At 68.8% G+C, this 57,671-nt stretch carries 31 protein-coding genes (1 of these 31 running past the window's edge); 16 read left to right on the forward strand and 15 right to left on the reverse strand.

Features of this window, described 5'->3' with window-relative positions; translation table 11 throughout:
- A partial coding sequence (locus Q1B08_RS12830; protein WP_299819326.1) for a sialate O-acetylesterase occupies window positions 1-821 on the forward strand: 821 nt, incomplete at its 5' end.
- Window positions 822-921: 100 nt separating this feature from the next.
- Here the strand turns inward: Q1B08_RS12830 and Q1B08_RS12835 are convergent.
- Together Q1B08_RS12835 and Q1B08_RS12840 are read right to left on the reverse strand one after the other, a co-directional pair.
- Window positions 922-1,962 carry a glycosyltransferase gene (locus Q1B08_RS12835; protein WP_299819329.1) on the reverse strand — a complete coding sequence of 347 codons (1,041 nt, stop codon included), beginning with the start codon at window positions 1,960-1,962 and terminating at the stop codon, window positions 922-924.
- Between the two features lie 63 nt (window positions 1,963-2,025).
- Complete coding sequence (locus Q1B08_RS12840) at window positions 2,026-2,979, reverse strand: glycosyltransferase family 2 protein (protein ID WP_299819332.1); 954 nt, start codon at window positions 2,977-2,979, stop codon at window positions 2,026-2,028.
- A gap of 566 nt (window positions 2,980-3,545) precedes the next feature.
- On the opposite strand from Q1B08_RS12840, the gene Q1B08_RS12845 reads away from it, so the two are divergent.
- The 4 genes from Q1B08_RS12845 to Q1B08_RS12860 are packed head-to-tail and all read left to right on the forward strand — an operon-like array spanning window position 3,546 to window position 8,018.
- Entirely contained in the window at window positions 3,546-4,379 is an 834-nt protein-coding gene (locus Q1B08_RS12845; RefSeq protein WP_299819335.1) for a hypothetical protein, read from the forward strand.
- Window positions 4,376-5,668: a glycosyltransferase family 4 protein gene (locus Q1B08_RS12850; RefSeq protein ID WP_299819338.1), complete on the forward strand. Its 1,293-nt coding sequence runs from the start codon at window positions 4,376-4,378 to the stop codon at window positions 5,666-5,668. The genes Q1B08_RS12845 and Q1B08_RS12850 overlap by 4 nt, the downstream gene beginning before the upstream one ends.
- The gene (locus Q1B08_RS12855; protein WP_299819340.1) at window positions 5,665-6,474 is read left to right on the forward strand and encodes a class I SAM-dependent methyltransferase; all 810 of its coding nucleotides are present in this window, start codon (window positions 5,665-5,667) and stop codon (window positions 6,472-6,474) included. The genes Q1B08_RS12850 and Q1B08_RS12855 overlap by 4 nt, the downstream gene beginning before the upstream one ends.
- Window positions 6,474-8,018 (forward strand): FAD-dependent oxidoreductase, encoded by a 1,545-nt coding sequence (locus Q1B08_RS12860; protein ID WP_299819343.1) that lies wholly within the window; start codon window positions 6,474-6,476, stop codon window positions 8,016-8,018. Before Q1B08_RS12855 ends, Q1B08_RS12860 begins: the two co-directional genes overlap by 1 nt.
- A gap of 112 nt (window positions 8,019-8,130) precedes the next feature.
- Here Q1B08_RS12860 and Q1B08_RS12865 read toward each other — a convergent pair whose 3' ends face one another.
- Entirely contained in the window at window positions 8,131-9,129 is a 999-nt protein-coding gene (locus tag Q1B08_RS12865; protein WP_299819346.1) for an NAD-dependent epimerase/dehydratase family protein, read from the reverse strand.
- Window positions 9,130-9,370: 241 nt separating this feature from the next.
- Here Q1B08_RS12865 and Q1B08_RS12870 point away from each other — a divergent pair, with 241 nt between their 5' ends.
- The gene (locus Q1B08_RS12870) at window positions 9,371-10,405 is read left to right on the forward strand and encodes a lysylphosphatidylglycerol synthase transmembrane domain-containing protein (RefSeq protein ID WP_299819349.1); all 1,035 of its coding nucleotides are present in this window, start codon (window positions 9,371-9,373) and stop codon (window positions 10,403-10,405) included.
- A 22-nt stretch (window positions 10,406-10,427) separates the two neighbouring features.
- Complete coding sequence (locus Q1B08_RS12875; protein WP_299819352.1) at window positions 10,428-11,189, forward strand: acyltransferase; 762 nt, start codon at window positions 10,428-10,430, stop codon at window positions 11,187-11,189.
- A 161-nt stretch (window positions 11,190-11,350) separates the two neighbouring features.
- On the opposite strand, the gene Q1B08_RS12880 is transcribed toward Q1B08_RS12875, so the two are convergent.
- The 3 genes from Q1B08_RS12880 to Q1B08_RS12890 form a co-directional block, all read right to left on the reverse strand.
- Window positions 11,351-12,991, reverse strand: coding sequence for a hypothetical protein (locus tag Q1B08_RS12880; protein WP_299819355.1), 1,641 nt, complete (start codon window positions 12,989-12,991; stop codon window positions 11,351-11,353).
- A 123-nt stretch (window positions 12,992-13,114) separates the two neighbouring features.
- Window positions 13,115-14,284, reverse strand: a complete 1,170-nt coding sequence (locus Q1B08_RS12885; RefSeq protein WP_299819358.1) for an AI-2E family transporter — start codon at window positions 14,282-14,284, stop codon at window positions 13,115-13,117.
- A 107-nt stretch (window positions 14,285-14,391) separates the two neighbouring features.
- On the reverse strand, window positions 14,392-15,396 hold the full coding sequence (locus tag Q1B08_RS12890) for a replication initiator protein A (RefSeq protein ID WP_299819361.1): 1,005 nt from the start codon (window positions 15,394-15,396) through the stop codon (window positions 14,392-14,394).
- 459 nt (window positions 15,397-15,855) lie between these two features.
- Here Q1B08_RS12890 and Q1B08_RS12895 point away from each other — a divergent pair, with 459 nt between their 5' ends.
- Window positions 15,856-17,247: an AAA family ATPase gene (locus Q1B08_RS12895; RefSeq protein ID WP_299819364.1), complete on the forward strand. Its 1,392-nt coding sequence runs from the start codon at window positions 15,856-15,858 to the stop codon at window positions 17,245-17,247.
- Window positions 17,248-17,377: 130 nt separating this feature from the next.
- The gene (locus Q1B08_RS12900) at window positions 17,378-18,364 is read left to right on the forward strand and encodes a ParB N-terminal domain-containing protein (protein ID WP_299819367.1); all 987 of its coding nucleotides are present in this window, start codon (window positions 17,378-17,380) and stop codon (window positions 18,362-18,364) included.
- Between the two features lie 138 nt (window positions 18,365-18,502).
- Here Q1B08_RS12900 and Q1B08_RS12905 read toward each other — a convergent pair whose 3' ends face one another.
- The 5 genes from Q1B08_RS12905 to Q1B08_RS12925 all read right to left on the reverse strand — a co-directional run bounded on the left by Q1B08_RS12905 (window position 18,503) and on the right by Q1B08_RS12925 (window position 25,440).
- Window positions 18,503-21,694 (reverse strand): right-handed parallel beta-helix repeat-containing protein, encoded by a 3,192-nt coding sequence (locus tag Q1B08_RS12905; RefSeq protein WP_299819370.1) that lies wholly within the window; start codon window positions 21,692-21,694, stop codon window positions 18,503-18,505.
- 486 nt (window positions 21,695-22,180) lie between these two features.
- Window positions 22,181-23,080, reverse strand: a complete 900-nt coding sequence (locus tag Q1B08_RS12910; RefSeq protein WP_366140020.1) for a sulfotransferase — start codon at window positions 23,078-23,080, stop codon at window positions 22,181-22,183.
- Window positions 23,081-23,203: 123 nt separating this feature from the next.
- A complete protein-coding gene (locus tag Q1B08_RS12915) occupies window positions 23,204-24,616 on the reverse strand; it encodes a mannose-1-phosphate guanylyltransferase/mannose-6-phosphate isomerase (protein ID WP_299819531.1) in 1,413 nt (470 codons plus the stop codon).
- Window positions 24,617-24,754: 138 nt separating this feature from the next.
- Window positions 24,755-25,150, reverse strand: a complete 396-nt coding sequence (locus tag Q1B08_RS12920) for a PIN domain-containing protein (RefSeq protein WP_299819376.1) — start codon at window positions 25,148-25,150, stop codon at window positions 24,755-24,757.
- Window positions 25,147-25,440 (reverse strand): hypothetical protein, encoded by a 294-nt coding sequence (locus Q1B08_RS12925; protein WP_299819379.1) that lies wholly within the window; start codon window positions 25,438-25,440, stop codon window positions 25,147-25,149. The genes Q1B08_RS12920 and Q1B08_RS12925 overlap by 4 nt, the downstream gene beginning before the upstream one ends.
- 469 nt (window positions 25,441-25,909) lie before the next feature.
- On the opposite strand from Q1B08_RS12925, the gene Q1B08_RS12930 reads away from it, so the two are divergent.
- The 4 genes from Q1B08_RS12930 to Q1B08_RS12945 all read left to right on the forward strand — a co-directional run bounded on the left by Q1B08_RS12930 (window position 25,910) and on the right by Q1B08_RS12945 (window position 30,361).
- Complete coding sequence (locus Q1B08_RS12930; RefSeq protein WP_299819382.1) at window positions 25,910-27,025, forward strand: Gfo/Idh/MocA family oxidoreductase; 1,116 nt, start codon at window positions 25,910-25,912, stop codon at window positions 27,023-27,025.
- A gap of 11 nt (window positions 27,026-27,036) precedes the next feature.
- Entirely contained in the window at window positions 27,037-27,912 is an 876-nt protein-coding gene (locus Q1B08_RS12935) for a hypothetical protein (RefSeq protein WP_299819385.1), read from the forward strand.
- A 14-nt stretch (window positions 27,913-27,926) separates the two neighbouring features.
- Window positions 27,927-28,709, forward strand: a complete 783-nt coding sequence (locus Q1B08_RS12940; RefSeq protein ID WP_299819388.1) for a WecB/TagA/CpsF family glycosyltransferase — start codon at window positions 27,927-27,929, stop codon at window positions 28,707-28,709.
- Window positions 28,710-29,152: 443 nt separating this feature from the next.
- Window positions 29,153-30,361 carry a glycosyltransferase gene (locus Q1B08_RS12945; protein WP_299819391.1) on the forward strand — a complete coding sequence of 403 codons (1,209 nt, stop codon included), beginning with the start codon at window positions 29,153-29,155 and terminating at the stop codon, window positions 30,359-30,361.
- A gap of 27 nt (window positions 30,362-30,388) precedes the next feature.
- Here the strand turns inward: Q1B08_RS12945 and Q1B08_RS12950 are convergent, their stop codons facing one another.
- From Q1B08_RS12950 to Q1B08_RS12960, 3 genes are all read right to left on the reverse strand, one after another.
- Window positions 30,389-31,231 (reverse strand): glycosyltransferase, encoded by an 843-nt coding sequence (locus Q1B08_RS12950; RefSeq protein WP_299819534.1) that lies wholly within the window; start codon window positions 31,229-31,231, stop codon window positions 30,389-30,391.
- 367 nt (window positions 31,232-31,598) lie between these two features.
- Window positions 31,599-32,606, reverse strand: a complete 1,008-nt coding sequence (locus Q1B08_RS12955; protein ID WP_299819394.1) for a glycosyltransferase 61 family protein — start codon at window positions 32,604-32,606, stop codon at window positions 31,599-31,601.
- A 213-nt stretch (window positions 32,607-32,819) separates the two neighbouring features.
- The gene (locus Q1B08_RS12960; RefSeq protein ID WP_299819397.1) at window positions 32,820-33,422 is read right to left on the reverse strand and encodes a VPLPA-CTERM sorting domain-containing protein; all 603 of its coding nucleotides are present in this window, start codon (window positions 33,420-33,422) and stop codon (window positions 32,820-32,822) included.
- 692 nt (window positions 33,423-34,114) lie between these two features.
- Here Q1B08_RS12960 and Q1B08_RS12965 point away from each other — a divergent pair.
- Window positions 34,115-53,839 carry a cadherin-like domain-containing protein gene (locus tag Q1B08_RS12965; protein WP_299819400.1) on the forward strand — a complete coding sequence of 6,575 codons (19,725 nt, stop codon included), beginning with the start codon at window positions 34,115-34,117 and terminating at the stop codon, window positions 53,837-53,839.
- 829 nt (window positions 53,840-54,668) lie between these two features.
- Here Q1B08_RS12965 and Q1B08_RS12970 read toward each other — a convergent pair.
- Window positions 54,669-55,646 carry a hypothetical protein gene (locus Q1B08_RS12970; protein ID WP_299819404.1) on the reverse strand — a complete coding sequence of 326 codons (978 nt, stop codon included), beginning with the start codon at window positions 55,644-55,646 and terminating at the stop codon, window positions 54,669-54,671.
- 99 nt (window positions 55,647-55,745) lie between these two features.
- Between Q1B08_RS12970 and Q1B08_RS12975 the strand changes: the two genes are divergently transcribed.
- On the forward strand, window positions 55,746-57,539 hold the full coding sequence (locus Q1B08_RS12975) for an ABC transporter ATP-binding protein (RefSeq protein WP_299819407.1): 1,794 nt from the start codon (window positions 55,746-55,748) through the stop codon (window positions 57,537-57,539).
- Window positions 57,536-57,671 carry the beginning of a hypothetical protein gene (locus Q1B08_RS12980; protein WP_299819410.1) on the forward strand. 830 nt of this gene lie beyond the right edge of the window, so the window shows 136 of its 966 coding nt (coding positions 1-136); it begins with the start codon at window positions 57,536-57,538; the stop codon falls past the right edge of the window. The genes Q1B08_RS12975 and Q1B08_RS12980 overlap by 4 nt, the downstream gene beginning before the upstream one ends.

The following is a 57,671-nucleotide window of genomic DNA, read 5'->3' on the forward strand; positions in this document are numbered from 1 at the left end:
TCGGCCGCAGCGACGCCGGCGAATACGCCCGCTTCGACTGGATCGAGATCGCAAAGGCCGACAGCGGCTCCGCGCCCTCCACGCCTTCCGCGCCCTCGGCCCCTTCCGCGCCCTCCACCCCTTCGACGCCGAACTCGGTGGATGCCGATCTGGTGGTCTTCGCCGGACAGTCGAACGGGGCGGGTCATTTCTACCGTCGCGGCGGCGACAGCACCGGCGGATCGCTCGGCAACGACGTCTTCGAGCGCGCGCTCGATGCGGAGACCGGCGACAACGTCACCGCCCTCAACGTCGCCGTCTCGGGCAGCGGATCGAACCAGTACGCCGATTCCCGTGATTACTGGTGGGATGTCGACCGCGACCGGCCGGGCCCCGAGCTCGAACGGGCGATGTCGATGATCCGGTCGGCCGAATCCTCGGGCCGCGACGTCGACGCCTTCATCTGGGCGCAGGGCGAGGACGATGCGCGTTCCGTCAACGACAACCGCAGCAACCTGTCGCAGGCCGTGAGCCGCTTCGACGAGGCGACGCGGGCGGTGTTCGACTACGTGCGCGACGAACTCGACGATCCGGATCTGCCAATCTTCATCCAGCAGCTCGGCGATTTCCCCGAGGATGGCGGCTGGCTCGACGGGCCTTCGGGCGCGCTCGACGCGATGCGTGACGCGCAGGGCCGGATCGTGAATTCGATGGACGACGTCTATCTCGGCGCGCGGACGACCGACGTGGACGATCACTACGACACGATCCACTTCAACAACGAAGGCTACGGCATCATCGCCGACCGCCTCGCCGACAGCGTGGCCGACGTCCTGGGCTGATCGTCACGACGACGCTACGAGAAGGGCCGGCCCCCACGGGGAGCCGGCCCTTTTTTGTTCGAAACCACGTGATTGCGAGCGGAGGACGCAGACGAGGCCCTCAATCCTCCTCGCCCTGCGGGACCTCGCGGACCTTGGAGCCGTACTTGTCGCGGCGGATGATGGTGCTGACCCGGTATTGCTTCAGTTGCCGGCTGTTGGAGAAGATGATGATCTCCCCGATGAGGCCCAGAGCGATGATCTGAATGCCGAGCACGATGGCCAGGACGCTGAAGATCAGGAGCGGACGGTCGGCCAGCGAGACGTCCATGAACAGCCGGCCGAGCACGAGCGCCACGGTGCCCAGAAGACCGACAAGGAAGACCGGCACGCCGATCGCGCCGAAGAAGCGCAGCGGGCGGTGCAGGAATTTCATCACCACGAAAAGCGCCATCGCATCGAAGAGCGCGCGCATGTGACCCACGGGGCGGAAGACGAAGCGGTCCTCCTGCGGCTCGGGCTCGGCGTGGCGCACGCGGGCCTCGATCACGCGGAAGCCGCGGCTCGCGGCGATGACGGGGATGAAGTGCTGCCGCACGCCGAAGCCGCCGACCTCCTCGAGCACGTCGCGACGGCTCAGGCGCACGCGGCAGAAGACGTCCGAGACCGAATGGCCGAAGAACAGCCGGAACGTCTTCTTCAGGAAGGACTGGCGCTTCGCGCTGATCGGCTGGACGTCGCGGTCGCAGACGACCATGTCGTTGTCCTCGATCGCCGCGAAAAGCTTCTCCAGCTCCTCCGGCGCGACCTCCGAACGGCCCGGAAGGGTCAGGACGAGGCGGCCGCGGGCGCGCTTGTAGGCAGTGCCAAGCTCGCCGTCCTCGCCGGTCCAGGGCCGGCGGGCGAAGACCTCGAGATTGGGCCAGTCCCGGGCCAGCGCCTTCAGGGCGGCCACGGTCGTCTCGCCGGAGGCATCGGCCATGCAGAGCACTTCGTAGCGCAGACCCATTCCATCGAGGACCGGACGGTACTTGGCCAGAACGGAGGCCGCGACCTCGAGATCGGGTACGGCGGCCACGACCGACAGATCGACCTCCGGCGCGATCCCGAAGGATTCGACGTTCGAGAGGGAGGAAACGGGCAGGACTGACGAGACCGACATTCGGGACGTCCTTTCTTCAGAAAAACTGTTCGGTTCTAAAATCACGTGCGTATTCGTCCGGATTCAGGGTTCGAGGCTCTTGTCGAACCGGGCCATGGAGAAGGTCTTGGTCTGGAATATGACCGCCACCACCACCCCGATCAGGAAAACGAAGACCGACAGCGAGGCGAGAAGCCCGAACACCGCCATCTCCACCACCAGATGACCGGAACCGTCGTGGAGCAGCACGAGGAACATCGCCGCGGCGACGAGGCAGGCGAAGGCGAAGCCGCTGAACGTGGTCACCGGCCGTCGGGCGAAGACCAGCAGCGACTTGATGGTGATCAGGTCGAGCACGACCTTGAAGATCCGCGACAGCCCGTATTTCGAGGCGCCGAACCGGCGGGCGTGGTGGCGCACCGGCACCTGCTCGATCCGCGCGCCGAGCGGGATCGTCATCGCCGGGATGAAGCGGTGCATGTCGGAATAAAGCGGCACGCGCTTGATCACGTCGGCCCGGTAGACCTTGAGCGAGCAGCCGTTGTCGCGGATCGGGATGCCGGTGACGCGGCCGATCAACCGGTTGGCGATCATCGAGGGCAGCTTGCGCGACAGCCACTTGTCCTGCCGCTTCTCGCGCCAGCCGACGACGAGGTCGTTGCCCTCCTCGAGCTTGGCGATCATCATCGGGATGTCGGCGGGATCGTTCTGCAGGTCGCCATCCATGGTGACGAGGTAGCGGCCACGCGCATGCTCGATCCCCGCGGTCATCGCCGCGGTCTGCCCGTAATTGCGCCGGAACCGCAGCACCGAGACGCGCGCATCCGCCGCCACGATGTCGCGCGCGCGTGCGATGGTCGCGTCCCGGCTGCCGTCGTCGACGAGCAGGATCTCGTAGGAGCGCCACATCGGCGTCAGCGCCTCCGTGATCGCCCGGTAGAGCGGCCAGACGCTCTCCTCCTCGTTGAAGACCGGCACGATCACCGAGATCTCGATTTCCGATCCGGGACAATCGTCATGGCGATACGTGTCGGGCATGCGGAGCTGAACTCCCTAGATAATAAGATCGAAGCAAACTTCCGCCGGGCGCTCGAAAGTGGCGTCGCGCCGACCTTGACTTCTTGAACTACTCTAATCGTCCCGGAGTCTAGCTTAACGTTAGCCCAAGGTTAACCCGCTGTGTTCAATATCCGATAATGAAATTTTAACGCTTCCCCATCTTAACTCTTGATCTATCGATGTCGCATCGTTGGTGTCCGCGTCGCGATGCCGGGGAAGTCCATGCCTCCGAATCGCTGCCGCCGTCCCGGATTCGGAGAGAAAAATCCATATCTTTCAATTCCTCGCGTTGAAGTGCCCCGTCCTGACGGCCGATCCGTGCCGTTCCTGCGGATACGGGGGAGGATTGTTGCCCGGGCCGGCGGGCTGCGGACGGCCCGGGACGGGCCCGATGATCCGGAGCGGCCACCCATGACACTTTTATGCCACATTTTGGCGAATCGCTTGGGTCTGTCTGACGTCGGGTCGGCGCGGTCCATGCGAGCGAATCGTGTCGTTCGTGGCGGGAATCGGCCGACCGGATCGCTGATTCCGGGGCGCCTGCGATGACCGGGACCGCCCCCCTCGGACCGGGGCCGCTCCTCGTCGATGCCCATGTCCACATCTATCCGCGCTTCGATCGCGCGGCGTTCCTTGACGCCGCGGCAGCGAACGTCCGCCGCGCCGCCGCCGCGCGGGGGCTCGACCCGGACACGCCCGGATGGCTGCTCCTGACCGAGACCGCCGCGGACCACGCCTTCGCCGAGCTCGCCGAACAGGCGGCGACGGAAACCGGCCCGGGCGGCTGGCGTCTCCGCCCGACCGGCGACCCGCTCTGCCTTCTGGCCCATCGCGACGGACAGGCGCCGCTGGGGCTCCTGGCCGGGCGGCAGATCGTCACCGAGGGCGGGCTCGAGGTGCTGGCTCTCGGCACCGGCGCGACCTTTCCCGACGGCGGAACGCTCGCAGATGCGCTGGCGCGGGTCGCGGCGGCCGGCGCGCTCGCCGTGCTGCCCTGGGGCTTCGGCAAGTGGCTCGGCGCGCGCGGCGCCCGGGTGCGGGCGGCGGTGGCGCGGGCCGCGCCCGGCACGCTGTTTCTGGGCGACAACGGCGGCCGCGCCGGCCCGCGGCCCCGGCTCCTCGCGGAAGCGGAGGCGGCGGGCCGCGTCGTCCTGCCCGGCTCGGACCCCCTGCCCCTGCCCGGTCAGGAGACGCGCGCGGGCGGCTTCGGCTTCGTGCTCGACGCCGCGCTCGACCCGGACCGCCCCGGCGCGAGCCTCAAGGCGCGGCTCGCCGCCCTCGCGACATCGCCGCCCGTCTATGGCAGGACCACGGGGGCCCTGCCCTTCGCGGGCAACCAGATTCGCATGCAACTGCGCAAACACGGGATATCGCCATGACCTCGAAGCCTCTGAAGGGGCTGGCCATCGCGCCGCAGCCGTTCTTCTCGCCGCGCGGCACGCCGCTCAGCGTTTATTACCGCTCGCTCGTGACCAGCGAGATGGGGATCGGGGTCGACCTGCTCACCTACGGCGAAGGGCAGGACGTGGTGATCCCCGGGGTGCGCATCGTCCGCATCCCGCGCATCCGTTTTCTCGAGCCGATCAAGATCGGCCCCTCGGCGGCGAAGCTCTTTCTTGACGTCTTCGTGATCCTCTGGACGCTCGGCCTGCTGATCCGCAACCGCTACGATTTCGTCCATGCCCACGAGGAAAGCATCTTCTTCAGCCGGTTCCTGAAGCCGATCTTCGGCTTCAAGCTCATCTACGACATGCATTCGAGCCTTCCCGAGCAGCTGACGAACTACAAGTTCACCACCTCGAAGCTGGTGATCGGCGCGTTCGAATGGCTGGAGAACACCTGCCTGAAGGCCTCCGACGCGGTGATCACCATCTGCCCCGAGCTCGCCCGTCACGCCGAGGCGCGGATGCCCGACCCGTCGCGGCACCTGCTGATCGAGAACTCGATCTTCGACCCGGTCCGCCTGAAGGACGCCCCGCCCCGCCCCGCCGACGCGCCGATGCCGGAGCTCGCCGAGGTGCCGTCGGACCGACCGATCGTCGTCTATGCCGGCACGTTCGAGGCCTATCAGGGGCTCGACATCCTGATCGAGGGCTTTGCGCAGGCCCGCGCCGCCTGCCCCGAGGCGTTCCTCCTGATGGTCGGCGGCAACCCCGCGCAGGTCGAGCGCTACCGCGCGCTCGCCCACGGGCACGGGCTGGAGGGGCATTGCCTCTTCACCGGCCGGGTCGAGCAGGTCCGCGCCAAGGCCTGCATGGCGCGCGCCGACATCCTGACCTCGCCGCGCAGCACCGGCTCGAACACGCCGCTCAAGATCTACGAGCTTCTCGACAGCGGCAAGCCGATCGTCGCCACCCGCATCCTGTCGCACACCCAGGTTCTCGACGAGGAGGTCTGCTTCATGGTCGACCCCACCCCCGCCTCCATGGCCGGGGGGCTTTCGGCCGCGCTCACCGACACGCCCCGTCGCGAGGGCGTGGTCGCCGCCGCCCGCGCGCTCTACCGCGAACGCTATTCGCGCCCGATCTACGAAGCCAAGATGCGCCGCCTGTTCGAGATCATCGGCCTGGGCGCGGGCCTCGCCCCGGCCCGGGATCCGGCGGCACGGACCGATCCCGCCCCGGCGACGCCGGCGGAGCCCCCGGTCCGGGCGGCGATGTCGCGATGAGCGCCGCCGACACCGCGAGCGCGGGCGGGGCCGCGCCGCGCGCCGCCCCCGTGGCCGCCGTGCGCGCCTACTGGCAGGAGCACGTCACCGACTGGCCGATCACCCGCGCCAGGCCCGGCACGCGCGACTTCTTCCGCGAGACGGCGGCCTACCGCTTCGAGAAGCTCGATTATCTCGACCGGATCGCGGGCTACGGCGACCATGCGGGCGAGGACGTGCTCGACATCGGCTGCGGGCTCGGCAACGACACCGCCCGCTTCGCCGCCGCCGGCGCCCGCGTCACCGGCCTCGACATCGCGCCCCGCGCCCTGGAGCTCGCGCGGGAGAACTTCGCGCAGCGCGGGCTCCAGGGGCGCTTCGTGCTGGGCGACGGCGAGGCGCTGGACTTCCCCGAGGCGAGCTTCGACTTCGTTTATTGCCACACGGTGCTGCATTTCACCCCGCATCCCGAACGCATGGTGGCCGAGATCCACCGCGTCCTGCGCCCCGGCGGCCGCGCGCTCCTGATGATGGTGAACCGCCGCTCCTGGATGCGGGCGCTGCACCGGGCGATGAAGGTGGAGATCGACCACCTGCACTCGCCGGTCTTCCACTGGTACGGCCCAGACCGGTTCCGCGCCATGCTCGACCGCTTCGACGAGGTCGACCTGCGCTTCGAGCGCTTTCCGGTCCGCACCCTCGTCCACAAGGGCGCCAAGGCGCGGATCTACAATTTGGCCTTCGTCGACCTCTTCAACGCCCTGCCCCGCCGGCTCACCGCACCCACGGGCCACCACATGCTGGCCTTCGTGCGGAAGGCCGCCTGATGCGGCGCGACCCGGACGCCTTCGCGGACGGCCCCTACGACCTCCTGGTCGTGGGCGGCGGCATCTACGGCGCCTGCGCCGCGGCCGACGCCGCCCGCCGGGGCCTCCGCGTCGCGCTGATCGAGCGGGACGATTTCGGCGGCGCCACCTCGCACAACTCGCTCAAGACGATCCATGGCGGCATCCGTTACATCCAGCATCTCGACATCGCCCGCCTGATGTCGTCCGCGCGCGAGCGGCGACACTGGATGGACCTCGCGCCCGAGCTGGTCGTGCCCCGGCAATTCGTGATTCCGCTCTACGGCCATGCCATGAAGGGGCCGGAGGCCTTCGGCGCCGCGGCGATGCTCTACAACGCGCTCACCGCCCGCATCCGACGCGGCCGGGTGCCCGCCGCCCGCGTCCTGTCGGTCCGCCGCGCGGCCGAACTCATGCCCGGCATCGACACGTCCGGCATGAGCGGCGGCGGCACCTGGCACGACGGGCAGATCCTCGACGCGAACCGCCTGCTGATGGCGTTCCTGCACGACGCCGCGGCGAACGGCGCGCAGGTCGCGAACTACGTCGCCGCCCGCGACCTGCTCGGGCCCGCCACCCGCGTCGAGGGCGTGCTGGCCGAGGATCGCGCGACCGGGCGGAGCTTCGAGATCCGCGCGCGCCTCACGCTGAACTGCGCCGGCGCGGGGGCCGCGGGCCTCGCGCGGCGGGCGCGGCACGAGCTTTCCGCCGCGTCCTTCTCGGGACTCGCGCGGGCGATGAACCTTGTGGTGGACCGCGACCTGACGGCGGGCGCGGCCTTCGGCGTCGTCAGCCGGCGCAAGTCCGATGCCGTGATCGACCGGGGCGGGCGGATGTTCTTCGTCGCCCCCTGGATGTCGCGCACCATGATCGGCACCGCGCACCTGCCCTTCGAGGGCGACCCGGAGACCTACCGCTTCGACGAGGGCGACCTGCAGGAATTCCTGGCCGAGGTGAACGAGGCCGCCCCCGCGCTCGGCCTCGCCCGCGCCGACGTGGCCTATTGCCATGCGGGCCTCACCCCCGCCGCGATCGACGACGACGCCAAAAGCGGCGTGGGCGGGAGCGGCGAGGTCCGGCGGCACAAGCGCGGCACGATCATCGACCACCGCGCGGCGGACGGGGTGGACGGGCTCGTCAGCGTGGTCAGCATCAAGTACACGACCGCCCGGCTGGTGGCCGAGCGCGTCGTGGACCACGCCGCCGCCCGGCTGGACCGCCCCGCCCCCGCCCCCGCGCCGCGCCCGCTGGCGGAGGCGACGCTCGTGGACGACCCCGCCGACGCGGACGCACTGGCCGCGCGCTGCCGGGAGGAGATCCGGGACGGCATGGCGCTGCATCTGGGCGACGTCGTGTTCCGCCGCACCCGCCTGGCCGAGACCGGCCGGATGACCGAACCCCTGCTCGACGCCGCCGCCCGCGCGATGGCCGGAGCCCTCGACTGGAACGAGGCCCGCCGCGACCGGGAACTGGCGGAGACGCGCGCCACCCTCGCCCGCCACCGCGGCCCCGCCGCCGCGGCCTGAGCGCGCCGCATCGTCCTGGCGGAAATGCCGGAGGCGCAGGTCGCGGCGGGCGACGTCCCGCAATCAGGTTGCGGAACAGCCAGCCCCGGCGTGCCGCCGCGCGGAACGAGGCCTAGAGCAGCCCCTGCCCCCGCGACCATTCGATCACCCGCCGGAACCCCTCGCGGTGATCGACCTTCGGCGCGTAGCCGAGCTTCTCGCGCGCCTTGGACAGGTCGAAGTCGCGGTTCTTGGTGAAGAAGGCCACGCGGCGGGGATGGAGCGGCGGCTCGATCCCGAGCGGCTTGCACAGCGCCTCGCAGAGCCGACCCGCATTCATCACCAGCCCCACCGGCACCCGCGCCCGCGGCGGCTTCACCCCGAGCAGCTCGGCGATGGTGCGCGCGAGCTCGTTCAGCGTGGGCTTCGACGGCCCGCCGATCAGGAACACCTCGCCCGCGCCCTCGGCCTTCTCGCCCGCGAGCAGGAAGCCCTCCACGAGGTCGTCGATATAGACGAAGTGGTAATGCGGTGTGCCGTCGCCGATCATCACGAAGCGGCCGCGCGCGATCGGGCGGATCATCTTCATGAACCGCGTGTCGCCCGGCCCGTAGATCCCGCAGGGGCGCACCACGGTCCAGGGCTGGCCGATCTCGTCGCCCACCCGGCGGGCGAGCAGCTCGCCCTCGAGCTTGGTCTCCTGGTAATCGTCGCCCGGCGAGAACTCGGTGGTCTCGTCGCCCGGCCCCCGCTTGACGTGCCCGTGCACCCCCATGGTCGAGGTATGCACGAAGCGGCGGCAGCCCGCGTCCCGCGCCGCGCGGATCAGCCGGTCGGTCGCGTCCACATGGACGGCCTCGAGCACCGCGCGCCCGCCGCCCACCTGCCGGAACACCGCGGCGACGTGGAACACCGTGTCGGCGCCCTCGACCGCGCGCGCGCAATCGGCCGCGTCGGTCAGGTCGCCCTCGAAGACCTCGACCTCCGGCGGCAGGTCCCGACGCGAGCCGCCGCGGCGCACGAAGGCCCGCACCCGCGCCCCTTCTGCGGCCAGACGGCGGGCCAGATGGCTGCCGGTGAACCCGCCCGCCCCGGTGACGAGAACCTGTCGGTCGCTCCAGAATCCGGCCATCGAATACGTCCTCTTCGCGCGCGAAATCCGGGGCGGAATCCGGCCCCGGAGATGGTTTCGGGCCTACAGGCATGGCTGCGGTCCCGCAAGTTTTCGCATGCGAAACGGTTTACGGAAGACCCCGCCCGCCGGTGTCGTTATCTTCACCCTTCGGCCCTATGGCCCCCATGAGGCGGTTGCGCTCCGCACGCGGGGCGCCGATCCTCCGCACGGGCGTGCGGGACCGCCCGGAGGTGACGGAATGCGCGACGCAGGGACTTCAGGCCGGTCCGACCCGGCCGACACGGCGGAGGCCCCGATCGGCGCCGAGTTCGAGGCCTTCGCCCCCGCAAGGCCCGGCTCGCGCCGTTGGACGTGGATCCGGATCGCGGCCTCCGTGGCGCTCATCGCCCTGATCCTGTGGCAGGCCGAGCTCGGCGCGGTGCTGGACGCGATGGCCGGTGTCGATCCGCGCTGGATCGCCCTCGCCCTCGGGCTGCAGCTCGTGGGCCCGGCGATCACCGCCCTGCGCTGGCGGGGGCTTCTCGCCGCGCGGGGGGTGACGCCGGGCTGGCCTTATCTGTGGGGCTCGATGCTGGTCTCGGGCTTTTTCCGGCAGTTCATGCCGACGATCATCGGCGGCGACGTGATCCGCGGCTACGACGCCTGGCGGGCCGGCGCCACGACCGGGCTGGCGGTGATGTCGCTGGTGCTCGACCGGCTGTTTGGGCTTCTGGCGCTGGCCACGCTGACGTTCGGCGGGGTGCTGCTGTCGGCCGAGATCTCGGCGCGCCTGCCCGGGATCGGGTTCTACGTCGCAGCCGTGTTCGTGGTGCTGGTGGCGCTGATCGCGCAGATCCTGCTGCCGTCGCGGCTGAGCCTGCGGCTCGGCGCGGCCGGGCTGGCGCGGCTGCCGGCGATGGTGCGGGGGCGGGTCGCGAAGATCGCCGAGGCGCTCGTCACCTACCGCGACGCAAGGGGCGTGCTCGCGCAGGCGCTGGCGCTGTCCTTCGTGCTCCAGCTCACCGTGATCACGTTCTACTGGTCGATCGGCCGCGCGCTCGGCCTGCCGGTGGATTACGCCAGCTTCTTCGTGATCGCGCCAGTGGCCATCTTCGTGATGATGCTGCCGATCAGCATCAACGGGATCGGCGTGCGCGAGGGCGTGTTCGTCTTTCTGCTGGGCCAGTGGGGCGTGGCGCCGGCCGAGGCGGTGGCGCTGGCCTGGATCGAATACGGCATCTTCCTCGTGTTCGGCCTGCTGGGCGGCGGGCTCTACGCGCTGCGCCGGCGCTGACGAACAAGATCGGAGAATAGCCGTGACCCGAGACCCCGAGACCCCGCATCGTCCCGAGAAGCAATACCTGATCGCCGAGCTCGCCGCCGAGGGCTCGGGCTACGCAAAGTACAAGGCCTTCTTCGTCGGCCGCCCGGGGTTCGGCGCGTTCCTGCGCTACGAGCTCGCCGTCACGCTCGCCGGTCCGATGCCCGGCGCGGCGGGCTACGCGCTGCGCGGCCGGCTTTTCCCCGGGCTCGTCGCGCGCGCGGGCCGGGGGGTCAATTTCGGCCGCAACCTGATCCTGCGCTGCCCGGCGCGGATCGTGCTCGGCGACCGGATCGCGATCGACGACAACTGCACCCTCGACGCGCGCGGCGTGGGGCCGGACGACCGCTTCGAGATCGGCGACGATACGCTCGTCGCGCGCGACGTGCTCCTCGTGGTCAAGAGCGGCGGGCTCAGGATCGGACGGAATTGCTCGATCGGGGCGCAATCGACGCTGAGCGGCACCAACGGGATCACGCTCGGCGACGACGTGCTGGTGGCCGGGCAATGCTATATCGGCGGCGGCCGCTACCTCACGGAGCTGGGCCGGGGGCCGATGGTGGCGCAGGGCCTCGTGAGCAAGGGGCCGACGGTGATCGGCTCGGATGTCTGGCTCGGCGCCGGCGTGCGCGTCCTCGACGGAGTCCGCGTGGGCGACGGCGCCATCGTGGGCGCGGGCGCGGTGGTCACGAAGGACGTGGCGCCCAACACGATCGTCGGCGGCATCCCCGCCCGCGAGATCGGCCGGCGGAGCTGAAACCTCCGACAACAAGATCGACATGCAGGCGAGATACGGAAAGGGCGGCCCCGCCCGCGGATAGAGATGTCCCCGCGCAGGGAACGGTCGGAGGCCACCCGACCTCACGGCGGAGGGGGGGGGCGATCACGTAATCCGGATCGACCCCATCGTCCGTCGCCTCAGATCGGCAACGCCGCGCAGGCGGCCGGATCGCCGGTCCCGCCCCCCTGCCAGCGCAGCGCGAAGACGCTGTCGCCGAACCGGGTCTCGATCGCGCGCCCGTTCGCCGCGAAGACCGGGCCGAGCGCCTGCATCGCGCCCTGCCGGAACCAGGAATTCTCGCTGGTCAGGAACAGGCCCTCGGGTACGCAGTCGAGGACCCGGGCCAGCGTCTCGGTCTCGCCGATCACCGGGCGTCCGGTGCGGGGGTCGATTGCGAACGACGTCTGGCTCGGCAGCTCGGTCAGCCGGCTCGGCCCGTAGAGGAGGTCGTAATCCCCGAGCTCCGCGATGGTCTGCAGTTCGCGCATCGTGATCCGGAACGGCAACTCGCTCCAGTCGCCGAGCGAGGCCGCCACGCCGTCCCAGTTCTCGTCGGGCAGCGGGCTGTTGGTGCGGCCGCGCAGCGCGTCGATGGAGCGCTCGAAGAAGGGGTTGGTCAGCGCCGCGAACAGGGCCGCGAGGACCAGCGCCGGCAGGACCAGCCGGCCCCGCGTCGGATCGACCTCGCGGGCGGCGCCCGCCGCCAGCCGGCCGAGGAGCGGCACGATCGCGGCGGCGGCGAGGCCCCATACCGCGAAGAAGAACGGCATCCCGTAGGACAGGTAGCGCTCCGTCTTCATGCCGCCGAAGGTCTGTCCGACGAGGATCGCCCCGAACACGACGAGGCAAAAGGAGGCCAGCCGCGCGTGCCGGCCCATCGCGACGATCGCCGCCAAGGGAAAGAGCGGCCAGAGCGTCGGGTACATGGTCACCAGGACGCCGTGGTAGAACATCACGTCGTTCTGCTTGTCGGCGAGCCAGAGCGGGGTCCAGCGATAGGTGTGCCACAACGTTCCCAGAACACCCGTCGCCTGCGCCAGCGCCGCGAGCGCGACCCCGAGCAGCGCGATCCCGGCCAGGATGGCCCGAGGATGGCGCCGGACGAGGATCGCGGGCAGCAGAAGCGCGCCGGCGAGCCAGACGAGGATGCCGGCCAGCCCGATTGCGGTGGTGATCTGCAGATAGAAGGCCACCGCGAGACACAGCGCCGCGCCCGCCGCCCAAAGGAGCCGGGTCCGCGGGGCGGTGGCGAGGGCCGCCTCGAAGGCCGCGATCGCGCCCAGGAGGAACGTGAAGCTGTGCCAGGAATAGAAGCGCAGCGTCTGCGCCTCGATGATCCCCTGCGGCCAGAACACCGCCAGAAGGCCCGCCCCGATCCCGGCCGCCCAGCCCGCCCGCGCCTGCAGCCACACGAACAGGACCGGCGCCGCGAGGATGCCCGGCGGGAGCGAGAACAGGCGTCCGATAAGGAGGCTGTCCCGCCCTGTCGCCTCGAAGAGCGCGGCGATCGCGAAGGTGAACCAGCCCGTGCGGGTGTATTCGCCGTCGAGGATCGCCGGCCGGCCGGTCTCGATCCAGCCCCGCGCGCCGAGCAAATGGTAGAGCTCGTCGAACTGCGCGGAGCTCGTCAGGAGACCCGTGCGGAAGACGAGCGCGAGAAGGCAAAGGCCGAGCGCCGTGGCCCAGAGGCCGGGGCCCGTGGCCGGGCGCCGCGCGGACCGGGAAGGGGTGGAGGTCACGTCGAAGCCGGAGATCTGGAAAACGCCATATGCCGACACTCTAAGAGATCGAATTACTTGCAAAAGACTTAAACCACGCCGGGAAGACGTGTCGGACAATACCCGAACGCTAGCGGCCGGAAGGTGACATTGCAACGCGCGCGGCGGGCGCCGCGCCGCCCGTCAGGGTCCGACCGAAAGCGAGGCGGGGGGCTCGGGCGCGTCGTCGGCCTCCGCCGACAGGAACCGGCCCAGCCCGTGAAGGCCCGGGACATTGTCGCACAGCACCTTCAGGAAGACGAGGATCGGCACCGCCATCAGCGCGCCGGGAATCGACCACAGGAACGACCAGAACGCCACCGCGACGAAGACCGCGACGGTGTTGATGCGGAGCCGTCGCCCGACCACCGTGGGGGTGACGAACTGCCCCTCGATGGCGGTGCAGGCGAAATAGGCGAGCGGCGGCAGGAGCGCCGCGCCGATCGTCTCGAAGGTCGCGAGCGAGACCACGGCGACGATCGCGATGCCCCCGAGCGCGCCGATATAGGGCAGGAAATTCACCACTGCGGCGAGCACGCCCCACAGAAGCGGCGTCGGCATGTCGAGTGCCCACATGGCGAGCCCCACGGCCACGCCCAGCCCCGCATTGATCGCGGTGATCGTGAGCAGGTAGCGCGAGATCTCGCCCTCGATGTCGCGCACCGTCCGGAGCGCGCGCTTCTTGTCGTGGAGCGAGCCGAAGGACTTCACGATCTGCTCGGAGAAGTGATCGCCGCTCGCCAGAAGGAACAGCGTCAGGATGACGACGATCACCGTCGTGGTCAGGATCGAGAGCGCCGAGCCCGCGACCTGGCTCAGGATGCCCGGCTGCTGCACGGTGACCTGCTGGACGCCCGTGCCGCCGCCCGTGGCGCCCTCCACCTGCTCGGCCATGTCGGTCACGGTGGCGAGCGGGTCGCGGAGCTCCTCGAACTTCTCACGCACCTCGGCCGCCATCCGCGGCGCGTCGTCGACGAGGTCGAAGAAGGGCGTGCCGAGCGCGCCGAAGGCCCCGGCGATGCCGAGCGTCAGCGCCAGCACCACGAGCCCCGCGGCCAACCCCTCGCCCAGACCCCGGCGATGCAGCGCGCGCACCAGGGGCGAAAGAGTGAGCGCGAGGAGGAGCGCCAGCACGACCGGCATGAAGAACGCCGCCGCCGAATAAAGCGCGCCGCCCGCCAGCAGCAGCAGGATGCCCGCCATCAGCCCGTTGGAGCGCCGCGTTGCCGCAAGAAGCGCGACCGCGGGATCTGCCGCCTCTTCGGACGCGGACGGGGACGAGGCGGCGGGCGGCACGGGATCGAGGGGCGGCATGGACGGGCTTCCGCTTGGGGGGGTCGGGAAGCCGGAGGACAAACGCGCGCGGAAACCCAGGATCGCAGGACGAACGGGGTTCGGTGGCGTTTGTTCCCCGGCCGCCCCTAGCCCGCCCGCTTGGCGAGCCAGCCCAGGAACGCGCGGTCGGGGCTGCGCAGCGCGGGGCGCCCCGTCGCGGTCCAGAAGTCGCGCCATTCCGCCTCGAGCGCGTAGATGTCGGCGCCGGGGACGCGGGCGCGGGCCGTCTCCAGCGTTTCGGGACGCAGGGTGGGCGCGCGGGCAGTCTCGACGAGGCGCTGCGGGGTGACGCGGATCACGTCGCCCGCCACCTCCTCGAGGTCGTAGTCGGGGATGTTGCCCCGGGCGATGATCTCCCGGAGCATCGCCCGGAAAACGCGGCGCGGCGAGGCCGAGCCGCATTTCTTGCACAGCGTGGCGACCGAGACCTGCCATTCGGGCTGCCGGCCGCAATGCTTGCGCGCGAGCTCGTAGAGCCGCCGCTCGAGCGGCTTGCGGAGCCGGAAGTAATCCCGGCTCAGCGTCAGCACCGATTTCGACAGGACCGCGCGGTAGAGCCATTCGCTCAGGGTCACGCTGACCGAGACCATGCGCCCCGCCCGCGTCCGCCGCACGATTTGCCAGCTCTCGATCAGGCCGAAACCGGTCGTCGTCTCGGTGTCGCCGGTGGAGATGTCGGTGGTGATGCGCGTCCCGGCGAGCCGCTCGAAGGCGTCGCGCAGCCGCCGGTAGCCGTCGCCGGAGGTTTCGCGTCCCGTGGCCACCATCAGGTCGTGCGCGGTGAGCGTGAGCGTGCGCGCCACCTCGCGCCCCGCGTTGAGCGCCGCCATCAGCTGGCTGATGCAGAAGATCAGGATGTCGGCGTCGAAGATCGTCGCGCGCCCCTTCACGGACGGCACGATCGTCACGTGGCAGCCGTTGTGCTCGTAGTCGAGAATGCGCCGGTCCGGCCGGGTCGAGAGCGAGAAGAGCGGATGCTCCATCGCCGCGAGGTCGTGCTTGGGGACCGCGCCGAGGAAGTCGCACACGAAGAAGTCGCGCGCCGGGGCGGGACGCCGCTCGGGGGGGCCGGAGGCCAGGGTTCCGCTCACCGGTCCCGCCAGGGAATCCGAACGCTTCGCACGTGCATGATCACTGCTTTCTGCTCGATCGCCCCCGTGGGCCCGTCTTCGCGGGATTCGGGGTTTCATTGACGCCCGAGCCTAAGGTCTGTGGATAAGTCCGTCCAGCATTGTCCGCCGCGATCGGGGGATCGGAATCGCCCGACACGTGGTATCGGAATCGCCCTATCGTGGGATCGGATTCACCTTCACCTCCCGAAGCGCCCCGAAGTTCCTGATATCGCGGGCTATCGCGAACGCCTCTGATCGCGTAACATTTAAATAACGGATAATAACAGAACTCGGCTGAGCGGATCTTCGCGACATGTCGTCGGGCACTTGGCGCAACCCCCTGATTTTATTTGGAATAGAAAGCGGGTCACACGACCCTTTCGGTGTCACATCATTTGTGTCACACGGAACGAAACCTGTGACATTCGGGGACGAACGATGCCCGACGACGACCTGCCGCCCTATTTCAACATCGCCCCCGACGCGGCCATGGCCGCGCTCGGGGAGCCGACCGACACGGCCCGCTTCGCCGCCATCGCCGAAGGCTGCGCCCGCGGCCGGGCCGATCTCGCGGGCCGCGGACTCGACGAAAGCGGAGCGCGCCGGCTCCGGCTGTTCTCCACCTGGGAGATCGCCCGCTACCTGATCCCCGTCGCCCCCGCCCATTTCCGCCGGGTGCTTCGGCAGAACCCCGACCTGCCGCAGGGCCGGGCGGAGACCGAGGGCGGCGCCAAGTGGTTCACGCTCGACGAGGTGCTGCGCCTGCGCGCGCATTTCGCCGCGGAAGGATCCAAGGCCAAGGATTACCGCCCCTACCGGCCGAAGGATCTGCCCGCCAAGATGGTCGCCGTCGCGAACTTCAAGGGCGGTGTCGGCAAGACCTCCACCTGCGCCCATCTCGCCATGTCGGCCGCGCTCGACGGCTACCGGGTGCTTGTCGTCGACCTCGACTCCCAGGGCTCCATGTCGTCGATCTTCGGGGCGCAGGTCGCCGACGAGTGGCAGACGATCTATCCCCTTCTCGCACGGCACTACGCGCGCCATCTGCAGAGCGACAACCAACGGCGGATGGACCGGGGGGAGGCCCCCCTGCCCCTCGACGACACGCTGTCGGAGGCGCTCAAGATCCGCGCCGCCGACCTCGTGCAGCGCACCCACTGGCCCAACATCGACCTCGTCGGCGCGCAGCTCAACCTCTACTGGGCAGAGTTCCAGATTCCCGTCTGGCGCATGGCCTCGCGCGGCTGGAAGCTCTGGGACGCGCTCTCCGAGACGCTCGAAGCCGACGGCGTGCTGGACGATTACGACCTCGTCTTCTTCGACACGCCCCCGGCGCTCGGCTACCTGACGATCAACGGGCTCTCGGCGGCCGATATCCTCCTTGTGCCGATGGGCGCCTCCTTCGTGGAGTTCGACTCCACAGGGCGGTTCTTCGACATGCTCCACGCCACGTTCCAGTCCATCGAAGAGGGCGAGAACGTCGCCGCCCGCGCATTGGGGCGCGAGGAGATGGCCTTCGAGTGGGACGCGGTGCGCACCCTCATCACCCGCTACGACGCCGGCCAGCAGGCCGAGATGGCAGGGCTGATGCAGGCCTATCTCGGCCGCACGCTGTCGCCCTACCGGCAGGACTTCACCGCGCTGATCGGCCAGTCGGGCGAACAGGCGCGCGGCATCTACGAGGCCGATTACCGCGACTTCAACCGCGACACCTATGTGCGCGGTCGCGCCACCTTCGATGCCACCTATGCCGAGTTCAAGAAGCTCCTCGTAGGCATCTGGCGGCGCGACGAGCTCGCCGCGCGCGACGCCGAACGGGCGGCGGAATGAGCACCCGGGGGGCGTCGCAATCCGGTCGCCGCGCCGTTTCGCATGCGAAACGACGCGCACGAAACCCTATGCAGGCTTGGCGCTCCGGGCCATCCTGCCCGGAATCCCACGATCCAGGACGGAGAGCCTTATGGCCAAGCGCAAACGTCTGAGCCCGGCGGATCCGGACGCTCCGATCCAGTATCTCTCTTCCCGTCCGGGCTCGATGCCCGGACCCGAGCGGCCCCGCGCCGGCGCGCCGATCGCCGAGGTGGCGGGCGAGAGCGCGGCGCGCGCCGCGCTCGACGCGATCGCCGCCGAGCTGGGCGACGCGCGTGCCTCGGGCCGCCTGATCCAGTCCGTGCCGGTGATCCGCATCGCCGACGACCACCTGATCCGCGACCGCATGGTGGTGGACGAGGAGGAGATGCGCGCCCTCGTCGAGAGCCTGCGCGCCCGCGGCCAGCAGACCCCGATCGAGGTCGTGGCGCTCCGCAGCGGTCGCTTCGGGCTGATCTCCGGTTGGCGCCGCGTCGCCGCGCTGAAGCGGCTCCACGAGGAGACGGGCGAGGAGCGCTTCACCCATGTCGACGCGCTCGTGCGCGAACCCGAGAGCGCCGCGGAGGCCTATCTCGGCATGGTCGAGGAGAACGAGATCCGGGCCGGGCTGTCTTTCTACGAACGTGCGCGGCTCGCCTCCGAGGCCGCGCGGATCGAAGTCTTCCCGGACGTGGGCGCGGCCATCGCCGGGCTCTACGCGCGCGCGAGTGCCTCGAAGCGCTCCAAGATCGCGAGCTTCGTGGCGCTCCACGACCGGCTGGGCGAGCAGCTCCGCTTCGGCGCGGCGATCCCCGAGAAGCTGGGCCTCGCGCTCGCCGGCGCGCTGCAATCCGACCCCACGCTCGCCGGCCGCCTGCGCGACGCGCTGCGCAACCGCGACGCGCAGGACGCGGCGCAGGAGCGCGACACGCTCGAGCGCGCGCTGCGCAAGGCCCCGGCCCCGAAGGCGCCCCGCGGCGAGGAGCTCGCGCCGGGCATCTTCCTCCAGTCGGGCCGCGACCGCGTCACCCTGGCCGGCCCCGGCCTCGATGCCGAGACCCGCGCCGCCCTGCGCGACTGGCTCGCCGCCCGCGCCTGACTTCGCTCCCTTTCGCATGCGAAACGCCCGCAGAATCCGGTTCTGCGGGCGTTTTATTTTTATTAAACAGTACTTTGTCTTCCCGGATTTCGCGCGCGAAACGCGAAATCCGTCCGGCCTGGTGCCTCGGAGGCGCGTCTAGACCATGTCCCAGCCGCCGAGACCGTCGGTCAATGCGCCGAGAAGCCCGTCCACGCTGGTCTCCACGGCCTCGCCGAGATAGCGGATCTCCTCGCGCGCGTCGCCCGACGATCCCACGACCAGCGTCACTGTGTCGGCCGCGTAGTCGATCTCGATGTCGTAACCGCGCCGGCCCGACAGGCCCTCGACCTGGACCTCGCCGAAGCTTCCGACGATCTCGTCCGCCGCGATCAGCGTGTGCCGCCCGTTGGCGATGCCGCCCGACAGGTCGAGTTCCAGCGTGCCGCCGCCGAGATTGACGCCCGAGCGGACGTTCGGGCTGTCCCCGAAGGCGCCGGAGCGGAACTCCGCGATCTCCGCGAGCCCGCCCGCATCCGAGGCGAAGCCGAGCGTGCCGTCCGCGTCGAGCCGCAGCACGGCGCTGCCCCCATCCGCACCGTCGAAGCCGACCTCCGCCCGGCTGCCGTCGATCCGGAGCGCGCCGCCCGACACAAGGTCGAACGTGTCGCCCGACGTTCCCAGAAGGACCTGCCCGTTGTCGGAGATCGACATCTCCACCGGCCCGTCGATCCGCCCGGTATTGGCGAAGCGCCCGCCGGCCACGTCGATCGTGAGCGCGTCGTCGTCCGCCTGTCCGTTGGTCCAGAACTGCCCGGCGCGGTCGACCTCGATCCGCCCGCCGGCATTCCCCGCGGACACGCCCCCGGCCGCGTCGATCCGACCGCCGGTGATGCGCAGGCCGCCGTCCTCGCCGAGCTCCAGCCGCCCGATCCCGGCCGTGACCGTGCCCGACAGGACGCGGTGGCCGCCCAGATCCACATCGTCGCCCTGCCCCGGCAGCACGTCGTGCTCCCAGTTCACCCGGTTGTCCCAGCGGACCCCGTCGGCGATGTCCGTGGGCACGAAGCGGTGGCTGCCGAACGTGTCGGCGTCCCGCGCCATGCCGAAGCCGTCCTGGAAGTAGGCCACGATGTCGTCCACGGTGATCCGCGCGTCGTCCCGCGCGGCGAGCGGGGCCAGGTAGTCGGCCAGATCGGCGATCATCGCGTCCGGGTTGCCGGTCACGTCCGCGGCGAAGTTCTGGATCGTGGTCCGGTCCGCGGTCGCCCAGTCCACTTCGCCGGTGTTCTTGTCGGCGCTGTGGCGGTCGTCGTTGTAGCGGGAGCCGGTCCAGTTGTAGACGATCGTGTCATTGGAATAGGCGCCGTCGCCGTCCTTCAATCCGCCGTGGTTCCAGAGCTTTTCCGCGAACTCGGCATCGTCGTTCGGATCGGCGAGATGCGCGACGATGTTGTCGACCAGCGTCGTCTCGAGCGCTGCGTTGTCGATACCGAGCGACAAAGCTCCGGCCTTCGTCGGCTTGTAGCCTGCGGAGGTCGCGACGTTGCCCGAAAGGAACGAGAAGTTGCCGACCGGTCCTCGGCCGCCGTAATCACCGCCCAGCACGTTGAGCGCAGCGTTGTTATCGACGAAAACGTTGTCCTCGATATGGGCCCCGCCCCTGAACTGGGCGCCGAAGGAGGCGCCCTGCGAGACGTAGTTGTCGCGGAAGGTGACGTCCCGGGTGGAATATTGCAGGTAGACGTTGTGGCTCACCGTTTCCGGCGGCAGGCCGCCCCCGAGTTCTTGGTAATCTTCCGACCAGCCGTTGTGATGGATGAAGTTACCCTCCATCAGGAGCCCGTCCGTATCGGAGGAATAGAGCCCGCTTGTCTTGTCCCACGTGCCGTTGGCCCGCGGGGCGTCGAGCGTGATGTCGGCGATTTCCGAGTTGCGGATCGTGTAGGTATCGACGTTCTGAAGCACGACCTGCTCGTTGCGGAACGCGACGTTGTCGAAGATCATGTTTTCGCTTTGCAGTGCCATGAACTGGCTGTCGAGTGCGACGTTGGAGATGACAACGTTGTCGCTGTTTTCCTGGAATATCTTGAAGTCCCCCTCGAGTCCGGGCTTTTCGCCCGGCCCCCAGGACGTGATGTGCAGCGGGTGCAGCTCGCTCTCGCCGCTGGCGCCGCGGGCGACGATGCGGCCGACATCCTCGTAGTCGTGACCGCGCTCGAAGAGGAGCCAGTTCGAGGAGGGCGCGGCGGTGCCGCCCTTCTGCCAAGCCCAGCCGACGAGGCCGTCCCAGATGTCGAGGCCGACCTCCTGATCGACGGCCATGCCTTCGGAACCGCCGTATTCGGGGTGGTCGAGCAGCCAGCCCTGGTCGATGGCACCGGTGCTCACGCCCTCCATCCGGGCGATGTCGGCGCGCGAGAGCGCCGCGTCGTCGCCCCCGATATAGACCTTGCGGTGGTTCTCGCCGGTCTCCACGACCACGTCGTCGCTCCTGTCGGTCGCGAGCATGTAATGCTCGCCCAGGCCCCAGCCGGCCTTCTGGGCGGGGGCGGTGACCGAGAGGTCGGCGCTGTAGCGCTCGGCGGTGCCGTCCGCGTAGGCGACGTCGTAGTCGAACGTGATCCGGCCGGTATTCGAGGTGCCCGACAGGACGAGGGCGATCTGCCCGTCGGGGGTGGCCGAGGCATGGCCGAAGCCGGGCTGCTCGGCGATCCGGATGTCGGTGACCGTCTTGCCGTTGCCCACCTCGAGCAGCGTCACGCGACCGCCGGACACGGAGCCGAGATTGGTGTCGAGGACCGGACCGGTAGGGGCGGGGATCGGCTCGGGTGCCGGGGTCGGCTCGGGTGCCGGAGGCGCGACGACGGGCGGCGGCAGGTCACCCTTGCCGTCGTCCTCGGAGACCGGCGTTTCGGGCTCGGGGCTCGGAGCCGGTTCGGGTTCCGGCATGGGCTCGGGCTCGATCGGTGCCGGCTCGACCGGTGCCGGCTCGGGCTGCGGCTCCGGGGCAGGGGGGGCGACGACGGGCGGGGGCAGGCTGCCGCTGTCCTCCCTTTCGTCCTTCTCCGAGACGGGCGTCCCGGGCTCGGGTTCCGGTTCGGGCGCCGGCACGGGCTCGGGGTCGACGGGCTCGACGGGGGCCGGCGCCGGCGCGGGGGCCGGGGAGGGCGTCGGGACCGGATCGGGGCGGGGCGCCGGTTCGGGGGCAGGTTCCGGCTCCGGTTCCATCTCGGGAATGGTGACGATCTCGCCATCGGCGGTCAGCCACCTGTCGGGATCGCGCCGGGATTGCAGCATGCCGTCCTGCGGCGTGGACGCGGTGCGGCCGGACGTGTCGGTAATGGTCATTCTCGGATCTCCCGAAAGGTGGATCCCCGGCCTTTATAGGCCCGGGCGATCCGGTGGTGTTCGTCGCGGTCCGGGCGAATGGCGGCAGCTTTCGCCCGGACCGGCATCTCGAAAGGCGGCGCGCCGCGCCGGGCGACGGACCGTGTGGACCTTGTCGTTCGCGATGTTCCGAGGTTGTGGGGGGACGCCGCGCCTCTCGCGCGTCCCGGTGAACTCGGCACCCGAAGGCCGAAGACGGGTCTATCCGGTATGGCGATTGCCGCAATCGCGCTGTTACGAGTCGGAACTTTCCTGCCGTTTCAGTCGTCGATATGAGCGGAAATCCGTTCGCGATCAGTCCCCAGGCGGATCACGGCCGGTAAGCGGGCGTCTTCGGGCTTGCTGTCCGCGGATCGGCTTGGCAGGGCCGAAAGTTGACGTGCGAACGGTCGGAACCGGTTTTGGAGACGATTCCGCCTATGATTGTCGTGCGTTGATTGGCCGGTTCTATGCCGTGATGGACCATCTCGTTGCGGCATCGATACCGTAGGTATCATGGAGGCGCTTCAGGTCGTCCCGGAGTTCCTCGAGAACGAAGGCTTCTTCGTTCCGAACCATTTCGAAACGGCCTTGTGTCAGGGCATTCGATCTGGCGCTCTGCGACAGGTACAATCGATGACGAACGGATTTGGGAACGACTCCGTGGGCTATTCGACGGAGCATTCGGACGTTCGACAGCTTGTGCCAGGTCGGATCGGAGAACTTCGCGGAGGCTTCGTTCGACTTCGGCAAGTCGGAGTTCGATACGCGCGCGATCTCCAAGAAATCGCAGACCGTATCTAGAACTGTCTGTGGATCCGCCAGCATGTCCTCGAAGAGGACAGGAAGAATGGCGTCCCTCCCGAAGGCGTCCACATATGCGTCCAGATGGCGGGCATATCGCGTCAGGTCGATCGCGACGGAGCTCACGCCGCCTGCGTCGAAGGAGAAGTCCGTCCGGTCCGGTCGCGTATGTCCCAACTCGTAGCCGGTCAGGGCCGCGTGCTTGTGGTGGGACACGATGCGGGCGATCGGATGGCGCATGATGTAGACGAAGCGGAATCGGACATCCGGGCGGCGCTTCATACGCTCGAAGACGTGGTCCATGTAGGGAAGCTTGGCGTAATCGGTGCTCGCCTCGAGGCCGTAACGGTGAACGGTCGGATCGAAGCCTTCATAGAGTCCGCGATACCAGTCCCAACCCCGGCCCCATTGATAGGGACCCGAAAAGTATTGCGGCTCCTTCTCCACGCAGGGACAGAGCGCGGGATGCAGCCGCAGGAGATCGAACAGCGAGCTCGATCCCGATTTCATCGACCCCACGATGATCGCGAAAGCGGTTGGTCCGGTCGTCGCCTGCATGTGCATGGCCCTTTCGAAGGGTTTTCTGGAATCGCCGCTCCGGCCCACGAAGAATTGCGCCGATCCATAAGAAAGCCGGGGGGCGCCGGCTCGGCGCCGGCATCTTCCGGACCGACGCCCGAACGCGCGTCAGGTCCGGTCGTAGACGTCCTCGTAGCGGACGATGTCGTCCTCGCCGAGATAGGCGCCGGTCTGGACCTCGATGAGGTACATCGGCAGCCGGCCGCGATTGGCCATGCGGTGGACGGTGCCCAACGGGATGTAGACGCCCTGGTTCTCGGTCACGAGCTTCACCTCCTCGCCCCGCGTCACCTCCGCCGTGCCCTCGACCACGACCCAGTGCTCGGAGCGGTGCATGTGGCTCTGGAGCGAGAGCACGCCGCCGGGGCGCACCATGATCCGCTTCACCTGGAAGCGGGTGCCGAGGCAGAGCGTCTCGTACCAGCCCCAGGGGCGGTGGAAGCGGGGATAGTCGTCGGCCTGGCTCACCTTCGCCGCGCGCAGCGCCGAGACCACGGCCTTCACGTCCTGCGCGCGCGATTTCGACGCGACGAGCACCGCGTCGCGCATGGCCACGGCGACCACGCCCTCGAGCCCGAGCCCCACGAGATGGACCGAGCCCTCCTCCGAGCGCAGGTAGCTGTCGGCGCAGTCGATGGCGGTGACCGGCCCGTCGGTGGCGAGCCCGTTCGCGTCCGGCTCCCGCGCCTGCCAGAGCGCGTCCCAGGAGCCGAGGTCGGACCAGGCGCCGGCGAGCGGGACGACGGCGACGGTCTCGGCATGTTCCATCACCGCGTAGTCGAAGGAGATGGCCTGGGCCTCGCCGTAGCTCTCCGCGTCGAGGCGCAGGAAGCCGAGGTCGTCCTTTCCCTTGGCGATCGCCGCGCGGCAGGGCTCCAGAAGGTCGGGGGCGTGGCGCTCGAAGGCGGCGATCACGTCCGCGACCCGGAACAGGAACAGCCCCGCGTTCCACAGATACGTGCCGGCCTCGAGGAAGCCCCGCGCCGTGGCCTCGTCGGGCTTCTCGCGGAAGCTCCGGAGCGGCACGGCCGCGCCGTCCGCGGGCGGACGGGCGAGCTCCAGATAGCCGTAGCCCGTCTCGGGCCGGTCGGGGGTGACGCCGAAGGTGACGAGCGTTCCGGGCGTCGCGGCCTCGGCGCCGCGCGCGACCGTTTCGAGAAAGGCCGGCACGTCGCCGATCACGTGGTCGGAGGGCGCCACGAGCATCAGCGTGTCGGGCGCGTCCTCCAGCATCAGCGCCGCGGCGAGGATCGCGGGGCCGGTGTCGCGGGCGGCGGGCTCGATCACCACGCGGGCATCCATCAGTCCGATCGCCTGCGCCTGCTCGCCGGCCATGAAGCGGAACGCCTCGCCGGTCATCACCAGCGGCGCGGCGAAACCCTCGCCCGAGAAGCGGCGCAGCGTTTCCTGGTAAAGGCTGCGCTCGCCGAGAAGGGGGGTGAACTGCTTCGGGTAGGCCTTGCGCGAGGAGGGCCAGAGCCGCGTTCCCGAACCACCGCAAAGAATGACGGGCTGAATCATCATGGGGAAACCTCGGGGTCGTGGGGCAGGGCGTCCTCTTTCCATGCGGATCATGAGCCCGGATGGCAAGTTCGATGAGAGGCGAAGGACAATGCCGGGCCGGCGACACGCGACGGCGCCGGGCGAAGCGGTCGCGCCTCAGATCGGTCGCAGGACGAGGCCCGCGGCGGCGAGATCCGCGAAAGCGGCATCGCTCGTCACCACCGGCAGGCCGCGCTCGAGCGCCGTCGCGGCGACGATGCGATCGAACGGGTCGCGGTGGTCGCGGCCGTTATGGTGCCACGTCATCGCGGCCGCCCGCGCCATCACCGTCCCGTCCGCGGAAAGGACGGCGATCCCCCGCGCGGCGATCGCCGCGATCCGGTCGGGTCCGAAGGCCGGCAGGCCGAGCTTGCCGATGCGGACCTTCTGGTTGATCTCGAAGAAGGACACGGCGCCGACCGCGAGCGTTTCGGCCGCTTCCAGATCGGCCACGGTCCCGGCGTCGAGCGTTCCTTCGAGCAGGCGGACGAGCGCCACCGTATCGAGGATCACGTCTTTGCCGGATCCCGGTCCGTGCCGCTGCGCGTCGTCTCCTCCGCCATCATCGCGTCGAGTTCCGCGTCGGTGAAGGCCGGCGCGGTCCAGTCGATGCGGCCGAGCGCGGCGCGCGGCGCGGGGTCGAGAAGTTCCGCGCCCAGCCCGCCGAGGTCGCGACGGGGGATCTTCACGCCGAGTCCGCGGGCCAGCGCGCGTCGCGCGGCCTCGCTCTGGGAGATCGATTCGGCGCGGGCGCGGGCTTCCAGCGCCGCCTTCACGGCCGGATCGACGTTGCGGATCGTCATGTGATGCATCGGATGCGTCCCCGGCCTGCTGCGGACCTGCTGCGAATGTAGTCGCGCACCGGATCCGGTGCAATCGCTTGTGGAGATGAGCGATAGCGCGATCGGCCGGGATGCAGTCGGTTCCGGTGCGGCAGGTCCGGTTCCGGGGCGATCCGGCCGCGATGGCGCGGGTCCGATTCCGCGGCCGATTGTCCGTATGCGCCGTGGCGCCGGACCCGCCTCCGGAGGGCAAGGTGGAATCATGATCCGGCACGTTCCGTGCTCCAGCTGCGGCGATCATTTCGGAAGCGGCGCGTATCCGCGCCATCCGTTCGGATTGTTCATGAAATCTTCGCCGGGACGGGGCGGAATGACGTAGTGACGTGGCCGGGAACGGTTGCTCCTCGCAGGGGGGCGGCCTAAGTCGCCTCTGTCATCCAGCCGGTTGCCCGCGCGGAAGGCGGAATCTCTATCTGGAGCACAGGGCCCGATGAACAAACCGATCCGGACCGCCCCGATTGACATCGCGGTCGTGGGCTTGGGCAAGATGGGCCTGTCGCATTTCTCCATGGTCAACGCGCATCCGCTGGCCAACACCGTCGCCTGCGACGGGGCGGGATTCATGGTGGACGTGCTGTCGCGGAACGTGTCCGCGCCGATCCACAAGGATTACGACAAGATGCTCGCGGAGACGAAGCTCGACGCCGTTGTGATCGCCACGCCGTCGCGGCTCCACGCGCCGATGGTGCGCGCCGCCCTGGACCGCGGCCTCCATGTCTTCTGCGAGAAGCCCTTCTGCCTCGACTGGTCCGACGGCATGGCCCTGGCCGACCTCGCCGAGGCGAAGGGCGTGGTGAACCAGGTCGGCTACCATTACCGCTACGTCGGCGCGTTCCGGGAGATGAAGCGCATCCTCGACACGGGCGCGCTCGGCCGCGTCACCCATGTTCTGGCGGAGGCCTACGGGCCGGTCGTGCTGCGTCCCAAGCGCGCCACCTGGCGCACGCAGAAGGAGGAGGGCGGCGGCTGTCTCTACGATTACGCCGCGCATCCGCTCAACCTCCTGAACTGGTTCTTCGGCGCGCCGTCGCGGGTCACGGGCTCGGCGCTGGTCTCGGTCTTCTCGGAGGGGACGGACGATCAGGTCATGTCGACGGTGCAATGGCCCGACGGGCCCACGGCGCAGCTTTCGGTGAACTGGTCCGACGAGAGCTACCGCAAGATGTCGACCAAGATCACGATCGTCGGCACGAACGGCCGGCTCTACGCCGACCGGCAGGAATGCCAGCTCTACCTGCGCGAGCGTCACGACGCGCTGCCGGACTATGTCGCGGGCTGGAACGTGAAATACACCACCGAGCTCACCGAGGACGCCTGGTTCTACCTGCGCGGCGAGGAATATTCCGGGCAGCTCGACGATTTCATCACCGCGGTGGCGGAGCGGAAGACGGCGGCCGCCGAGAACTCCTTCCGCTCCGCCGCCGAGACCGACCGGGTGATGGCGATGATCCTCGAGAACGCCGAGACCGGGCAGCCCGTGGGCGAGGCGCAGGCGCCGGCGGCGAAGCCCGCGCGCCGCGGCTTCTTCGGGTTCGGGGGACGCTAGGGATGGCACAGATGGACCGACTGCTTTTCGGCGACAACCAGTTCTTCGGCATCAACCACATGTCCGAGGAGAAGGCCCGCGCCCAGGCCATGCGCTTCCAGGAAACGCAGGCGATCATGGACGTGCTCGACGTGGCCTACGATGCGGGCATCCGCACCTTCGCCTGCACCACCCACGACCGGATCGCGCAGGTCGCCGAACGGGTGCGCGCCGACCCCGCGCGCTACGCCGACTTCACCTTCTACCCCTGCATGCCCTACGCGCACAAATACGCCAACGCCGTGACCGAGCACGGGATGATGGGCGCGCTTCGGGAATTCATGCCGAAGGACGGCCTCTTCGCCACCGCGCTGACCGGCGCGCGGACGCTCGCCACCAAGGAGGTCGAGGGGATCGAGAAGGTCCTGATCGACATGGAGATGAAGATGTTCCGCGGCACGAAGACGCCGGTCATCTTCATGCAGAACGTCTTCGTCGACCTCCTGCTCGGCATGGGCTTCACCCGCGCCTTCCGCATCTTCCACGACCACGTGAAGACAGAGTACGGCGCCGAGCCCGGCTACATCACGATGAACATGCCGATGCTTCTCGACGCGCTGGAGCGGGAAGGCATCGAGCGGCCGATCATCTGCTCGAACATCAACAAGATCGGCTTCCGCATGTCGGGCGGATACGACGCCTATCTCGACGCGTTGCGCTCGGGCCGGGTGCGGGCGATCGCGATGTCGGTCTATGCGAGCGGGGCCATTCCCGCCGACGAGGCGATCCACTGGATCTCGGAGCTGCCGGGGGTCGAGTCGATCCTGTTCGGCGCGTCGAGCGCAGCCAACATCCACGGCACCAAGGCGCTCGTGGACAGGTATATGGGCCGGGAGGCGGCGGCGTGATGGATGGCAGCGGCATGAGGACACCCCCCCGCCTGCGCGCGTTGCGCGAGGTGAAGATGCTCAACGCGCATGTCCACGACGTCTCCATGGACGAACTCGTGCGCGACTTCGACGAGGGGCTTCTGCTCACGCTGCATGTCGACATGGCGATGAAGCTGCAGAAGGATCCGGACTTCCACGCGATCCTGTCGGAATTCGACGTGATCACCTGCGACAGCCAGATCATGTATTTCGCGACGAAGTTCCTCGGCACCCCCGTCCGCGAGCGGGTGTCGGGGTCGGACTACTTCCCGCGCTTCTACATGCACCACCGCGACAATCCGGCCATGACCCTCTTCATGCTGGGCGGCAAGCCTGGCGTGGCCGACGCGGCGGCGAAGAACATCAACGCCAAGGTCGGCCGGGACTTCGTGGTGGGCACCTACGCGCCCTCCTTCGACTTCGAGAGCGATCCGGCCGAGATCGACGCGATGATCGACGCGGTGAACGCGTCCGGCGCCACCGCGCTGCTCGTGGGGCTCGGCGGCGGGCGGCAGGAGAAGTTCATCATCCGGTATCGGGACCGGATGCCGGGCGTGAAGCTCTGGCTGCCCCTGGGCGGCACGATCGACTACGAGTCGGGCTCCTTCGCGCGGCCGCCGAAATGGATCACCGAGGGCGGGTTCGAATGGCTTTACCGCCTGCTGAAGGAACCCCGCGCCCGCTTCCACCGCTACGTCATCCACGAGCCGCCCTTCCTTTGGGCGGTGCTGAAGCAGAAGCTCGGCCTTTACCGCGATCCGTTCGCGAAGCGGTAAGGGCGGGCGCGCCGGTCAGATCGCGCAGCGTCGACGTCCTTTGCGGACACGGGCAGACGCTCGCAAGCGACCTCTCCTCCTCCCGTCATCGTCCGGCAGGCCTTGCCGTATCGGCGATCTCCGCAAAGCACGCATTCGGCAGTGTCGGTCGTCTGGGCGGCAACGACGGAGAATGCGAATAACGAGAAGCCTCTGCCGCATGGAAAGCACTCCGGTCGGATGAGGCATCCGGTCCTCCAGCCCGCGGCGTTCAGGACGGCCTTGATGGTCGGGGGCCAGCCCGGACGGTGCCGATACTTCGGTTCGAACCTCATGAATTGAAAAGGGTGGTACGGTCACTATCGCACCCCCGGATTGGACGATCCAAGCCGGTCCGGATCGATCGGTGAATTCGCATACAGTACCGGCAAGCCCATCCTCGCCGGCCTCGGAGACAAGATTTCATGCGCATCGCATATATCCTCAACGCCTATCCGCAGCCCTCGCACAGCTTCATCCGGCGCGAGATGCAGGCGATGGAACGGCGGGGGCACGAGGTGGTGCGGCTGGCCATGCGCCGGCCCGATGCGCCGCCGGTCGACATCCGCAACACCCGGGAAATGGAGCGGACGCGCTACGTCTTGAGCGAGGGCGGCGCAGCGCTCCTCGCGGCCGCGACGCGCCAGGCTCTTGCCGGGCCCGCGCGGTTCCTCGGCGCGCTTCGCGCCGCCCTGGCGATGGGGCGGCGCTCGGAGGCGGGCCGGTTGCGCCATCTCATCTACCTCATCGAGGCCGCGCGGGTTGTCGAGCTCTGTCGCGAGGCCGGGGCGATCCACGCGCATGCGCATTTCGGGACCAACTCCGCCGCCATTGCCCGGCTCGCCCGTCTCTTGGGCGGGCCACGCTACAGCGTTACCGTACACGGACCCGAGGAGTTCGACGCACCGCGCGCGCTTTCGCTCGACGACAAGATCCGCGACTCCGCCTTCACCGTGGGCGTGAGTCAGTTCGGACGCAGCCAACTCTGCCGCTGGGCCGATCTCGGGGACTGGCCGCGGCTCGCGGTGATCCATTGCGGCATCGAGCCCGATCCAGACGCTGCGCCGGCTCCGTCGCCTGACGGGCCGCTGCGGCTCGTCTCCATCGGTCGATTCGTCGAGCAGAAGGGACAGATGGTCCTGATACAGGCCCTCGCGCGCATTCGGGACCAGCATCCAGACGCGCATCTCGTGCTTTTGGGTGACGGACCGCTCCGCCCCGATCTTGAACGCGCCATCGCTGAGGCAGGGCTCGGGTCGATGGTGACGCTGACCGGGTGGGTGGACGAGATGCGCGTCAACGCCGAGCTTTGCGCCGCGCATGCGCTGGTTATGCCGAGCTTTGCGGAGGGCTTGCCGATGGTCGTCATGGAGGCGATGGCCGCAGCGCGGCCGGTCGTGACCACAGCGATCGCGGGCATTCCCGAGCTTGTCGATCACGGACGGACCGGCTGGCTGGTCCCGGCAGGCGACGCGGCAGCGTTGGCGGCGGCTCTGTGCGAGCTCGCGGAGATGCCAGCGGCGGCAAGGGTGCGGATGGGCGAGGCAGGCCGAACCCGGGTCCTCGCGCGCCACGACATCGACGCCTCGGCCGAGCGGCTGGAGGCCCTTGTCGAAGCCGCAGCGCGATCCTGATCGGACGGACCGATCACAACGACTGGATCAGCGGCCCCGGGCCCAGCCCTTGTTCAGGCGGCGCGTGAATTTGGCCGACAGCATCACCGTGCTGTAGACGGCGAAGCCGACCGGATCGCTCAGTCCGAACCGGACGAGCTCGCCCAGCCCGGGACGGCGCTTGTCGTCCCTGGTCATATGCTCGGGGAACCTTTGCGCGATCTCGGTCACGCCCGCATCTTGCCGGCGCCGCACGCGCACGAGGGGGGCGAACCCTTCGATCGCGGGCCACACGAAGGTCGCGGGAACGATCCGGCGCTCCTCAGGAGCAAAAGACAGGCGGACGAACGTGTCGTCGGAGATGATGTCGGGGAAGTCCTGCCAGCGCTTCCGTCCGGCCGCATTCACTGCATAGACGCCGAAGCCCGGCACGCCCTTGGCAACGAAGGGCAGGCGCTTCCAGAACCGGATATAATGCCGCGTCACGTGGGTCCGGGGAGGCGCGATGACCGCTTGGCCACTGGCATAGCCCGGGGCGGGGCCGTCGAGGCTTCGCTGCAGCTGCGCGATAAGGGCAGAGGAAACGGTCACGTCCGCGTCCACATAGACCCGCGTTTGTCCCGTCGCGACCACATCGCCTGCGGTCAGCGCGGCGGCCTTGTTGCCCACGGGCAGATCGAGAACTTGTAAGTTCCAGCCGACCCGGGTGGCGGCGGAAGTGTGGGCGCGCGCCCGCGCGACCGTGTTGTCGGAGCATCCGTTGGCGACGACGACGACCTCCGCCCCACCATCGACCGGATCGGATGCCCAGAGACTCCGAAGGCAATCATCGATATGATCGGCCTCGTCGTGAGCCGGTATTATAACGCTGATGGCGCAGGAGAAATTCATATCGTACACGAGAAATCCAACGATGCCGGGGAATGTCGCTCTATCTAGAGACTACGGGATGGCAAATATTAACGAAATGATTGCCCTCACTTCAACGAAGTGATCAAGCCTGAACTTCGCGACAAAAAATATCCGCAAAGATACACAGAGTCTTCTTCTATTCTATATGCTTATCATATGTTAACCTTCTCGGCATGGCGGGTCGTTCCGCGAGGCGCAGGGCCGAGGTTTTGGGAGAAATCGGCTTTCGGACGCTGCCGCCGATTGATCCTTCAGCCTTCGCGTATTCTCTCCAACCTTGTTCTTAATTAGGGATCGGGCGGCTTCCGACGAGCTTTTCTATTGTCGAGTTTTGGCCACCCGGCTTTCAGGTGCGGCGGCCGTTCTTTCCTTCCTCGTGCAGGTCTATGAGGCGGAGGAGGTTGGCGACGTCGACGCGGTAGCCGTCTCCCTCGCGGACGGCGACCGTGGTGGCGAGCTGTCCGGGGGTGTGATCGATGAAATCGGCGAAGATGTTGTTGAACCGGTCCGCCGGGTTGATCGTCACGTGCAGCGCGTCCCGGCGCGACGCGAGGAACAGATGGTTCCAGTGGCTCCCCTCCATCGCGACCGTGACGGGCGTGCCGGAGACCGACCGCAGGATGTGTTCGAGCGGATCCGTCGAATCGACGATCGCGAAGCCTCGGGCCGACAGGGCCCGGACGACCTCGTCCTCGTTCAGGAGCACGCGCGCCACGCCGGTCCGGCCGCGCCGGATGAACGCCCCCGGAACGCCGACATCGCCGAAGAGCCCCTGAACCCGCGCCTGCAGACGCTCGAGACGCGCCGCCCGCCCGGCATTCTGCCCCACGTCCCGGCAATAGGACATCTCGTCGAAGACCACGTAGTCGGCCTGCAGCCGTTCGACCCCCAGCAGGTCCACGTATTCCCGGGCATGCGACCAGGCGGGATCGGAGGGGAAATACAGATCCTCGTGCGGGCGCTTGAGATAGCTGCCGATCAACCCGTCCCGGATCCAGTGACCGAAATATTGCTGGGTGATCGGGCTCGCCGCGAAGAAGCCGCTGGGCCGCCGTTCGATCCGGGCGGACATCACCTCGGCGTAGCGCACCGGTCCGGAGCGGGCGAAGCCCTCGTGCGTCGTGAAGAAGCCGAACGGCGTGGCCAGCACGTCCCGGAACACGTATCGAACCGTGGCCTGGTGCACGACGTCGCGACCGTCGATGATCGCCCATTGCGTCGCGAGCGACGTGGCCGCCTGCGCCCGCTCGACCTTGGCGCGATCCTCGTCGAGCATGAGGACGGGCTTGGAGAACGCCGTGCTGGACGGGTGTTCCTCGATGACCTCGATCGCGGCGTCTGCGAGCCTGGGCATCCCGAATCCGACGCGCTTCGCGATCTGGCTTGCGACTGGACGGAACCTGTACATCGGTGCGGACCTTTCGGGGATCGTGGGGCACGCATGTCCTGCACGAGATTTGCGATGCGGGACAGAGTATCGGGACTGAACGATCCGGGAAGCCGGCGCCGGAGAGCGGCTGTGGGCAGTCGCCGGTCCCCGAACGGCGTCCGGGGCCGGCGTCATGCGTCAGACGCGGCGTTTCAGGAAGCCCAGGCCCGCCATCGCGGCCGTGAGCAGCAGGCCCGCGGCGGGAAGCGGGACCGGCGACGGTGCGGGGGTTTCGACGACCCGGAAGCTGGCGGTCCCGGAGGCGGGCCTGCCGGCTTCGTAGAGCCCCAGAACATAGGTTCCGGCGTCGAGCGTCCCGAACAGGGAGGTCGACCCGTCGGGGCGGAACATCGCGCGCGACCCGTCGGCATCCGCGCCCGCGATCAGGCTGCACCGGCCCGAGACCGGCGCCAGGGCGGCATCGTCGCAGAAATCCCCCTGCGTCGTGAGGCGCGTGTCGTCGCCCGAGCGGTAGAAGGCGAGGCCGGTGACTTCGCCATCCGCGTCGGCGGGCGCGAAGCCGGTGAAGTAGACATCGAACGAATCCACCGTGGTGAACTCGAAGAACCCGCTGGCGGGCGTGCCTGTCCAGACGAAGTCCAGATCGACGACCGAGGCGCTCTGCGACACGGTCTGAACGCTCATGTCCGCGGTTGTGCCCGTGTTCGTCACCGTCGCCGCCGTTGCCGGTGCCGCCAGCGCCAGCGCCAGCAGGGCCGCGGAAGCTCCAATCATGTTCATGTTCCGTCCTTTCGTCATGAAAATGTCAACGCTCCGGATTTGAAGAGATCTTTATCTTTTGAAAAGCCGGAATCTTCCATTAGGGTTAACGCCGGGCCCGGCCGGCATGTCCGACGGCGCGTCCAAAAAAACAACACGAGGCAGTGGAATATTCTCTTTACCCTAGGTTAGAATTGAAGGCGCCCGTCAAGACGGGGCGCCCCGGACCGGTGACGTGATCAGGGACCTGCCGACAGGGTGGGAAAAACCTGTTGTCTTTACGCGATCCAATTCAACGTAAGCGTGCGAAAGCTTGCCTGGCGGAGTCAATCCGGTTGCCGGGTATCAGAGCATTCCGGTTCTCCAAAATAAAATAACGTCGTCTCGAGATGCCGGGTAAGCGTGCTCTCGAACAATATTCTGAATGACGTTAAGTCACTGTTGGAACCGGACGGATTACCAAAGGTTAACTTCTCTTAATTTCTTGTTGCGAAGCTTCGACCCAGTTTATAGCGTGCCACTCGTATGCTCTTTCGGAGCACGAATGAGGGACGGATTGCAGAGTTAATAAGTTGTTATTTGATACGTAAATTTAACGTGGTGAACACGGAACTAGGTCGTTTCATCTGAAAGTTTCCCGAAGGTGATTTCGGGGAAATCATGTATCGTGACGCTTTGAAACTCTCGGCCGATATTTTGCCGGAGAACTTCAAATGCCTGTTTCCAACAATTTCGCGTCCAGCGCTCTCGATCTCAACGGCAAGGTCTCCCTGACCCAGCCCACGGCGCTCGTATGGGGCCCGGACGGACGGTTGTACGTCACCGAGAATGGCGGGCAGATCAACGTTCTAACGGTGAAGTTCGGGGACCCCGATCCGAGCGACGACGACAACAGCGTGTCCTTCTTCGTCGACGCGGCCGAAACGCTCTCGCTCGACATACAGAACCACAACGACGACGGCACCGAGAACAGCAACTCGAGCCGGCAGGTCACCGGCATCGACGTCACCCGGCAATACGACGCCGACGGAAACCAGCTCTTCGTCGACGCGTCCGGCAACCTGACGACCGAGGCGAGCGGCAACACGCCCGCCGTGACGATGTACGTCACCTCCAGCGACAAGCGGATCGGCGCGGGCGGCAGCGGCAACGACGCAGGCCTCGACACCAATTCCGGCGTGATCACCATGCTCGAGCAGACCGGGTCCGACAGCTGGGACCAGGTCGATATCGTCCGCGGTCTCCCCCGGTCGGAGGAGAACCACGCGACCAACGGCCTCGAGGTCGTTCAGGAGCTCGACGCGCAGGGCAAGCTCGTCTCCGAGCGTGCCATCGTGGCGTCGGGCGGAAACGCCAATACCGGCGCGCCGTCGAACAACTTCGCCGGCCAGCAGGAGCAGCCGCTTTCCGCCGCGATCCTCGAGGTCGACGTGACCGGCCTCCGGGCGCTCGGCGTCTCGACCGACGCGGACGGGCGTGCCTTTGTCCTCGATCTTCCCACGCTCGACGACCCGACCCGCAGCGGGGCTGCGGACAACAACGACCCGAACGGCGGCAATGACGGCCTGAACAGCGCCAGGCTCGACTATGACGGGCTGGTGTCGATCTACTCGCCCGGCTACCGCAACGCCTACGATGTCGAGGTGACCGAGGACGGGCGCGTCTGGACCTACGACAACGGCGCCAACAACAGCTGGGGCGGGCGCCCGGTCGGGGAAGCCGGCGATAACGACGGCACGACCGACTTCGCGCAGGACGGCGACTACATCGCCACGAACCTCAACAACGGCGACGGCAATTCCAGCGACGACATCAACGCGCACGGCAACTGGAACCCGTCGAACAACGACAATTTCCACGAGATCACCCGGTCGGACGACCTCGACGGCGGCGCCCTGTCGGTGGGCGGCAACGGTCCGGTCGCCACCTATACGGGCCCCGACGGCCTGACCTACGTTTATGGCGGCCACCCGAACCCGACCCGGGCCGAGGGCGCGAAGGCGGGCCTGCTGTTCTCGCCCAAGGGCGGCACGGACGACGCCTATCTGCTGGTCTCGAACCAGTCGAGCTATGGCGAGGGCAGCGACGACCACGCTCAGGTGACGGCCTGGATGACCGAGGTCGAGGCGAATTCGGGGGCGGTCGGCACCGGCGACCTGACGAAGAAGGTCCTCGCCGTCGAGCCGGGCGTCGAATACGACATCTATTCCTTCACGGACGGCTCCGGCATGGCGGTGCCGTCGGGCGGCGCGGCCCCCGCGGGCGGCACGCTGCTCGGCCAGGCGGGCCTGCCCGCCGACATCGCCGACATCGTCGACTGGGTGAACCCCGTCGAGGGCGACTACCGGGAGGCAGGCCGGACCGACGGCGCGCTCGACAGCGGCAAGGGCTCCATCAACGGTCTCGCCGAGTACACCTCGACCATCATGGACGAGGGCGGCGTCAAGATGTCCGGCGCGGTCATCGCCAGCGTCTACAACGGCGGCGACCTGATCATCATGGGCCGCAACGCCGACGGCTCGATGTCGAGCACCGGCGGCACCAACGCCACGGCCGCGGACCGCGCGGTGTTCCAGGGCGCGGGCCAGCCGCTCGGCCTCGCCACGCTCGGCGACGACTTCGCGGAGCGCGGCCTGAGCCAGCCGTTCCAGGGCTCGGTCTGGTCGGCCGTCTACGGCCAGAACAACCAGGGCGGCTACACCGTCCATATCGAGATCCTGCAACCCGCCAACGGCAAGGTCCCGCTCGCCGGCTCGGAGATCGTCGATCCCGACGACTGGGATCTCGACGGCGTCGACAAGTACAACGACCCGTTCGAGTACAGCGCCGAGAACGGCATGGCGCTCGCGGCCGGCCAGAAGATCGTGCTCGACTTCGATCCGCAATCGACCGAGTTCAACGGCACGCTCGCGGGCAATACCGGCCTTCTGGGCGCGGCCCTTGACGGGCCGGGATCGCTGGCCGGCCCGCTCGCGGGGGGCGCCGGCACCGACAACCTCCAGGAGGTGGGCGCCACCGCCAACCAGGACGCGCGGACCGGCACCTATCTCGACAATTCGGGCGATCTTCTCGCCTCCGGCGAGCAGGCCGACGGGCTCTACGACATCGCGGGCAACGTCATCCCGGGCGGCAACGCACCCATCCTGCAGATCAAGGAGGTCGTGCCGGGCACGATGGTGGGGCAGGGCAACACCGCCCGCGACGCGCTCCATACCGGGTTCCGCCCGGCCGAGGACGTGGGCCGCGTCGTCGCCACGGTGACGGTGAAGAACTGGGTCGCCGGGCAGGCGGTCGCGGACGGCCAGCTCGTCGGCATGGTCTACGGGGACGGCACGCAGTCGAACTTCCTGCGCCTCGTCTTCGGCGAGGTCGACGGCCAGCCCGGCCTCGAGGTCGGCTACGAGCTGGGCGACCAGAACTACGCGACGCTCGCGAAGGTCGCCGTCCCCGGACTCGCCGCCTCGGATCTCGGCCTGATCGACCTGCGTCTGGAGATCGACATCGACGACGGCTACGCGGTGCGGGCCTTCTATCGCCTGGGCGAGGACGACACGCTGGGGCAGACCCCGTTCACCGAGATCGGTCTCGGCGACTTCACGCTGCCGGCGGGCGTCCTGCAGGACGTCCTGACCGGAGCGCACATGATCGGCGACGGCGACACGACATTGTCCTCCGGCGCCGCGATCGGCGTCGTCGCCGAAACGAGCGACGGCAACCCGCTGCAGGCGATCGATTTTCACAACATCGAGATCGAGGGCTTCGGACACGAATTCGAGGCCGGCAGCTCCGCGGCGGCCAACGCCGTCCAGGGAACCTCGGGCACGGATACCGTGGTCCTGACGGGCAGCGACGCCGCGCCGGTGACGCTCGCCTCCGCCGTCGAGAACATCGACGCCTCGGGCACCACCGGGGACGTCGCCATCACCGGCAACGCGCTCGACAACAGGATCGTCGTCGGCACGGGGCAGAACACCATCACGACGGGCGAGGGGAAGGATGCCGTTCTGGGCACCAGCGCCGGCCTCGGCGGCACCGAGATCACCGACTTCACCGGAGCCGACCGGGTCGTCCTGACCGACGCGACGATGGACGCGGTTTCGGGCGTCACCTACGCCGCGGGCTCGGCCATCCTGACAGTCAACGGCGCGCAGATCACCTTCTCCGGCCCCGATTTCGCGGAGTTCGATCCCGCGGAGGGGGACTCCGTCTTCCGGTTCCGGCAGACCGATGACGGCCTCGAGATCTCGCTCACCCCGAGCGAAACCCTGATCAAGGCGATCGCCACCGGGACTTCGTCCTACACCTATCATTTCGACGCCGACGGCAAGCCCGTGGAGGAAGGCGATCCCGACGCCGTGCGCACCATCACCTTCGATTCCGATGCGGCGGTCGAGATCGCGGGAGACCCGACGGATGCGGCGAACTACGTCACCTCGGGCTCCGGCGGCGGCGGCGGGTCGAAGATCTTCCAGGGCACGCTGAGCCAGACGCAGGTCGCGGATTTCGGCGCCGACGCGCTCGACGAGCTGCACTGGGTCGAGCGGTCCTCGAACGAGGATTATTACGGCTACCAGATCCCGGTGCCCGAGGACGGCACCTACCGCGTCGACCTCTACATGGCCGAGATCTACCACGGCGTCAGCGGATCGAGCTCCTTCGACAAGGGCGACCGCGTCTGGGACATCGTGGCCGAGGGCGAGACCGTGGCCGACGATTTCGACCTCTGGGAGGCGTCGGGCGGCCAGCCGCTCAAGGAGGTGAAGATCAGCTTCCTCGTGGAGGTGACCGACGGCGCCTTCACCATCGACTTCGATGCACGGGCCGGCGCCGGCGGTGTCGACCAACCGAAGCTGTCCGGGCTCGCGCTCTACAAGGTCGGCGGCGAGGTCACGCCGCCCGCCGACGGGACCGCGCCGCAGATCGTCTCCATCGAGGTCGACAACCCGCAGAGCGTCCAGGACGGGGAGCGTATCGCGACTGTGATCCTGAGCGACGAGACCGGGTTCGCCACCGCGGATTTCGGCGATCTCGACGGCTCCGAGCTCGTCTTCTCCGGGATCGTGCCGGACACCGTCTCGGCGCCGCAGGTGACGTTGTCGGCCGGGGGCAAGACCGCCACGCTGCAATACACGCTGACCGCCGAGGGCAATGCCTGGGCCACGGGCGAGGGCCAGATCGGCATCGCCGGCGGCGCCTACAGGGACGCGGCCGGCAACGCCACCGGCGCGGCCTCGGGGGCCTTCATCCTCGAACCGAACCTCGATTCCCTGATCCGGGGCGAGGTGGCGCTGGCGATCAACGTGGGCCCGACGACGAACGGCACCGCCGCGCTCGATGGCGATGACGACAACACCTATGGCGGCGCGATCACGAACGACACGATCCTCGGCATCGACCTCGAGGCCGACGACCCGTCCTATTACAGCCCGAACTCGAAGACCGGCAGCAACATCGACGGCCTGCTCGGCGGGACCGGGTCGAACCCGGCGCTCGACGGATCGGCGCTGCACACCTATCGCGACTCGGGCAACAAGTCCTTCACCGCGACCTATCCGATCGAGAACGGCACCTATGTGGTCGAGCTCTGGTTCGCGGAACTCTACCACACGTCCGGCGGCAACCGGCAGGGCGACTACACGATCAACGGCGAGACGTGGGAGCTGAACTTCGACGCCTTCACCGAAGCGGGCGGCGCCGACACGCCGACGATGATCACCAAGACCGTGACCGTCACCGACGGCCAGATCGTCATCGATGTCGATGACGACACGGGCGAGCCCGGATGGAACGCGATCGTCGTCTACGACGCGGTGCCCGCCGACCTGCCGCCGACCGTTTCGGTCGTGGATGCGCGTGCCGCCGAGGGCGACGCCGTCGCGGTCACCTTCTCCCGCATCGGCGACGACAGCGAGGACGTGACGATCGACTACATCCTGACGCCGGGCAGCGCCTCGACGGAGGATTACGGCGACCCCGTGCCGGCGGACCAGATCACCATTCCCGCGGGGGCGAGGTCGGCGACCGTCATGATCCCGATCGTGGACGACGACGCCGAGGAGGCGGCGGAATCCTTCGCGGTGTCGATCACCGGCGTCTCGAACGCGTCGGGCGACGCGGTGATCGCGGACGCCGCGGCCACCGTCACGATCGACCCGAGCGACGCCAGCCTGCAGGTTCCGGCCGGCGGCACGCTGCTGGAGCTCGACTTCGAGACGGCGGGCACGCCGCTCGCCGAGGGCGGGTTCGACGACGTGGTCGGCGGGGCCGGCGCGCTCGACGGCTCGGTCGTGACCGAGGTCGCGGGCGGCAAGCTCGTCGTCAACACGTCGAACGGCGACCTGTCCTCCGGGGATCCGGTGGCCAGCAAGAACGACTTCGTGCGCGAGATCGACCTGTCGGACGCGTCGCTCGACGAGGTCTATGTGACCACGCAGTTCAGCAACCCGTTCACGCCCGAAGTGCTCGCCGCGCAGGGCGTCGCGGGCGCGGTCGTGCCGAACTACGCCCAGCAGGGCATCATCCTCGCGATCCCCGGCGCCAACGCGCAGGCGCCCGACAACTTCGTCAAGCTGATCTTCGGCGGCGGTGGCGGCAACGGCGCGCAGATGTGGTCGCAGACCTCCATCGACCAGAAGTCCCTACTCGACGTCATGTCGGACGCCGCCGTCGCGAATGGCGGCACGGCCTTCGGCCTGTTCGACATCGCCACGGTGGAGCTGTCGCTGCGCATCGACAAGCCGTCGGGCGAGATCGCGCAGATCGTGACCTTCTACGACGATGCGGGCGGGGTCCTGGGCGGGGTCCGTCCCGAAGCGACGCCGGGCTTCGCCACCGCCGCCCCGCAGCCGGTCCCGGCGACGGTGCTGGCCGCGATCGAGGCGGGCGCGGTCGATGTCGGGGTCACCTCGACGGATTTCGGCACCGGCTTCGGAAGCTTCGCGGCGAGCTGGGACTTCCTGAAAGTTTCCTCGCCGCAACATTCCGAAGAGCCGGCGGTCGATACCGCGGGTCCGACGGCGACGATCGACCTGGCCCTGCCGGACTCGGGCTCCGACCCGATCGTGGCGACGGTGGTCTATGCCGACGCGTCGGATGTCGACCCGGCCTCCATCGACGCCACCGACGTGGCCCTCGACGGCCCGAGCGCGGCGGCTTCGGCCTCGGCGAGCTTCGATGCCGACACGAACACCGCGACCTACACCTTCGCGGCCCCGGCCGGCGGCTGGGCCGAAGGCGACTACACCGCAACGGTGACCGGCGGGGCGGTAACCGACCTCGCCACGGCGCCGAACAACAATGCCGGCGGCGAGGCGGCCGGCGCGACATTGCTCTTCGAGGAAGAACCTGTGAACGAATTCGAACCCGGCACTGTCCTTTACCGCGTCAACGCCGGCGGCGGCACCGTCGCCGCGCTCGACGGCGGACCCGCTTGGGAAGCCGACACCGAAGCCGCGCCGAGCGGCTACATCACCTCGATCGACGGCAACGACACTTATAGCGGGACCGCCACGGACAGCGCGGCGGAGATCCTCGTCGCGGGCGAGAACCCGAATTCCAATGTCGACGGATCCATGACGCCGGAGGCCATCTTCTTCCACGAGCGCGGCGACAACAACGCCAACGGGACGCCGCTGGAATACACCTTCCCGGTCGAGGGCGGGAAATCCTACTACGTCACCGTCTACTACACCGAGAACTGGAACGGCATCACGACGAAAGGGCCGCGCCAGTTCGACGTCGCCGTCAACGGGACCGTTCCAACGGAATTCGCGGACATCAACCCCTATGCCGAGGGCGACAGCACGCTGGGCGTCGCCCGCAAGCGCACCTTCCTGGTGACGCAGGGCGAGGGCGACACCGATCTCGCGCTCAGCTTCCTGCACGAGGAGCCGACCGCGATCGAGAATCCCAAGGTGAACGGCATCGAGATCGTCGAGGCGGTCGCGATCTCCTCCGACATCCTCGTCTCGATCGCCGGTCCGGGCGAGGTGGTCGAGGACGGCGATGCCGGCGACCAGACCCTCGCCTTCCAGGTCTCGCTGAGCGACGCCACGGTATCGGGCGATGTGGAGGTGGAGTTGTCGGTCGACGGGGTCGCCTCGGTCGAAACGCTGAGCTTCGCGGACGGCGTGGCAAGCTTCGAGGTCGCAGTTCCGCGCGACGCGCGCTGGAACGGGGTGGAGTCCGTCTCGGTCGAGATCGCCTCGGTCCCGACCGCCGGATACAGCGTCGATCCCGCCGCAAGCACGGCCAGCGCCACGATCCTCGAGGACGACCCGGCCGACAGCCACGATCTCGACGGCGCCGGTGGCGCCGACCCGGTCGTGGCGGGCGATTATTCCGACGACCGTCTGGCGCCCAGCGACATCGGCACCATGCAGACCGGCGAGAACCTCCTCTACGCCACGCAGCAGGGCGACGACGCGGCGGGCGGCCGCGACCGCGACTACATCACCTTCGAGGTGCCGGAGGGCACGGTGTTGAGCGCGCTGTTCCTCGACGGCTACGCCACCACGGAGGACACGCGCCAGGCCTTCATGGGCCTGCAGGAGGGGACGGCGGTCACCGTCGATCCGGCGACCGGCCAGCCCGATGCCGGCGGGGGCGATCTGCTGACCGGCCTCGTCTACGGCGACGGGCTTCTGGGCAACGACCTGCTGCCGCTTCTGGCGAGCGGGGAAAGCGGCGACCCGCGTCAGCCCGCGTCCTATCAGGGCTTCGATGGCACCTTGCCGGCGGGGACCTACACGCTCTGGCTGAACCAGGGCGGCGCCCCGACCAGCGTGACGCTGCGCGCGGTGGTCGAGAGCGCGCCGGTCTCCGAGCTGACGCTCGCGATCGCCGATGCCGATCCGGTGACGGAGGCCGAGGGCGCGACGCTCGACTTCGCGCTGAGCCTCGACACGGCGTTCTCCGGCGATGTGGAGGTGCGCTACGACACCGCGGATGCCACGGGCCTGACCCAGATCGTGACCTTCGCGGACGGCGCCGGAATCCTGCAGGTGGCGGTCACGGACGACGAGACGGATGACGGCGACGATACGGTCGCGATCACGCTGACCGGCGCCACGGACCTGTCCGCCGCGCCGACGCCCGTGACGCTCGGCGTCGCCACGGCAAGCGGCACCGTGCTCGAGGATGACGGCACGGATCCGGACGATATCGACGGCGACGGCATCGGCAACACCGACGACCCGTTCGCCTATGACGGTGCGAACGGCATGGCGAAAGTGCTGGGGCCGAACGTGTCGTTCCGTCAGGACTTCGACACCGACACGACCGATCTTTTCGGCCCCGAGGCGGGCTTCACCGGCGTGCTGGCCAATCCGGGCTTCGATCCGGCGGGCGCGTCGGAAACCGATCCCTACGGCGACCGCACCACGGAGGCCAAGAGCCTCATCGAGGGCGGCGCGCTCAAGATCGAGTCGAGCGAGACCGACGTCTACGGCACCGGAACCGGCGCCGACAACACGATCAAGGACAATTACCAATCCGCGGCCGATGTGTCCGGCGTCGACAGCTTCACCGTCGAAGGCCGGATCCAGGGCGGCTGGCTCGGCACCGCGCCCGGCCAGTACGCCTCCTTCGGCATCACGCTCGGGGCCGGCGGTACCGACGATTACGTGAAGTTCGTCTATGGCGGCTTTGGCGCAACGCCGCGCCTGCAGCTCGCGCAGGAGAACAGCCTGACCGGCATCAAGGAGACCAACATCCTGGTTCAGGACCACACGCCGCCGGTGGATCCGGCCACCGTGGCCTCGGTCGTGTTCCGCATCGATGTCGACAAGTCCGGCGCGACCCCGACCCTCACCGGCACGGCCGTGTTCCTCGACGCGTCCGACGGCGAGCTCGCCACGATCACCATGGATCCGCGCGAGATCACCGGATCGCTCGCCGCCGCGCTGGAGGGCAACAACCCGCTGACCGGGGGCACCGGCGGCGTCGCCTACGGCGTCTCGATCACCGACTGGGGCAGCGCTGCCGGCAACCGTTTCACCGGCGAATGGGACTATCTCGAGATCAAGGGGCCGGAGGTCGCCAACCAGGTGCCGACCGTCAGCCTCGCGCCGGTCCTCACCGAGATCGCGGAGAACGCGGATACCACCGCTTCCATCAAGGTGGCCGACATCGCGGTAGGCGATGACGGTCTGGGCAGCAACGCGCTGAGCCTCGCCGGGACGGACGCGGCGCTGTTCGAGATCGTGGAGACCGAAACGGGTGCCGAGCTGCATCTCGCGGCGGGCACATCGCTCGATTTCGAGACGCTCGCGCAGCTCGACGTCACGGTCGCCGTCGACGATCCCGAAGTCGGGACGAGCCCCGACGCGACGGCCGACTTCTCCCTCGCTGTCGCCGACGTCAACGAGGCGCCGGGCGTCACGCTCGAGAACGTCGTGAGCGAGATCGCCGAGGATGCCGACACCACCGCCTCCATCAAGGTGGGCGACATCGTGGTGACCGACGACGCGCTCGGTACCAACGACCTCGCGCTCGTCGGGACGGACGCGGCGCTGTTCGAGATCGTGGAGACCGTCACCGGCCCCGAGCTGCATCTCCGCGCCGGGATCTCCCTCGACACGGTCGCCGGCGGCACGCTCGACGTTTCCGTGACCGTGGACGACATCGAGGTCGGCGCGACCCCGGACGCCTCCGCGGACCTGTCGGTGACGATCCCCGACACGGCCAACGACGCGCCGACGACGGCGCCGATCGATGCGGGCCGCGTCGTCGAGGATGCGACGCCGGTCGCGATCAACCTCCTGCAGGGGGCGGCTGACAGCGATGGCGGCACGCTCGAAGTGGCCAATCTCGTGGTGGAGGACGCGTTCGGAAACGCCGTGGCCCATGCCCAGGCGGAGTCCGTCCTGACGATCGACCCGGCGCAGTTCGCCGCGGCACTTGCCCTCGGGGAAAGCGCGACGATCACCGTCAGCTACGACGTGATCGACAATCAGGGCGGATCCACGGCGAACACCGCGACGCTGGTCGTCGACGGGATCGACGGCCCCTATACCTGGTTCCTGGATGCCGACGGGGACGGCTACGGCGTGGACGACGCCGCGACCAACGTCACCGCCTACACGCCGCCCGCGGACACCTCCGACGTGGCGGGCGATGCCGATGACGGCGACGCCACGATCTATCCGGGCGCGCCGGAGATCAACGACGGCAAGGACAACGATCAGGACGGCGAGATCGACGAGGAGAACGCCGATCCGGTCGCCGATGCCGAAAGCTTCGCGGCCCGCAGGAACCAGCCGCTGGAGATCCAGGTCGCGACGCTGCTCGACGGCGACACCGATGCCGATGGCGACACGCTGAGCGTCGCCTCGGTCGGCAACGCCGTGAACGGGACCGTCGCGCTCGCGGGCGGCGTGGTCACCTTCACGCCGGCCACGGATGCGACGGGGGCTGCGTCCTTCGACTACACCGTGTCCGACGGCGCGGGCGGCACGGCCACGCAGACCGTGACGATCGACATCGCGTCGGTGATCGAGGTGACCGACCCGGCGACGCCGCCGGCGCCGACCGACGAAGTCGACACCGTGGTGTTCGACGGCGCGGGCGCGCTCGATCTGAGCGATCCGGGCTACGAGAACCTCGACCTGTCGGGCAACGGCACCGACAATGCCAGCGTCACGCTGAACGACGGGGACAACGTGGTCACTGCCGGGACCGGCCGGCACAGCGTCAAGCTGGGGGGCGGGTCCGATACCGTGACCGGCGCCGGGGCGGCGCTGGACGGCGACAGCTTCGAGGATTTCGGCGAGGACGACCAGATCGTCGTCGAGGGCGGCGCCGGCGCGAAGATCGTCAGCCGCGAAAGCGGCTCGGCCATCATCGGCATCAGCGACGACGGCGACGACGTCGCCGATTACACGATCACCCTGGAGGGCGACATCGATCCGGCCAGGGTCCGAGCCACCGACGAGGGCGGCGACCTCAGGCTCACGCTGGCGCCCGAGACGGATGCGGAGACCGCGATCACCTTCGCGGCCGCCGCGCTCTCGTCCTATGACGATCAGGACAAGACGCCGGACGGTGCCACGATCTCCGGCGGTGGCGACACGCTGACCCTCGATGGCAACACCTGGAAGCGCCTCCTTCTGGATGCGCCCCTGACCGTCGAGGAAGGCATGACGCTCGCCTTCGACTTCTCCTCCGCGGATACGGGCGAGATCGTCGGGATCGGGCTCGAGACCGACAACAACCACCGTCAGAACGGCCAGCCCTTCTTCCAGCTGGGCGGCAGCGATGCCTGGCAGTACAGCCGGCAGGACTTCAACGATTACGAGGCCGGCGACGGCCCGGTGACGCTCGAGATCCCGCTCGACGACTGGATCGGCCAGACCTTCAGCCACCTGCTCTTCTTCGCGGATGACGACCGGAACGCCTCGACCAACGCGGTCTTCTCCGGCGTGCGGATCGTGGGCGCGGAGCCGGCGGAGAACCGGCCCCCCGAGCCGGCCGACGACGCGGTGCGGGCGACAATGGACACGCCGCTGACGATCATCGCGGCCGAGCTTCTGGCCAATGACGGCGATCCCGACGGCGATCCGCTCACGATCGTCGCGGTCACGGGGCCCGATGCCGCGGAAGGCAGCGTCACGCTGACGGGCGACGGCGTGGTCTTCACCCCGGCCGCGGGCTTCGTCGGCGCGACGAGCTTCACCTACGACGTGGCCGACGCGGGCGGCGCGACCTCGACCGCGACCGTTTCCGTCACCGTCGAGGCAGTCGCGAACCTGGCGCCGCTGGCGGGAGACGATACGGTGACGGTGGAGGTGGATACGCCGCTGACGATCATCGCGGCCGATCTCCTGGCCAACGACAGCGATCCGGAAGGAACAGCGCTGACGATCGTCGCGGTCACGGGGCCCGATGCCGCGGAGGGCAGCGTCACGCTGACGGGCGACGACGTGGTCTTCACCCCGGCCACGGGCTTCGCCGGCACGACGAGCTTCACCTACGACGTGGCCGACGCGGGCGGCGCCATCTCGACCGCGACGGTCACGGTCGAGGTCGAGACGCCGAGCGATCCGTCGGTGGTCGCCATCGACTTCTCCGGACCGCTCAGCTCCTACGCCGATCAGGACCGCGACCCGAACGGCTTCGAGGTGCAGGACGGCGGCGCGACGATCGCCTTCACCGGAAACACCTGGAAGAAGGTGGCGCTGCCCGAGGGCTTCACGGTGTCGGCGGATTCCGTGCTGCGCTTCCAGCTTTCCTCGAGCTTCGAGGGCGAGATCATCGGCATCGGTCTGGACGACGACAACGACTTCAACGGCAGCGCGGACTCGCTGTTCCAGCTCGGTGGGCAGGATCGCTGGGACCGCTATTCGGTCCAGGACTTCAACGATTACGACGTCTCCAACGGGGTGAAGACCTACGAGATCTCGCTGGCGGATCTCGCCGGGCGGTCCTTCGACCACCTCGTGGTCTTCAGCGACGCCGACGGGGCCGACGTGGCCGGGGCCAACGCGACCTTCTCCAATGTCGAGATCGTCATCCGGACGGAGGTCAACACCGATCCGGTCGCGGCGGATGACAGCTTCGCGATCGCGGGCGGGGAGACCCTGACGCTCACCGCGGCCGACCTCACCGGCAACGACAGCGACGCCGACGGCGACGATCTGGCGATCCTCAGCGTCGGCGGTGCCTCCGGCGGCACGGCGACCCTTTCGGGCGGCGTCGTTTCCTTCGTGCCCGAGGCGGGCTTCACGGGGCAGGCGGGCTTCGACTACGTCCTGACCGACGGCCGTGGCGGCAGCGCGACCGCGACGGTGTCGATCGAGGTCAACACCGCACCGGAGGCCGTGACCGAAAGCTTCGAGGTGACGACCGGCGACGTGCTGACGCTGCTGCCCGCGGATCTCACGGCCAACGACAGCGATGCCGACGGCCACGCCCTGACCTTCGTCGGCGTCTCCAACGCGGTCGGCGGCAGCGTTTCCTTCGAGGAGGGCCAGATCAGCTTCCAGCCCCAGACCGGCTATGTCGGCTCGGCGAGCTTCGACTACACGATCGCCGACGCGCTCGGCGCGGAAACCACGATCAGCGTCGCGGTGGACGTCCTCTCGGATGCGGAGCCGGGCGCCGGGGTGACCGACATCCTGTTCGAGGCGGGGGCGCTCTCGTCCTACGACGATCAGGACATCACCGCGAACGGTGCCACCGTCACGAATGGCGGTGCGACGCTCGAGCTGTCCGGGAACACCTGGAAGAAACTCGCCCTGGCGGAGCCGCTCACGGTCGGCGCCGACACCGTCCTGCGCTTCACCTTCGAGGCGGGACGGATCGGCGAGATCATGGGCATCGGCCTCGACTCCGACAATTCCTACCGCTCCACGGCGAACCAGGTCCTGTTCCAGTTCGCCGGCTCGCAGACCTGGTCGGCCTATGCCGAGCAGGGCTATTCGGGATACCAGAGCGCCGACGGCGCGGTCACGATCGAGATCCCGCTGGGCGACTGGGCCGGCCAGACCTTCACCCAACTCGTCTTCATGAACGACGACGACGCGAGGGCGGCGGCAACGAGCAGCTTCTCGAACGTGCAGATCGTGCAGAAGTCCGTGACCAATGCCGCCCCGGTGGCGGTGGACGACACGGGCCTCGCGGTCGAGGGCGGCCAGACGGCGGTGATCGATCCGGCGACGCTCCTGGGCAACGACAGCGACCCCGAGGGCGACGATCTCTCGATCGCCTCCGTGGGCAACGCCGTGGGCGGAAGCGTTCGCTTCGAGGACGGGCTGATCTACTTCACCCCGGAGGCGGGCTATGCCGGCGATGCGAGCTTCGACTACACGATCGAGGACGCGTTCGGCGGGACCAGCACGGCCAGCGTGGACCTCGTGGTCAATATCGATCCCGAACCGGTCGACGACAGCTTCGAGGCGGAGGCCGGCACGCCGCTCTTCCTGACGCCCGCCCAGCTCCTGGGCAATGACGGCGATCCGGACGGGGATGCCCTGACGCTGACCGGCGTCGGCAACGCCACGGGCGGCACCGTCGTCTACGAGGACGGCCAGATCGCCTTCGTGCCCGAGGCGGGCTTCACCGGGACCGCGTCGTTCGACTACACGGTCTCCGATCCGCGCGGCGGCACCGCGACCGCCACGGTCACCGTCGCCGTCGAGGGGACGGACACGCCCTCGGGCCCCGTCGGCATCGACTTCACCGCGCTCGACATCAACTCCTACGCCAACCAGGACGAGGACCCGACGGCCTTCACGGCGACCGAGACCTCGCTCACGCTTTCGGGGAACACCTGGAAGAAGGTGGCGCTGCCCGGCGGTCATACGGTGGAAACGGGCGACGTGCTCCGCTTCGAGTTCCAGGCCTCCGAGATCGGCGAGATCATGGGGATCGGCCTCGAGACCAACAACCGCTTCGAAACCTCGACGCAGGCGATCTTCCAGCTCGCCGGCAGCCAGAACTGGAGCAACTACGCCCGTCAGGACTTCCGGACCTACGAGCTCGCCGACGGAACGGTCACCTTCGAGATCGCGCTCGACGAATGGGCCGGACAGACCTTCGGCCACCTCGTCTTCATCAACGACGACGATGCGGACGGCACGGCCACGGGGACGTTCTCGAACGTGCAGCTGGTGACGGCCTCCGCCGACCTGCCGCCGGAGGTGACGAGCCCCACGGCCTTCACGGTGGACGAGAACGCCACCGCGATCGGCACGATCGAGGCGACCGATCCCGAAGGGGGCGACGTGCGCTTCGCGATCGACGGGGGGGCGGATGCCGCGCTCTTCGCCATCGACGCCGAGACCGGGGCGCTCAGCTTCCTCGCGGCGCCGGACTTCGAGGCGCCGGGCGATGCCGGGGGCGACAACGTCTACGACGTCGTCGTGTCGGCGAGCGACGGCACCGCGCAGACGACCTCCAGCATCGCGGTCAGCGTTTCGGGCGTGAACGAGGCGCCGGTCGTGGCGGGCGCGGTCGGGGATCTGAGCCTCGATGCCGGCACGGCGGGAAGCGTCGACCTCTCGACGCTGACCCTGTCCGACCCGGATGCCGGCGACGAGGTCGCGCTCGACGTGACGCTCGCCGACGGCACTCCGCTGCCCGCCGGCATCGCGCTGAACGGCAGCCTGCTCGAGGTGGCGGACGACGTCGCCGAAGGCAGCTACCAGATCGCCGTCCGCGCAAGCGACGGCACGCTGCAGAGCGCCAACCCGGTCCTCTTCACCGTCGAGGTCGGGGAGGCGGACACGCCGACCGAACCCTCCGTCCTGCTGCGGATCAACGCCTTCGGCCCGGAGGTGGCCGCGACCGATGGCGGTCCGAACTGGCTCGCGGACGGCAACGGAAACCCGAACAGCCCGTATCTCGAGGTCGTTCAGGACCGGGGCGACACGCAGGGCTACAGCGGCGACCTCGCCGCGATCCCGTCCGGCGTGCCGGAAGCCGTGCTCGACACCGCGCGGTCGAGCGACCAGCCGTTCTCCTACAACATCCCGGTCACGGATCTGGCGGGCAACGGCCAGTACACGGTGCGGCTCTATCTTGCCGAGCTGTTCAGCGGGAACGGCTCGCCCGGCGATCGCTCGTTCGACGTGTCGGTCGAGGGGATTGTCCCGGCGGCGTTCGACGACATCGACGCCGCCGCGGACGGCGACGCCATGAGCGTCGAGGTGCGGGAGTACGAGGTCACCGTCGAGGACGGGGTCCTGAACCTCGAGTTCCTGAAGGATCTCGCCGACAACCCGATCGTCAACGCCATCGAGATCGTCGGCGGCGGGACCGTCGTCGCGCCGGATACCGAGGCGCCGGTGGCGGTGATGACGCTGACCAACCCGACGGAGGCCGGAGCGCCGATCCTGGTCGACATCGCGCTGAGCGATGCGAGCGGCATCGACGCGACCACGCTGGGGGCCGAGGATCTGACGCTCACCGTGGGCGGCTTCCCGGCGGCGGCGGAGATCGCCTTTACCGGCTTCTCCGGCGGCGTGGCGCAATACGAGATCGCGGCGCCCTCGGGCGGCTGGGCGGAGGCGCTCGAGATCGGGGTCACGCTCGAGGCCGGCGAGATCGCGGATCTCGCCGCGCAGCCGAACGGCAATGCGGGCGTGTCCGGATCGCTGACGATCGCGTTCGACGGCGGCGACACGGGCGGGGAAACCCCGACCGGCTACGATGCCACGAAGGAGCTCGCGGCCAATCTCGACGGGGACGGCCTCGTCAACAGCGCCGACGGCGACATCGACGGCGACGGCATCGCCAATCTCGACGATCGGGCCGCCTACGACGCGGGCAATGCCGGCGTCGTTCTCGGAACGGTGGGCGAGGTCGTGATCGACTTCACCACCTTCGCGGACGGCACCTCGCCCTTCGCGGCCGGCTTCACCGGGGCGGCGCAGACCGCGGACGGTTCGGCCGAGCTCGACTACGCCACCAATGGCGGGGCCCTGGTCACGGGCGGGCGGCTGCAGTTCCAGACCGCCAATCCCGACACCCATAGCGGACAGAAGGCCTTCACCTTCCTCGCCGATGTCGACAACGACTTCAGCTTCGAGGGCGTCTTCGACAATCCGGTCTATGGCGGCAGCGCGCTCGCGACCTTCTCGCAATACGGGCTGCTGATCTCGCTCACGGGGGCCGACGGCGCCTCGGGGGGCACCGCCGGGGACTTCTTCAAGCTCGTCACCGGCAATCCCGGCAACGGCTTCGAGATTTCCGGACGCGGCAGCTTCCCGGGTAGCGGCGACGTGAAGATCCCCTATCCCGCCGGGGTGGGCGCGACCGACTTCGCCCAGGTGAAGCTCACGGTCCAGGCCGACATGTCCGCGGGCACGTTGACGGGGTTCTACGACCTTCTCGACGAGACCGGCACCAGCCTGGCGACCGGCACCGTCGGCACGGTCTCCCCGCTCGCCGGCTCGGCGATGGCGGAATGGATGGCGGGCGATCTCGACATCGATCCGGCCTTCGGCGTGACCTCGACCGATTACGGCGGCGGCGACGCCTTCACCGTCGGGGTCGAGAGCGTCCGGCTCGCCGACGGTAGTCCCGACCCGGTCGATCCGCCGGCGGATCCGACCGAGGCGCGCGCGATCTTGCAGGATCTCGACGACGTCGACAGCGGTGCGAGCTACGGTGCGGGCGCGATCGGCAGCGCGGAGCTCCGCGTCATGGAGGGCAACAACTCGGTCACCGCCTCGAACTACGGCGGGAACTCCTTCCAGATCGAGAATACCGGCGACAAGCAGATCGCGGCCGTGTTCCTCGACTTCCGCAACGCCCTCTACGGCGACTCGGTGGTCGACCACGACGGCTCGGGCGGCGACAACGCCGCCAAGGAGTTCGGCGTGAACAGCGGCGCCGGTGGCACCGGGGCCTTCTTCGAGGTCGATGACGCCCAGACCTACTTCCTGCCGGGCGCGGACCCGCTGGCGAACGACACCGGCACCGGCCTCGCCTCTTCGGGCGGCTGGCGCGGGCTGCTGCTGAAGTTCGACGGCGCCGGCTTCGACAAGGGCGAAGTGGTCGGCTTCTCCGGCGACATGGACCCGAACTCGATCGCCGGCCTCGACAAGAACGGCGCGAGCGGGGTCGACTCGGGCGCGGTCAACGGCTGGGATGTCGGCGGCGTGTCGGGCGCGGAGCTCATCGGCTCGGCCTTCACCGTGAAGTTCGACGACGGCACCTATGCCACGGGCTATCTCGGCGGCGAGGGCAGCCAGGCCGGCAGCGTCGGCACCGCGGTGCAGAACCGCACCGGGGCGGAGGTGGCCCTGACCGTCAACGGGTTCGCCTCCGACGAGGCCGGAACCTACGGCGGCACGGTGCCGGAGATCGTCGTCACCGGCACGCCGGGCGAGGCGGTCCGCGTCACCCTGAGCCGCGGGGTCAATCCGGTCACCAACACCAACAACGGTGTGGCGGATCTGGTCGACGACCGGCTCGCGGCGGCGCATCCGGAATTCCCGGTAAGCAACGCCGCCGACTTCCAGAGCGTGGACGTGACGATCGGCGCCGACGGCACGGCCACCGTCGCGGCGGATGCCTTCGACTACGACAGCCCGAATTCCGGCGGACAGTCCTTCGGCGGAACCGCCTTCACCTCCGGCTTCGACACGGCGCCGATGGTGGTCGCGGCCGCGGCCGTGGCCTCCGACGGCACGCCCCTCGGGGCGGTGGACCGGGTCTATCTCACCAACCCGACCGGAACGCCCGTCGCCGGCGGCGGCGGCGGGACGCCGGGAGCCGGAACCGACGGGTACTACCAGCTCATCGGATCGGGTTCGAACGCGCGCTTCAAGGTGCAGATCGAGGATGCGGACGCCAATGGCGGGTCCGATCCGGCCGGCAAGTGGAACTTCGAGGACGCCCCGGACGCGGACGGCCATCAGGCGGGCTTCCAGGGCGACGGCTACTACCTCTACGGCTCCTCCTCGAGCACGGCGATCAACGGCGTGATCGAGAGCGAGATCCTCGACTACACGATCTACGTGCCCGAAGGGGAAACCGGCACCTACAACTTCCGCTTCCGCGTGGCGCGCGACGGCGAGGAGGCGAGCGACCAGCAGAACGACCTTCTGTTCAACTTCTTCGAGGAGGGGTCGGGCGGGGAGCTCACCGATTACCTGGTCATGAACAGCGGGAACTCGCTGCATCAGGGTTCGGGGGACTTCGCCAAGATCTTCGGCGGGCCGAACAACGGTAGCTGGGGCTTCGCCAACAAGGTCGACGGATCGACCGGCGACCCGTCCCTGCAGGTCGAGATCGAGGAGGCGGGACTCTACCACGTCCAGATCGCCGGCCGCAGCCAAGGCTACCACATCGACTACTGGGAGGCCTTCAAGGGCGGGGCGCCGGGGGTCAACGTCTCGGACTCCGCCTTTGTCGAGGGCGAGCCGGACGATCCCGTGGATCCGGGCACCGGCGAGGACGGCGTCCTCCGCAGGGCGATCGTCGCGGGCAGCGACGATACCGACCAGAACGCGAATGGCGGCAGCGTCAATCTCGGCAAGACCGATCTCGAGCTGGGCGACGGCGGACGCGACATCGGGCTGAGGTTCACCGATCTCGACCTCGAGAGCCTCGAGGGCGTGGATATCACCGATGCCTATATCGAGTTCACGGCGCGCTCGAACGGGGGCAGCAGCGGAACCGTCGAGGCCAGGATCGCCCTGGAGGACTCGATCTCGGCCGCCACCTTCTCCTCCGGCAACACGCCGATGGATCGCGACCGGTTCGACTTCGTCGAGTGGTCGGACGGCGACGTGCCGGGCGCGGGCGAGGTGTTCAGGACCGCGGACTTCTCCGACATGCTCGAGGACTTCCTGGTCGAATGGCAGGACGATCTCGGGACGTCCGACGACATCGCCTTCGTCATCGAGGACGAAAGCGGCGTCAGGAAGGCCCAGTCCTTCGAGGGCGGCGCGGCGCCGGTCCTGGTGATCGAGTACGATCTCCTGACGTAGCGGGGCGGGGACGACACGGGCGGACCGAGGGCCGCCCGTGTCGATCGGAATACGACGGTTCCCCTCGGATCCTCTCCCAAGGCGCTTGTAGCCTCCTGCGGATTTCTCAGGAACTCGGTGAGGACAAGGTTTGGACGGCTGACAGCCTGACGCCTGATCGACCATCGATTTCGCTCTGTGCGGTTCGCTCCGGGCCTATCGAGCGGCATCGCGACTGCTTCGCTTTCTTGAGGCGTCTCTCCGTCGGGATTTCCCGGTGCGGCGTGTCTTGGTGCCCGGAGGAAAAAACAGAAGGGGTCGGGCCGACGGTCGGTTGGCAGGATATATTCAAATGTAGAACATTTGAAATCGGACGGCCCGACGCCCCTGCTTCGCCCGATTGGAAACGCCGCCGGATGCAGGGCGGGACGTGGGTCGAGGCGACCGACCAGGACGCCGCGCCGGCGCGGATGGGCTCGGCATGCGAGCGGTGGGATGCCGGGGCCGTCTGTGGGCGGTGGTGAAGACGATCCGACGGGGCGGGGCCTCGGACCTGCGGAGTGCGGGCGCAGATGGCGTACCTGTTGCGGCAAGGCGAAGAGCCGCGGCTGCGCCTGGAGTGCTACATGAGGATGGAGATCGACGCCGAGCGGGAGGCGCCACGTGATAATCGGCATCCCCGGATGCCTGCCGTCGCCAGGCGCGGCCGGGGTGGAGCGTTCAGCGCCGGCCGGATCCGGCGCCGATCTTCATCCTGCGGCGAAGCGCACTTCGTGGACGATCGCCACGGCCTCCAGCTCCGCCGGGCGCGCGCCGGCCTCGCGCACCACGACAAGGACGTCCGGCACGGTCATGGCCGCGCCGAGGCCGATTTGCTCCTCGTTGTCCTCGGGCGGGGAAACCGGTGCCGCAGGCGCGCGGCGAGCCGCAGGGCCAGCATCCGGCGCCGCCAGCCGGCCGTGGGCGGGCGAACGGGACCGAGTGCGACATCCTCGGGTCGGATGCGCCCGTGGCGGGTGAGATAGTCCAGCACCTGTTCGCCGAACGCGCGGCCGGCCGTGCTGACGCCGGGGGTGGCGAGACGGCGTTCGAGGCTGGTGCGCCGGCGCGCGGTCCAGTTGTAATGGTCGACGCGGAACGGAAAGCGCAGGCGGGTCGCCGGGTCCTCGATACCCGGAAAGGTCGCGAGGCGCGCGCCCGCCAGAAAGCGCGGCGCGGCCCCCTCGCCCCAGGGATTGTGGCCGCCGCGGCTGGGCAGCACGTCGCCGCGATGCATCATCAGCTTGACGGTCCCGTCGAGGCTCGAGCGGCGGCGCCCGAACAGCGCGACGGCCATCTCGGCGGCGACCGGGAACTGTGCGGTCAAGGCCGGCGCCGGGGCGACGGGGGCGAGGGTTCCGTCCGCGGCGAGTCGATCGATCATCACCCCCTGGACGGCATTGTACCCCTTCCGCTCGCAATAGGCGGCAATGGCGGCGGGCGCGTCGGGATAGACGTGGTGCTCGTCGGCATCGGCGTTCAGGATCCAGTCCCCCGGCCGGGCGACGCGCATCTGCAGGGCCCGCCGCTCGGCCCACATCGCGTCGCTCGTATAGGGCGCGATCCAGCGATGCGGCGTGGCGGCGCCGTGGGCCGCGAGCACCGCCTCCGCGGCCTCGAGCTCAGGGGCGTCGGCGCGCCCGGCGTTCAGGATCAGGTGGATGTTCCCGGCCGGCACGCCGAGACCGGCGTAATGGGTCAGGAAATGCGTCAGGAAGGCGGCTTCGAGCTCGACCCCCAGACAGGAGATCACCCGGAGGCCGATCGTGCGGTGGGGGGGGCTGGACAAAGGACCTCCGCTTGACGGACGTAGCGGGGATTAACCCAAGCGACCGCGCTCCGGAAGACCGGGCGCCGGTCCCCCCGCTATCCGAAGCGAGCCCCTGCCATGAAACGTACCTATGTCCGCATTCTGGCGCTTCTGGACGCGAACCAGCGCAGGAGCTTCGGGCTTCTGATCGTCATGATGCTGGTCATGGGCTTGATGGATCTGGCCGGCGTCGCCTCGATCCTGCCGTTCCTCGCGGTGCTCGGCAATCCCGGGATCATCGAGGACCACGCCGCGCTCGGCTGGATCTACGAGTCCCTCGGCTTCAGCTCGAGCTATGCCTTCCTGCAGTTTCTGGGCCTCACGGTCTTTCTCATGGTCATGGCCTCGATCGCGGTCAAGGCATTCACCTTCTACCTCGTGACGCGTTTCTCGAGAAGCGTGTCGACCGCGCTCGGCATCCGTCTCCTGCGGCAATACCTGGCGCGGCCGTTCGAATGGTTTCTGGGGCAGCATTCCGCGAATCTGGGTAATTCCGTGCTTTCGGAGGTGGCGCAGGTCGTGCTGGGCTCGATCACGCCAGCGATCCGGGCGCTCGCCAACCTGATCGTGCTCCTGTTCCTCGTGGGGTTCCTCGTCATGCTGGAACCCGTGGGCGCGATCGTGATGGGGGTGCTGCTCGGCGGCTGCTTCGGGCTCGTCTACAAGCTCCTGCGCAATTACCTCCTCGAGATCGGCCGCGACCGGAAGGCGGCGATGGAGGAGCGCTACAAGATCACGACGGAAGCCATGGGCGGCATCAAGGAGGTCAAGATCCTCGGTCTCGAGGATGCCTACATGAAGCGCTTCCTGAAGCCCTCCTGGCGGCTCGCGCGGCATCACGCGGCGGTGGCGCTCCTGGGCGAGATGCCGCGCTACGTGCTCGAGGGGCTGGGCTTCGGCGGCATGCTGGTCTTCATCCTCTACCTTCTGTGGAGCCACGACGGCAGCCTCGACACGGTGCTGCCGATCCTCGGGGCCTTCGCCTTCGCGGGGCTGAAGCTCATGCCGACGATACAGGTCCTGTTCCGGGATCTCGCGCAGATCCGCTTCGGCGAGACCGCCCTCGAAGCGCTCCACGACGACCTCGCCGCGCCCCTTCCTTCCCCGCCGCTGCGGCACCTCACCGGGGAACGGCCGATCCGGCTGCAGCGCGAACTCCGGATGGACCGTGTCAGCTACACCTATCCCGACGCCGAGCGGCCGGCGCTCGACGAGCTTTCGCTCGCGATCCCGGCCGGAACCAGCGCCGGTTTCGTGGGTCCGACCGGCGCGGGCAAGACCACGGCGATCGACGTGATCCTGGGCCTGCTCGTGCCCGCCTCGGGTCAGATCAGCGTCGACGGCACTCCGATCACGAAGGAGAACCTGCACCATTGGCAGGCCGAGATCGGCTACGTGCCGCAGACGATCTTCCTGTCCGACGATACCGTCGCGGCGAACATCGCCTTCGGCGAGGCCGAGATCGACCGGGAGGCCGTGCGGCGCGCGGCGCGCCTCGCCCATCTCGACGCGTTCGTGCAGACCCTGCCGCAGGGCTACGACACCGTCGTGGGCGAGCGCGGCGTGCGGTTCTCGGGCGGCCAGAGGCAACGGATCGGCATCGCGCGCGCGCTCTACCGCAATCCCGACATCGTGGTCTTCGACGAGGCCACGAGCGCGCTCGACAACGTGACCGAGCGGGCGGTGATGGATGCGATCCGCACGCTTCACGGCCAGAAGACCGTGATCATGATCGCCCACCGCCTGACGACGGTGGCGCAGTGCGACACCATCTTCTTCCTGCGGGACGGCCGCCTCGACGGCAAGGGCGACTACGCCGCGCTGTCGCAGGAGAACCGGGCGTTCCGCAGCCTCGTGGCGGCGGCGGGATGAGCGGGCGGGACGCGCCGGAGCGACCGCTCCATCTTCACGTCGGACTTCCCAAGACCGCGTCCACCTTCCTGCAGAACCAGGTCTTCCCGGCTCTCGACCATCTCGCGGTGCGGACCGTGCCGCGAACCCGCC

Origin of the sequence: uncultured Jannaschia sp. (assembly GCF_947494025.1) — a bacterium.
Classification (GTDB): Bacteria; Pseudomonadota; Alphaproteobacteria; order Rhodobacterales; family Rhodobacteraceae; genus Jannaschia.

Excerpts from the sequence above, each read along its gene's own strand:
- Q1B08_RS12835 (WP_299819329.1), bottom strand. The coding sequence starts at position 1,962 with ATGTCGGTCTCGTCAGTCCTGCCCGTTTCCTCCCTCTCGAACGTCGAA.
- Q1B08_RS12840 (WP_299819332.1), bottom strand. The coding sequence starts at position 2,979 with ATGCCCGACACGTATCGCCATGACGATTGTCCCGGATCGGAAATCGAG.
- Q1B08_RS12845 (WP_299819335.1), top strand. The coding sequence starts at position 3,546 with ATGACCGGGACCGCCCCCCTCGGACCGGGGCCGCTCCTCGTCGATGCC.
- Q1B08_RS12850 (WP_299819338.1), top strand. The coding sequence starts at position 4,376 with ATGACCTCGAAGCCTCTGAAGGGGCTGGCCATCGCGCCGCAGCCGTTC.
- Q1B08_RS12855 (WP_299819340.1), top strand. The coding sequence starts at position 5,665 with ATGAGCGCCGCCGACACCGCGAGCGCGGGCGGGGCCGCGCCGCGCGCC.
- Q1B08_RS12860 (WP_299819343.1), top strand. The coding sequence starts at position 6,474 with ATGCGGCGCGACCCGGACGCCTTCGCGGACGGCCCCTACGACCTCCTG.
- Q1B08_RS12865 (WP_299819346.1), bottom strand. The coding sequence starts at position 9,129 with ATGGCCGGATTCTGGAGCGACCGACAGGTTCTCGTCACCGGGGCGGGC.
- Q1B08_RS12870 (WP_299819349.1), top strand. The coding sequence starts at position 9,371 with ATGCGCGACGCAGGGACTTCAGGCCGGTCCGACCCGGCCGACACGGCG.
- Q1B08_RS12885 (WP_299819358.1), bottom strand. The coding sequence starts at position 14,284 with ATGCCGCCCCTCGATCCCGTGCCGCCCGCCGCCTCGTCCCCGTCCGCG.
- Q1B08_RS12895 (WP_299819364.1), top strand. The coding sequence starts at position 15,856 with ATGCCCGACGACGACCTGCCGCCCTATTTCAACATCGCCCCCGACGCG.
- Q1B08_RS12900 (WP_299819367.1), top strand. The coding sequence starts at position 17,378 with ATGGCCAAGCGCAAACGTCTGAGCCCGGCGGATCCGGACGCTCCGATC.
- Q1B08_RS12905 (WP_299819370.1), bottom strand. The coding sequence starts at position 21,694 with ATGACCATTACCGACACGTCCGGCCGCACCGCGTCCACGCCGCAGGAC.
- Q1B08_RS12910 (WP_366140020.1), bottom strand. The coding sequence starts at position 23,080 with ATGCACATGCAGGCGACGACCGGACCAACCGCTTTCGCGATCATCGTG.
- Q1B08_RS12915 (WP_299819531.1), bottom strand. The coding sequence starts at position 24,616 with ATGATTCAGCCCGTCATTCTTTGCGGTGGTTCGGGAACGCGGCTCTGG.
- Q1B08_RS12925 (WP_299819379.1), bottom strand. The coding sequence starts at position 25,440 with ATGACGATCCGCAACGTCGATCCGGCCGTGAAGGCGGCGCTGGAAGCC.
- Q1B08_RS12930 (WP_299819382.1), top strand. The coding sequence starts at position 25,910 with ATGAACAAACCGATCCGGACCGCCCCGATTGACATCGCGGTCGTGGGC.
- Q1B08_RS12935 (WP_299819385.1), top strand. The coding sequence starts at position 27,037 with ATGGACCGACTGCTTTTCGGCGACAACCAGTTCTTCGGCATCAACCAC.
- Q1B08_RS12940 (WP_299819388.1), top strand. The coding sequence starts at position 27,927 with ATGAGGACACCCCCCCGCCTGCGCGCGTTGCGCGAGGTGAAGATGCTC.
- Q1B08_RS12945 (WP_299819391.1), top strand. The coding sequence starts at position 29,153 with ATGCGCATCGCATATATCCTCAACGCCTATCCGCAGCCCTCGCACAGC.
- Q1B08_RS12950 (WP_299819534.1), bottom strand. The coding sequence starts at position 31,231 with ATGAATTTCTCCTGCGCCATCAGCGTTATAATACCGGCTCACGACGAG.
- Q1B08_RS12955 (WP_299819394.1), bottom strand. The coding sequence starts at position 32,606 with ATGCCCAGGCTCGCAGACGCCGCGATCGAGGTCATCGAGGAACACCCG.
- Q1B08_RS12960 (WP_299819397.1), bottom strand. The coding sequence starts at position 33,422 with ATGAACATGATTGGAGCTTCCGCGGCCCTGCTGGCGCTGGCGCTGGCG.
- Q1B08_RS12965 (WP_299819400.1), top strand. The coding sequence starts at position 34,115 with ATGCCTGTTTCCAACAATTTCGCGTCCAGCGCTCTCGATCTCAACGGC.
- Q1B08_RS12975 (WP_299819407.1), top strand. The coding sequence starts at position 55,746 with ATGAAACGTACCTATGTCCGCATTCTGGCGCTTCTGGACGCGAACCAG.